Origin of the sequence: Ralstonia nicotianae, assembly GCF_018243235.1 — a bacterium.
Lineage (GTDB): Bacteria > Pseudomonadota > Gammaproteobacteria > Burkholderiales > Burkholderiaceae > Ralstonia > Ralstonia nicotianae.
This window is the reverse complement of sequence record NZ_CP046674.1, coordinates 2,501,135-2,556,651: the sequence shown is the minus strand read 5'-3', so window position 1 is coordinate 2,556,651 and position 55,517 is coordinate 2,501,135. Positions and strand designations below refer to the sequence as shown.

Genomic DNA, 55,517 nt, shown 5'->3' with positions numbered 1-55,517 from the left:
GCTTCAATCCGCAGGCGGTGTCGCCCAAGGGCGCGATCGGGCTGATGCAGGTCATTCCCGAAACCGGCGAGCGCTATGGCGTGACCGGCGACGCGCGCCGCACGCTCGCGCAGAAGCTGGCCGACCCGAGGGTCAACATCGCCACCGGTGTGCGCTACCTGAGCGATCTGCTGCGGATGTTCTCCGGCGATCTCGAACTGGCGCTGGCCGCCTACAACGCCGGCGAGGGCGCGGTGCAGAAGCACGGCAACGACATCCCGCCCTATGCCGAGACGCAGAACTACGTGAAGACGGTGCTGCAGTTCTACCGGTACTACAACCCCGTCACCGCCGCGCCGGGCCTGATGACGGTCAGCGCCGACGGTGCCATGGCGACGACGCGCAAGCCCGGGCATTCCGGACATTCGGGCCGGCCGAGGCGCATCGAACTGGTGCTGCCGGCCCCTTCACAAGAACATTGATCCAGCGGCGCCGTCCACCCGGTCGCGTGCCGCTTTCGCCTGAGCCCCCATGGAACAACAAGACATCCTCTTCGACCCCCGCGAGCCGGCCGAAGCGCTCACGCTCGCGCACTACGCCGAGCGCGCGTACCTGGACTATGCCGTCAGCGTGGTCAAGGGCCGTGCGCTGCCCGAGGTGGCCGACGGCCAGAAGCCGGTGCAGCGCCGCATCCTGTTCGCGATGCACGAGATGGGCCTGCGCGCCGATGCCAAGCCGGTGAAGTCGGCGCGCGTGGTCGGCGACGTGCTCGGCAAGTACCACCCGCACGGCGACCAGTCGGCGTACGACGCGCTGGTGCGCCTGGCGCAGGACTTCTCGCTGCGCTACCCGCTGATCGACGGCCAGGGCAACTTCGGCTCGCGCGACGGCGACGGCGCGGCGGCCATGCGCTACACCGAAGCGCGCCTGACGCCGATCTCGCGCCTGCTGCTCGAGGAACTCGACCAGGGCACGGTCGACTTCATCCCCAACTACGACGGCTCGATGGATGAGCCCAGGCTGCTGCCGGCGCGGCTGCCGTTCGTGCTGCTCAACGGCGCATCGGGCATCGCCGTGGGCATGGCGACGGAGATCCCCTCGCACAACCTGCGCGAAGTGGCCACCGCCGCCGTGGCGCTGATCCGCGACGACAAGCTCACCAGCACCGACCTGATGCAGTACATGCCGGGGCCGGACTTTCCGGGCGGCGGGCAGATCATCTCGTCGGCGGCGGACATCGCGCAGATCTACGAGACCGGGCGCGGCAGCCTGAAGGTGCGCGCGCGCTGGAAGATCGAAGACCTCGCGCGCGGCCAGTGGCAACTGGTGGTGACGGAGCTGCCGCCCAACACCTCGTCGCAGAAGGTGCTGGAGGAGATCGAGGAGCTGACCAACCCGAAGGTGCGCACCGGCAAGAAGTCGCTGACGCCGGAACAGCTGCAGCTCAAGCAGACCCTGCTCGGCCTGCTCGACGCGGTGCGCGACGAGTCGGGCAAGGACGCGCCGGTGCGGCTGGTGTTCGAGCCCAAGAGCAAGAACATCGGCCAGCAGGAGTTCGCCAACGCACTGCTGGCGCATACGTCGCTGGAATCGGGCGCGGCCATCAACCTGGTGATGATCGGCACGGATGGCCGGCCGCGCCAGAAGGGCCTGCGCGAGATTCTGCGCGAGTGGATCGACTACCGATTCGCCACGGTCACGCGCCGCACGCGCCATCGCCTGGGCAAGGTGGAGGACCGCATCCACATCCTCGAAGGGCGGCAACTGGTGCTGCTCAACATCGACGAGGTGATCCGCATCATCCGCGAGAGCGACGAGCCCAAACCAGCGCTGATGCAGGCGTTCGGCCTCTCCGAGCGCCAGGCCGAGGACATCCTGGAAATCCGCCTGCGCCAATTGGCGCGGCTGGAGGCCATCAAGATCGAGCAGGAGCTGAAGGACCTGCGCGAGGAGCAGGCCGAGCTGGACGTGCTGCTGAAGTCCGAGACCATGATGCGCCGCCGCATCGTCAAGGAGATCGAGACCGACGCCAAGCAGTTCGGCGACGACCGCCGCACGCTGATCCAGGAAGAGCGCCGCGCCGCCGCCGAGGTGAAGGTGGTCGACGAGCCCGTCACCGTGATCGTCTCGCAGAAGGGCTGGGTGCGTACGCGCCAGGGCCATGGCCACGACGCCACCCAGTTCGGCTTCAAGGCGGGCGACACGCTGTACGACACCTTCGAGTGCCGCACCACCGACGCGCTGCTGATCTTCGGCACGCGCGACGACAAGGGCACGGGCCGGGTCTACTCGGTGGCGGTGGCCAACCTGCCGGGCGGCCGCGGCGACGGTGTGCCGCTGACCACGCTGATCGAACTGGCGCCGGGCACGCACATCGCGCATACCCTGGCGAGCCACGCCGAGCAGAACGTGCTGATCTCCACGCAAGGGGGCAACGGCTTCCTGGCCAAGGTGGGCGACATGGTGGGCCGCCAGAAGGGCGGCAAGGCTTTCCTCACGCTCGATGAGGGCGATCAGCCCAACAAGCCGGCCGCCGTGCCGGAAGACGCCTATGGCGCGGCCTGCCTGTCGGCGAACGGCCGCCTGCTGCTGTTCCCGCTGGCGGAGGTGAAGACGCTGGCCAGCGGCGGCCGCGGTGTGATCCTGATGGAGCTGGAGAAGAACGAGACGCTCGCGCAGGCGCTGGCCTTCGGGCCGGCCGGGTTCGTGGTGTCGGGCGCTGGCCCGCGCAGCGGCAAGGCGACCGAACAGACGTTCACGACGACCCGCGCGCAGGAGCCGTACGCCGGCAAGCGCGCGCGCAAGGGCCGGGCGATCGAGCCCAAGCTGCGCGACCCGCAGCTGGCGTTGCCCAAGCCCGCACCCGCCGCGGCCTGAGTCCGATGGGCGAGCGCAACCCTCCCGCAGACGCGATGGCCGCCGGGCGCGCCGCGCAGGCGCCTTCGTGCGCCAAGCTCTTCACGGAGTTTGCGCGCATGGGGCTGTCGGGCTTCGGCGGCGTGCTGCCGTTCGCGCGGCGCGGCATCGTCGAGCGCAACGGCTGGCTGTCCGACGCCGAGTTCGCCGAGATGCTGAGCCTGGGCCAGGTGCTGCCGGGCCCCAACGTGGTGAATCTCTCCGTGATGCTGGGCTACCGCTATCACGGCATCCGTGGCGCGGCGTCGGCGATGACCGGCCTGGTGGCGGTGCCCGCCGTGCTGCTGCTGTTGATCGTGATGCTGTACGACCACTACAGCGCGCTGCCGCTGGTGCAGCAGTTGCTCAAGGGCATGGCGGCGGTGGCGGCGGGGCTGGTGCTCGCCACGGCGATCAAGCTGGCGCAGGGCCAGTCGCGCACACGGCGTGCGGCGGGGATCGGACTGGCGGTGTTCCTGTCCATCGGCGTGCTGCAATGGCCGCTGCTGCCGGTGATGGCGGTGCTGATTCCGCTGGCGCTCGTACTGGAATGGAGGGCGATGCAATGAGCGCGCTCGCCACGCTGTTCGACCTGTTCTGGCATTTCACGGTGCTGTCGTTCCTCGCCATCGGCGGGGCGAGTTCGACGCTGCCCGACATGCACCGCTTCCTGGTCGACACGCGTCACTACATGACCAGCGAGCAGCTGAGCGCCATGTATGCCATCTCGCAGGCCGCGCCGGGGCCGAACGTGCTGTTCGTCGAGCTGTTCGGCTGGCAGGCCGCCGGCCTGGGCGGCGCGGTGGTCGCCATGCTCGGCATCTGCGGGCCGTCCTGCGTGATTGCCGGCATCGTCGCGCACGTCATGCACCAGGCGCCGGACGCGCGCTGGGTGATGCTGATCCGCCGTGGGCTGGCGCCGCTGACCATCGGGCTGCTGTTCTCCACCGGCTGGGTGCTGGCGCGCGCTACCGACCACAGCGTCGGCACCGTTGCGCTGACGGTGGCGACGGTGCTGGCGTGCGCCTTCACGCGGGTACATCCGCTGATCCTGGTGGCGGCCGGCGCGCTGGTTGGGGCGCTCGGCTGGGCGTAGGGCGCCGCCGGACGATCGGAGGCCTCGCCATGAAAAAAGCCGCTCGATGAGTGGCTTTTTCGTTGCGGCGCGGGCGGCCGGGCTAGTGCGCCATCGGCACCACCATCCGCGTGAACGGTTCCACGTAGGCCTGCAGCGTGATCAGCAGGCCCACCAGGAAGGCCAGCGCGATCGAGTGGAAGAACACATAGCGCAGGATGTCGCCCTCATGGCCGTACCACTTGGTGGCGGTGGAGGCCACCACGATGGACTGCGCGTCGATCATCTTGCCCATCACCCCGCCCGAGCTGTTGGCGGCCGACATCAGGATCGGCGACAGGCCGAGCTGCTCGGAGGTGGTCTTCTGCAGGCCGCCGAACAGCACGTTCGATGCGGTGTCCGAACCGGTGAGCGCCACGCCCAGCCAGCCCAGCATGGTGCCGAACAGCGGGTACAGCACGCCGGTGTGGGCGAACGCCAGGCCCAGCGTCGCGTCCAGGCCCGAGTAGCGGGTCAGGTAGCCGATGCCGAACATCGCGCAGATGGTCAGCAGCGAATAGCGCGTCAGCTTGATGGTGTTCCAGTACTCCTTGACCATGCGCGGCACCGAATAGCCCATCAGCAGGCCTCCGACGACGGCCGATGCCAGGATGCCGGTGCCCGCCATCGACAGCACGTTGAAGGTGAACACCGCGGCTTCGGCCGTGACCTTGGGCACGACCGGCGGGCCCTTGAGCACCATCTTGTCGAGGCCGGGGATGGGCAGCTTGAACTGCCACAGGCCGTCAACGAAGGCCTTGAACTGCGGCACGCCCCAGATGAAGACGAACACGGTCAGGATCACCCACGGCAGCCAGGCCTGCACGCGGCTGATCTTCGCATCGGCGGCGGCGGTGGTGGCGGCACGTGCCTCGGCGGCGGCTTCGGGATCGACCTTGGACGTGTCGGGGTGGTTGCGCAGGGCGGTGGAGGTCCAGATGGACTTGGGTTTCCAGACTTTCAGGAACAGCGTGAGCGAGCCCATCGAGACCAGCGCGGCAATCACGTCCACCAGCCACGGGCCGTGGAAGTTCGACACCAGGAACTGCGGAACGGCGAAGGTCACGCCCGCCACCAGGATCGCCGGCCAGATCTGCAGCATGCCGCGCAACCCCGCGAACGCCCAGATCAGCCAGAACGGCACCAGCACCGAGAAGAACGGCAACTGGCGGCCGATCATGGCGGAGAGGTCCTTCAGGTCGAGCCCCGTCACCGCGGCCAGTCCGATGATGGGCGCGCCCAGGGCGCCGTAGGCGACCGGCGCGGTGTTGGCGATCAGCGCCAGCCCCGAGGCCGCCAGCGGCGAGAAGCCCAGCCCGATCAGGATCGCGCCCGTCACGGCTACCGGCGTGCCGAAGCCCGCCGCGCCCTCGAAGAACGCGCCGAAGCTGAACGCCACCAGCAGCAGCTGCAGGCGCCGGTCTTCGGTGATGCCCGAGATCGAACCCTGCAGCACCTTGAACGAGCCGTTCAGGGTGGTGAGCCGGTGCAGGAAGATGATGTTGAGGACGATCCAGCCGATCGGGAACAGGCCGGACACGATGCCCAGCCCGGCCGCCTTGCCCGCCATCGCCGCCGGCATGCCGAACACGAACGCGGCGATGCCCACGCCCACCAGCAGCGCCAGCCCCGCGGCCAGGTGCGCCTGCATGTGGAAGAAGGCGAGCGAACAGAGCAGTACCGCCACCGGCAAGCCGGCCGCGACGGTCGACCATACGGCGTTGCCGAGCGGGTCATAGACTTGATTCCACATCTTGGTCTCCTCCTGTAGAGCGTTTTGGCGAGGGGTGGAGCAGGTACGGCCAAACGTCGTTTCTTTTGCTGCCCGCACAGCGGACAAGCGCGGATTGTAGGAACAAGCGTGTTGGGGTCTGGACAATATTCTGTCACTTTCGCCCTGAAAAGTATTCATCGGCCCGGGGTGCCCCGTGCCTGCGGCATCCGGCGCAGCGCTACGGGTCAATCCCGGTTGTGGAATCTGCCGGCTGCGCGACAGCTTCGGCCGGGGGGGCGTACCTGAAGCGCGGCATCCGGTCGGGCGGCGGCACTCGGGGCCGCTACGGCGCGGCGGGCTCAGCGCGCCGTTTCGATCGACCAGGTGCCGGTGACCAGCACGGGGTTGCCGGCGGTGTCGGCGAGCGTGGCGCCGGAGTCGATCACGGTGTGCAGGGTGCCGTCGCGCGCGGTGATCTGCAGCGTCTGCCGCCGCGCGGGGGTGGCATCGACGTCGGCGGGCGCGGCGCCGAGCCAGCGCGCGCGCAGGGTTTCGCGGTCGTCCGGGTGCACCAGCTGCAGCACGGTGGCGACCGAGGCCATGGTGGCCGCGTCATGGCCGAAGCGCAGTTCCACATCGCCGCCCCAGTCGACGCGGCCGCGGGCCGGGTCGACGGTGTAGACCAGCTGGCCCGCGGCGGTCAGCGCCAGCTCCACGCGGCCCTGCCATCGCGCGCCCTGTGCGTGCAGCTGTTCGCGCGTGGTCTTCAGCGCGCTGACCAGCAGCACCAGCAGGGCGGTGATCCCCAGATACAGCTGGGCTTCCAGCAATGACTGGCCATGGTGGCGGTCGAGCACGGCGAATGGCCCGTCGCCCTCGGCGGTCTCGATCAGCACCGTCAGCGCCAGCACCAGCACCGCCGCCGAGCCGCCGCGCCCGCCCCACAGCAGCGCCACCACGACGGCGAAGAACAGCGGCACGTAGGTCAGCGCGAAACCGATGCCGGTGCCGAACCGGGCCGTGCTGTTGCCGTCGAAGATCAGGTGTGCCGAGACCACCAGCGCAACGCTTGCCGCCAGGCCCAGCAGGGTTTCGGTGCGGTCCGGTCCGCCCGAGCGGAGGGCGCGGAAGCGCGACCAGGTGGCCAGCACTGGCGTGACGATCAGCACGCCCAGGAAGTCCGACGCCGCCCAGATGCGCAGCACCTGCCCGAACGGCGCGTCTTGCGACCAGGCGAACCATGCCGCGCCGGGCAGCGCGCCCAGCAGCGCGCTGAGCGTGCCGGCCGCCAGCATCGCCCGCACGAAGTCGAGCCCGTCCAGCGGCACCCGCATCAGCCGGACCAGCGCCACCGCCAGCGCGGCGCTGCCGGCCTCGTCCAGCACGAACAGCAGGGCATGTGCTGGGTTGCCTTTCTCGAAGGCGCACAGCACCAGCTGTCCGACGGTGAACGCCGCGCCGAGCCCGGGCCACTCGCGGTAGGGCCGCAGCATGAATGCCGCCATGGTGATGCCCGCCGACAGCCAGATGTAGCCGGTCATATCGATCGGCCCGTTGAGCCGGTGCGATACGACGGCGGCCAGCAGGTAAAGTGCGCCCCACAGAAAGGCTGCGAGGCTGGGAGAGGTGCGATGGAATGGGAATGGCATCCGGGTTCCCTCGATGGAAACAGGCAAGCGCGCCGCATGTCGGGGCGCCGTGCGCGGGATGCTACCGCACCCGGCTGATGCGGCGGCACCTGCCCGGCGCAGTGCAGCGTGCTAGACCGCCTGCGCCCAGCGCAGGCCCAGCGGCAGCGTGCGCGGCCCGAACACGAAATGCAGCACGCGCCGGGACAGCGCCCCCGCCGATCTGGACGAGGCATGCAGCAGCAGCGGGCGCATCAGCAGCACGCCGCCCCGATCGCTCAGACAGGCGATCTCGCCGCGCCGTTCCCGCTCGGCCAGCATCTGCGCCTGCGTCAGCCGGCCCTGCCGGTGAGAGCCGGGCACGACGCGCAGCGGACCCGCCGTCGCGCCGCAATCGTCGAGGTGCAGGCGCACGGCGATCAGCGCTTCCAGGACTTGCCGCGGCGGCTGTACGTATAGCCGGCCTTCCTTTTCGGACCACCCTTGCAGCGCGGAATCGCCGACGCGTTCCGCGACCGGGATGCTCAGGTCCTGGTGGATCGGCACCAGCCAGTTCTGTCCGGCGGACTTGTCGAAGCCCGTGCACTGGATGGCCGCGTGGGTGGCCGGCAGCCATGGCGCCAGGGCGGGATGCGTGCGCAGGGTGTCGGCCAACGCGGCGCACCACGGCTGCGCCAGCAGTTCGCGCGTGCCGGCGCCCTGGGCGTGCAGCCGGTCGGTGAGGGCGGTGCAGGTCTTGGCGGGCAGGACGCCCGGGACGATGGCGTAGCCGTCTGTGTCGAAGTCGCCGTGCATCGGCGGCAGGGCGGTCAGGCCAGCGGCAGTGCCAGGACTTCCTGCGCCGCGCGCCGGTCGCGCAGTTCGGCCATCCAGCGCTCCAGGTGCGGGCGGGCCGGGCGTTCGAGCGGCAGGCTGAGCCAGCGATGCGCCGCGCAGCCGCAGGCGATGTCGGCCATGGTGAAGCGCTGGCCGGCCACGTAGGGCTGCCGGGCCAGCACGGCGTCGAGAATGGCCGAGGTGCGCTCGGCCGCCAGCCGCGAGCGTTCGATGCGCGCCGGGTCGCGCTGGTCTTCCGGCGTGCGCACGAGCTGCAGGAAGGCGTCCACCATCGAAGGGCTGAACGACGTGGTCTGCCAGTCCATCCAGCGGTCGGCGTCGGCGCGCTCGTGCAGCTCCAGCGGGTAGAGGTTGCCCGGGCCGTAGCGCGCGCAGAGGTAGCGCACGATGGCGTTGGACTCCCACAGTACGAAGTGCTCGCCGTCGGTCCCGCTGATGCCGTCCTCGATGACCGGGATCATGCCGTTCGGGTTCAGGGCCCGGAACTCGGCCGTGTCCAGCCCGCCGAAGGCGCCGCCGACATCGATGCGCTCATGGTCCAGCGACAGCTCGCGCGCGCACCAGACCACTTTCTGCACGTTGACCGAAGAGAGTCTCCCCCAGATCCGCAGCATCGACGTCGGCTCCTTGGTGTCGGTGGTGATTGTCAGTCGCGTGCGTGAATTACGCGGCCTTGGGCGTGAGCGCGGCGATCTCGGCGCGGATCAGCTCGCCCAGCACCGTGATGCCCTGTTCGATGCGCTCCGGCGACACCGTCACGAAGGCCAGGCGCATGGTGTTGCGGCGCGGTGCGTTGGCGTAGAACGGCGCGCCCGGCACGAAGGCCACGTTGCGCGCGACCGCCTTTTCCAGCAGCGCCATGGTGTCGATGCCTTCCGGCACTTCCACCCAGATGAACATGCCGCCTTCCGGACGGTTCCAGTGCACGCCGGCCGGCATGTGGCGCGTGAGCGCATCCAGCATCGTCTCGCACTGCTTGCCGTACAGGGTGCGGATGCTCGGGATGTGGGTGTCGAGCAGGCCGGTCTTCAGCACTTCGTAGGCCACGCGCTGCGTGAAGCTGGGCGTGTGCAGGTCGGATGCCTGCTTGGCCTGCACGAGTTTGAAGTGGATCGGCTCGGGGGCGATGATGTAGCCCAGGCGCATGCCCGGCGCCAGGATCTTCGAGAACGAGCCCATGTAGACCACGCCGTCCGGATTGAGCGAGCGCAGCGACGGCAGGGCATCGCCGGTATAGCTCAGCTCGCCGTACGGATCGTCTTCGACCAGCAGCACGCCGAGTTCTTTCGCGCGGGCCACCAGGGCCTGGCGGCGCTCGAGCGGCAGGCGGCGGCCGGTCGGGTTCTGGAAGTTCGGGATGGTGTAGAAGAAGCGCGCGCCGGCGGTGAGCTCGGGCGTGAGCGCTTCGGGCAGCAGGCCGCGCTCATCGGTCGGCACCGAGGCGTAGCTCGGCTCGAACAGCGAGAACGCCTGCAGCGCGCCGAGGTAGGTCGGTGTTTCGACCAGCACTTTGCTCTGCGGGTCGATGAAGATCTTGCCCAGCAGGTCCAGGCCCTGTTGCGAGCCGGTGGTGATCAGCACGCGCGACGCGGTGGTGCCGTGGCGCTGGGCGATCCACTCGCGCAGCATCGACAGGCCTTCGGTCGGGGTGTACTGCAGCGACGCCTGCGGATTGTCCGCGAACATGCGGGCGCACGCCGCCTGGATCGCCTCGACCGGGAAGGTCACCGGCGAAGGCAGGCCGCCGGCGAACGAGATCACCTCGGGGCGCTCGGTGATCTTGAGGATTTCCCGGATCGCCGAGCTGGTCAGCTGTTGCGCGCGGCGGGAGAAGGTGCAGGCGGGGTGGTCCATGGTATGGTCCTTCAGTGTGGAGACGCCCACCTTTTGAGCGGACGCCTGGTGAGCAAAAGACGGAAAGGATAGCAGGCAACGGCCCGCTCTGGCACGCGGCAGCCGTTGCGCGGCGCGGCAAATGCGGCGCTCAGGCGACTTCGGCGATCAGTTCGATCTCCACGCACGCGCCCAGCGGAATCTGAGCCACGCCGAAGGCGCTGCGGGCGTGCCGGCCGGCGTCGCCGAACACCTCGACGAACAGTTCCGAGGCGCCGCTGGTCACCAGGTGCTGCTCCGTGAACGCCGACGTGGAGTTCACCAGGCTCATCACCTTGACGATGCGCTTGACGCGGTTGAGGTCGCCGCCCAGGTGGCCCGACAGCGTGGCGAGCAGGTCGATGGCGATGGCGCGTGCGGCGGCCTGGCCCTGCGCGGTGGTCATGTCGTCGCCGAGCCTGCCGACCCACGGCTTGCCGTCCTGCTTGGCGATGTGGCCCGACAGGAACACCAGGTTGCCGGTCTGCGCGGCCATCACGTAGGCGCCGACGGGGGCGCCGGCGGTGGGCAGTGCGATGCCCAGCTGTTTCAGCCTGGCCTGGATGTCTTGGGTGGCGGTCATGAAGATTCCTTATCGAAAACGGTAAACAAGCACAGGGAGACGCAGCCGATGGCGCTACCGCCGCACGGCGGTCCGCCGGCCGAGGCCGACCACGGCGATCACGGCCAGGGCGAACAGCATCGTCGGCGCATCGAGCGGCTCGCCCAGCAGGAGCCAGCCGCCGATCAGCGTCATGAACGGCTGCAGCAATTGTATCTGGCCGACCCGCGCGACCCCGCCCGCGGCCAGCCCCGAATACCAGAACAGGAAGCCGACGAACATCGAGAAGGCCGACACGTAGGCCAGCCCCAGCCATGCGTGGCCGGATGCCTGCGCGAGCGCCGCGGCCTGGTGCGTGCCCGGCAGCCAGGCCAGGGCGCCGACCACCGGCAGCAGCGCCGGCAGCGACACCACCAGCGCCCAGGCGATCGTCTGCGTGCCGCCCAGCTCGCGCGAAAGCTTGCCGCCCACTGCATAGCCGAGGGCGCCCGCCACCATGGCGGCGAACAGCAGCCAGTCGGCGCGGTGCAGGGTGCCGGCGCCGCGCAGCAGCGCGAACGACACCACCAGCACGCTGCCGGCCAGCGCGCACGCCCAGAACCACGGCGACGGCCGCTCGCGCCCGAACCACGCGGCAAAGAGGGCGGTCGCCAGCGGCAGCAGACCGGTGATGATGGCGCCGTGCGCGGCCGGCACATCGCGCATCGCCAGCGATGAGAACAGCGGAAAGCCCACCACCACGCCCGCCGCCGTGACGGCCAGCCTGCCCCACTGGCCGCCGCGCGGGCGCCGGGCGGCGCGCAGCGCGCCGGTCGCGGCCAGCAGCGCCAGCGCGAGCAGGCTGGCCAGCACCGCGCGGGCCAGCGCGACGAAGGTGGCGTCCAGCTCGGCCACCGCCATCCGCGTGAAGGGCAGCGTCTGGCTGAAGATCGCCACGCCGATGAAGCCGAGCAGCAGGCCGCGGCGTTCGGCGTGGTCGGGCGCATGGCCGAGCGGCAGGGCGGTGGACCGGGTCATGGCGTGCTCCTGATCTCATCGGCCAGCGCCACCACCACGCGGCGGTTCTGGCGGCTCTTCTTTTCGATTTTGGTGACGGTGGCGCGACCGATCTCGCCCGTGGCGCGCACGTGGGTGCCGCCGCAGGGCTGACGGTCGATGCCGTCGATCTCCACGATGCGGATGGCGGACACGCCCGCCGGCGGCGCGGCGCCGATGGTGCGCACCAACTGCGGCTGTGCGGCCAAGGCCTCCGGCGTGATCAGGGCGATGCGCACCGGCGTGTCGCGCGCGATCAGCGCATTGAGCTGCGCGGTCAGCGTCTCGCGCTCGAGCGTGGATTCGGGCAGGTCGAAGTCGATGCGTCCGGCGTCCGGCGAGATGCCGCAGCCCGTGACCGGCACCGGGATCAGCGCGCCCAGCAGATGCAGGCAGGTGTGCAGTCGCATCAGCCGGTACCGGCGTGCCCAGTCGATGGCGGCGGACACCGGCAGGCCGGGCGCCAGCAGGCCCAGGTCGGCCGGATCGGCCGGCACATGCAGGATGGCCAGGCGGTCGGCGTGGTAGACGGTGTCGGCGATCGCCACGGTCTGGCCGTCGGGCAGGACCAGGGTGCCGGTGTCGCCGGCCTGGCCGCCGCCGCGGGCGTAGAACACGGTCTGGTCCAGTTCGATGCCCTCGGGATGCACGGCGACGACCGTGGCGCCGCACTCGGTGCGATAGGCATCTTCGTCAAAGCGCTTGAGCGTGGGCATGGTGGGGCTCCTGGCGTGGGGGCGGAAAGCCGACCTTGATGGTAGCGAACTGTGGCTGTACAGTACCTGTACACTTTGGCGTGGCGCTTTCTGTACAGTTTTTCCGACCTGACCATGACGCCTTCCTCCCCGATCGTCAGCCTGGATGCCAGGCGTACCGCCGCCCGTCCGGCCGCGGAGCAGTTGCCCGACCCGATTCCCTCGGCGCAGATGACGCTGGTCGACCAGTTGACCGAGTGGGCGCGCATGCGCATCGACGAGCGCGTGTTCCGCGCCGGCATGCGCATGCCGTCGATCCGCCAGTTGGCCCAGGAGAAGAGCATCTCGCGCTTCACCGTGGTGGAGGCCTATGAGCGGCTGGTGGCGCAGGGGTATCTCGAATCGCGGCGCGGCTCGGGCTTCTACGTGAAGGAGCGCCAAGCGCCGCTGCCCGAGGAGCCGCCGGCGCCGCCCGCCAGCGCGCGCAAGATCGACGTGGCCTGGCTGCTGCGCAACATGTTCCACTCGGCCGAGCCGCGCAAGGCGCCGGGCATCGGCTTCCTGCCCAACGGCTGGCTGGACGGCGAACTGATCGCCAACGCGCTGCGCGCCCTGGGCCGGCAGAACGGCAACCAGTTCCTGGCCTGGGGCACGCCGCAGGGCTTCCTGCCGCTGCGCCAGCAGCTGCAGACGCGGCTGGCCGAGCTGGAGATCGGCGCGCGCCCCGACCAGATCGTCATGACCTCCGGCATCACCCAGTCGCTCGACCTGATCGCGCGCCAGTACGTGCAGCCGGGCGACACGGTGCTGGTGGGCGATCCGGCATGGTTCCTGATGTTCGGCCGCTTCGCCGCGCAGGGCGCGCAGGTGATCGGCGTGCCGTACACCACCGAGGGGCCGGACCTGGTGGCGCTCGAAGGGCTGGTGCAGGTGCGCCGACCCAAGCTGCTGGTGATCAATTCGGTGCTGCACAACCCGACCGGCACCTCGCTGTCGGCGGCCAAGGCGTTCCAGCTGTTGCGGCTGGCCGAGCAGTACGGATTCCTGATCGTCGAAGACGACATCTACGGCGACCTGGCCCCGCCCGGGCACCCGGCCACGCGGCTGGCGAGCCTGGACCAGCTGCGCCGGGTGATCTACCTCGGCAGCTTTTCCAAGACGCTGGCGGCCAACCTGCGCGTGGGCTTCATCGCCTGTCATCCGGAGCTGGCCAAGAACCTGACCGACGGCAAGCTGCTGGCCGGGCTCGCCACGCCGGAGATCAACGAGCGCGTGCTCTACAAGGTGCTGACTGAAGGTCAGTACCGCAAGCACGTCGAGCGCGTGCGCGCCCGGCTCGACCGCGCCCGCGACGGCGTGCAGCGCAGCCTGGAGCGCCTGGGCCTGAAGCTGTTCGCGCAGCAGGGCGCCGGCATGTTCATCTGGGCCGACACCGGCCGCGACACCAACGCCATCGCCCGCGCCGGGCACGAAGAGGGTTACGTGTTCGCGCCGGGCAGTCTGTTCTCGCCGTCGCAGATGCCCTCGACCTGGATGCGCTTCAATATCGCCACCAGCACCGATCCGGAGATGCTGCGCTTCCTGGCGGATCAGCTCGAGCGCGGCTGACTCGGCCCGGCCACGGGGCAGGGGGCTTGAAAAACGGCTCCGCCGCCCCATCTCCAGTTCACGCGGACCGCCCGCTGGGTGCGGTCCGCTTCGCTTTCTCCATCACATCCTTCGAACCAAGAGACACACCATGGGTGCACCGCACGAGAAGATGGCGTTCCAGGCAGAGGTCAAGCAGCTTCTGCATCTGATGATCCATTCCCTGTACAGCAACAAGGAAATCTTTCTGCGCGAGCTGGTCTCCAACGCGTCCGACGCCGTGGACAAGCTGCGCTTCGAGGGCATCGCCGACCCATCGCTGCTCGAAGGCGGCGGCGAGCTGGGCATCCGCATCGGTTTCGATGCCCAGGCCCGCACCGTCACCATCGCCGACAACGGCATCGGCATGAGCCGCGACGAGGCCATCCGCAACCTCGGCACCATCGCCCGCTCGGGCACGCGCGAGTTCTTCAGCCAGCTCTCCGGCGATCAGCAGAAAGACGCGGCGCTGATCGGCCAGTTCGGGGTCGGCTTCTATTCGGCCTTCATCGTCGCCGACCGCGTGACGGTGGAATCGCGCCGTGCGGGCGTGCCCGCCGCCGAAGGCGTGCGCTGGGAAAGCGCGGGCGACGGCGAGTTCACCGTCGATGCCGTCGAGCGCGCCGAGCGCGGCACCACCATCACGCTGCACCTGCGCGAGGGCGAGGACGATTTCCTCTCCGCCTGGCGCCTGAAGTCCATCGTGCAGAAGTACTCGGACCACATCTCCCTGCCGATCGCGATGCGCAAGGAGAGCTGGGACGAAGAGAAGAAAGAGATGGTCGCGCAGGACGAATGGGAGACCATCAACCAGGCCAGCGCCCTGTGGGCCCGCCCGCGCGCCGACGTGACCGACGAGCAGTACATCGCCTTCTACCAGCACATCGCACACGAGCAGGGCCAGCCGCTGGCGTGGACGCACAACCGCGTCGAAGGCCGCAGCGAATACACGCAGCTGCTGTACCTCCCGACCAACGCGCCGTTCGACCTGTGGGACCGCGAGCGCCGCAGCGGCCTGAAGCTGTACGTCAAGCGCGTCTTCATCATGGACGACGCCGAACAGCTGCTGCCGGCCTACCTGCGCTTCGTCAAGGGCGTGATCGACTCGGCCGACCTGCCGCTGAACGTCTCGCGCGAGATCCTGCAGGAGAGCCGCGACGTGAAGGCCATCCGAGAGGGCTCGACCAAGCGCGTGCTGGGCATGCTCGAATCGATGGCCGACTCGGATGACGCCGCCGAAAAGGACAAGTACGCCACCTTCTGGCAGCACTTCGGCCAGGTGCTCAAGGAAGGCCTCGGCGAAGACTTCGCCAACAAGGACCGTATCGCCAAGCTGCTGCGCTTTGCTTCCACGCACAACGCAGGGGACGAGCAGACCGTCTCGCTGGCCGACTACATCGGCCGCATGAAGGACGGCCAGGACAAGATCTACTACGTGAGCGCCGAGAACTGGACGGCCGCCAAGTCCGGCCCGCACCTGGAGGTGTTCCGCAAGAAGGGCGTGGAAGTGTTGCTGCTGACAGACCGCGTGGACGAGTGGATGCTGTCGTTCCTGCACGACTTCGAAGAGAAGGCGCTGGTGTCGGTCGCGCGCGGCGGGCTGGACCTCGGCTCGCTGGAAGACGAAGCCGAGCGCGCCGAGCACGCCAAGGTGGAAGGCGAGTTCAAGCCGCTGGTGGATCGCGCCAAGGCGGTGCTGGCCGACAAGGCCAAGGACGTGCGCATCACGCATCGCCTGACCGATTCGCCGTCGTGCCTGGTGGCCGACGAGGGCGACATCAGCGGCACGCTGGCGCGCCTGCTCAAGCAGGCCGGCCAGAAGGCGCCCGACACCAAGCCCGTGCTGGAGCTGAACCCGGCGCACCCGCTGGTGCGCAAGCTGGCGCTGCTCGAATCCGTCACCGGCGGCGAGGCCGACCGCGCTGCGTTCGAGGATCGCCTGCACGTGCTGTTCGACCAGGCGCTGCTGGCCGAGGGCGGCTCGCTGGCCGATCCGGCCGACTACGTGCAGCGCGTCAACCGCCTGCTGGCCTGACGCCGCCATGGCCGAAGCCTTGCCCGACCTGCAGCGCGGACTGGCGCCGATCCTCGATGCCGAGGTTCGCGTGCTGGTGCTCGGCAGCTTTCCGGGCGAGGCTTCATTGGCGGCGCAGCAGTACTACGCTCATCCGCGCAACCAGTTCTGGCCGCTGATGGGCGCGCTGCTCGACCTGCCGCTGCCCGCCATGCCGTATGCGGCGCGCGTGCGGGCGCTGCTGGCCCGCCACATCGGCGTGTGGGATGTGCTGGGCGCCTGCGTGCGCGAAGGCAGTCTCGATGCGGCGATCCGCCATCCGCAGGCCAACGATTTCGACCTGCTGCACCGGCGGGCGCCGAGGCTGCGGCGGGTGGGCTTCAATGGCGGCACGGCGGGCAGGTTCGCCAAGGATTTCGCCCGCGCCGGCTTCGAGACGGTGGTGTTGCCGTCGTCCAGCCCGGCGCACGCGGCGCGCTCGTTCGAGCAGAAGCTTGCGCTGTGGCGCTCGCTGTTGCCGGACGGCTAGATTAACGACAGGTTCTCCGGAACGCTGACGCCGGCCCTCGCCAAGCGCGAGGGCCGGCGTTTTCTTTTCGTGCGCGGCCGTCAGCTCAACTCAACTGCGGCTGCGTCGCGGCAAAGCTCGGGCGGGCGCGCATGGCTGCCTGCCCGCGCCGCAGGTTGGGGCGTGCCTCCAGCAGCGCCGCGCCTTCGGGGAACATGCCCAGATAGGCCAGGATCGGGGCGAGGAACAGGTCGGCCATCGACACGGTGCTGCCGACCAGGTAATCGCGTTCTTGATAGGCCTGCTCCAGCGCGTCGAGCTGGGCCGCGATCTCCGGCAGGGCGGCGTCGATGACCTTGCGGTCCGGCTGGCCGTTCTCGCCCTTGGGGAAGATGTACTGGAGGATGTAGCGGCGCACCATTGCGTCGTAGGCGTGGCAGTTGATCAGGCTGATCCACTGCTCGCCGCGCGCATGCGCGGTGGCGCCCCATTGCGGCAGCAGGCTGGGGCCGTCGAACGCCTCGTCGATGTAGCTCAGGATGGCGCGCGTTTCGTAAAACTCGATTGGCCCGTCGCTGAACGCCGGCACGCGGCCGAACGGATTGTGCGTCAGCAGTTCCGGCGAATGCGGTGGCACCGGCTGCAGCGTGTAGCGCACGCCTTTCTCCGCCAGTGCCATGCGCACGGTGCGGCAGTAGCTGCTGCGCGGGTCGCCGTAGACCGTGACGGTGCCGGCGCTGCCCTCGGGGTCCAGGTAGTCGCTCAGGCGGTTGAAGACCGATTGCCAGCCGGCCATGTGGCCGTCACGCGTCTGCGTGTCGGGGAAGCCGCTGTGGCGCATGTGCAGACGGGTGCCGCCGTCCTGGTCGGTCAGCGTGACCTCGATCAGCGTTTTCAGGTCGGGCGGCATCGAGCCCGACTCCCAGGCCCAGGTGTAGGCGAGGAAGTCGGCCCGGTCGAGCTTCTGGTATTCGCCGACGGCGATGTGCCTGGAGCCGTCGCGCCCGCCCATGACGACGCGGTATCGGCCGCCGACGCGCGGATCGGCGCTTGCCTCCAGCACGCTCATGCCGCGCGGACAGTGCCATGCCGCCAGCGCCGCCTGATCGGTGAAGGCGTCGAACACCCGCTCGCGCGGCGCGCGGATGAGGCGGGTCATCTCCAGTTCGAACGTAGCGGCGCGGTCCATGGCGGTCTCCATCAGGGTTTGGCGGGGGTGTCGTCCGCGTCCGGGGGCGCGGTGCGGGTCTGCTCGACAAAGACGACGAGGCGATCGAGGTTGCCCTCCCAGAGCTGCCGGTAGGCCTCCAGCCAGCCGTGCGCCTCGCGCAGCGCGCCGGGGCGCAGGTGGCAGATGCGCCAGCGCGCGCTGACTTCCCGCTCGATCAGCCCGGCCTCGGCCAGCACGCGCAGATGCTTGGAGATGGCCGGAGCGGAGATGTCGAACGGGCGCGCCAGTTCGCTCACCGGCGCTTCGCCCGCGGACAGGCGCGCCAGGATCGCCCGGCGGGTGGGGTCCGCCAGGGCGGCGAAGATGGTGGAGAGCGGATCATCGTCGAGCGGCATGTCTTCATTTAACTCATAGGTTAATTGACTGTCAAGCCCGCAAAACGCGGCTTTCCGGCGACGGCATCGGCGCCTGCCTTGCCAAGCATCGCGGGAAGTCACGTGCCGGACGGGCGTATCTGTCACAATCGCGCCCGTGGCCGGCGCGGGGGTGCCGGCCTGTTTTGCCAACGGGCCTCAACATGCCTTTTCTCGGAATCGGTTTCCACGTCATCGTCGCGCTGTTCTTTGCGGTGCATGCGGTGCGCACGCACCAGAACCTGTACTGGCTGTTCATCCTGTTCGCCTTTCCGCTGCTGGGCAGCGTGGCGTACTTCTTCGCGATCTATCTGCCCGAGCTGCGGTATTCGCGCGGCGCCCGCGTGGCCACCCGCGCCGTCAGCCAGATGATCGACCCGAACCGGGCGGTGCGCGAGGCGCGCAACGACTTCGATCGCGCGCCGACCGTGCAGCACCGGCTGCGCCTGGGCGAGGCCCTGCTGGAAGCCGGCGACGCCAAGGAAGCCCGCCAGCATTTCGAGCAGGCCGCCACCGGCCCGTTCGCCGGCGACCAGGCCGTGCTGCTGGGTCTGGCCCGTGCGCAGTTCGCCACCGGCGATGTGGCGATGGCCGCGACGACCCTGGACACCCTGTTCGAGGCACATCGCGCCGCGCGCCGACAACCCGATCCCACGCTGCTGTATGCGCGGGCGCTGGCCACCGGCGGTGCGCCCGCCGCGCGCGCGGCCTTCGAGCAGGCGCTCGCCTGCGCCAATGATGCCGCCGCCCGCTGCCTGTATGGCGAGTGGCTGCTCGCCCAGGGCAATGCCGCCGACAAGGCGCGCGCCCGCGATCTGTTCGACGATATCCTGCGCGACGCCAAGCACTGGACGCGCTACGCCAAAGACCATAACCGCGAATGGCTGCAGCGCGCCCAGGCCGCCCAGTCTTCTTTCCGTTGATTTCCCTGATGACGCTGTTGAAACGCAAATCCATCGAGGCCGTGGCCTCGCGCCGTCCCGCCCGCGCCAAGCGCGATGACCGCGAACACCGTGACGACGAACCCAAGCGCATGGCGCCGCGCTTCGCGCCCGTGACGTTCTCCGAACTGTCGGGCGTGCGCTACCTGCACTTCGGCACCGAGTGGGTGCAGGGCGCGATGCGCCTGTCCAAGCCCGACGCCATCGAGCTGGAATATGCCCAGCAGATGATGGCGTGGCTGCTGTTCCTGGATCCGGCCGCGCGCCCCGACTTCCATGTCGTGCAGCTGGGCCTGGGCGCGGCGGCGCTGACCAAGTTTTGTCACCGGCAGCTGGCCCCGGCCCGCGTGACCGCGGTCGAGCTGAACCCCGCCGTGATCATCGCCGCGCACAGCATGTTCGGCCTGCCGTTCGACGACAGCCGGCTGGGGGTCATCGAGCAGGACGCCTACGACTGGGTCACGGACGCCAACCACCACGGCACTGTCGATGCGCTGCAGATCGATCTGTACGACGCCACCGCGCGCGGGCCGGTGCTCGACACGCCGGCCTTCTACCGCGCCTGCCGCCAGGTGCTGCGCGCGCCCGGCGTGATGACCATCAACCTGTTCGGCGACCACACCAGCTTCCCGCGCAACATCGAGCGCATCTGCGATGCCTTCGACAATCGCGTGCTGGTCTTCCCCGAGGTGCACGACGGCAACGTCATCGCGCTGGCCTTCAACGGCCCGCCGCTGCAGGTCGGCTGGGACGCCGTGCAGGCGCGCGCCGCGGCGCTGCAGGCCACGCTCAAACTGCCGACCAAGGGCTGGACGGAGGGGCTGCGCGGCGCCAACGTCAACCAGGACGACGCGCTGTCCATCTGAGGGCGGCTGTCCTCGTCCCCGCCAATGCAAACGCCCCGGCTGTCCGGGGCGTTTTGCCGAGCGGAGCAGGGCGGGCCGGCGCTACTTGGACAGCAGCCGCATCGCCGCCTCCAGCCCGGCGATGGTGACGGGATACATCCGCGTCTTCATGATCTGGTTGATGACCGAGACCGACTGCCGGTACTGCCACAGCCCTTCCGGCTCGGGGTTGAGCCACGCGAACCTGGGGAACTGCTCGATCAGCCGCTGCAGCCAGACGGCGCCGGCTTCGGGATTGTTGTATTCGACCGAGCCGCCCGCCTGCAGGATCTCGTACGGGCTCATGGTCGCGTCGCCGACGAAGATCAGCTTGTAGTCGGGCGGATACTTGCGGATCACGTCCCAGGTGGAGAAGCGCTCCGCGTGGCGGCGCCGGTTGTTCTTCCACAGCCATTCGTAGACGCAGTTGTGGAAGTAGTAGTACTCGAGGTGCTTGAACTCGGTCTTGGCCGCGGAAAACAGCTCTTCCACGCGCTTGATGTGGTCGTCCATCGAGCCGCCCACGTCCATCAGCATCAGCACCTTGACGTTGTTGTGCCGCTCGGGGCGCATCTTGATGTCGAGCAGGCCGGCGTTGGCGGCGGTGGCGTGGATGGTGTCGTCCAGGTCCAGCTCCACGTCGGCGCCGTCGCGGGCGAACTTGCGCAGGCGGCGCAGCGCGACCTTGATGTTGCGGGTGCCGAGCTCCACCGTGTCGTCGTAGTCGCGGTAGGCGCGCGCTTCCCACACCTTGACGGCGGTGCGGTTGCCCTTGGACGGCCCGCCGATGCGGATGCCCTCCGGGTTGTAGCCGCCGTGCCCGAACGGCGAGGTGCCGCCCGTGCCGATCCACTTGCTGCCGCCCTCATGGCGCTCGTGCTGCTCGGACAGCAGTTCCCTGAGCCGCTCCATCAGCTTGTCGATGCCGCCCATGGCTTCGACCTGCGCCTTCTCTTCGGGCGTCAGTTCGCGCTCGAGCTGCTTGGCCAGCCAGTCGAGCGGAATCTCGGCGCGCCAGTCGAGCGCGTCTGCTACGCCCTTGAAGTAGGCGCCGAAGGCCTGGTCGAACTTGTCGTAGTGCTTCTCGTCCTTCACCAGCGTCGTGCGCGCCAGGAAGTAGAACTGGTCCAGCGAGGGGGCGATGACCTGCCGCTTGAGCCCTTCGAGCAGCGTCAGGTATTCCTTGACGGAGACCGGCAGCCTGGCGTGCCGCAGCGTGAAGAAGAAGTCGATCAGCATGGCGGTCTCCCGGCGCGCTCAGTCGCGCGGCTGCTCCAGCTTGTACTGCAGATGCCGCTTCACGGTCAGCCACTCGGATTCGATGATCGAGAACACCACGGTGTCGCGGTAGCTGCCGTCCGGCATGCGCTGATGGTTGCGCAGCACGCCGTCCTGCTTGGCGCCCAGGCGGGCGATGGCCTCGCGGCTCTGGTGGTTCATCCAGTGCGTGCGGAATTCCACTGCGATGCAGCCCAGCGTCTCGAACGCATGCGTGAGCAGCAGCAGCTTGCATTCCGTGTTGACGGCGGTGCGCTGCACCGATTTCGCGTACCACGTGTGGCCGATCTCCAGCCGCCTGTTGGCCGCGTCCACGTTGAAGAAGCGGGTGGAGCCGACCACGCGGCCAGGCTGCCCGTGGCGGATGTCGCGGACCACGAATGGCATGGCGCCCAGCCGCTCGCGCATGTCGAGCGCGGTGTCGAGCCAGGCGGGTGTCGTCTCCGGCGAGGGCACCGAGGTGTACCACAGCTGCCACAGCGCGCCGTCGGCCGCGGCGGCGCGCACGTCGGCTTCGTGCTCGCGGCCCAGCGGCTCCAGCCACGCGTGCCGGCCGGACAGGGTGACGGGTTCGATGAAGCGCGTCATGTTCCGGGTGTCCTCAGCGGTTGGCGCGGTTCATGAACACCAGGCGCTCGAACAGGTGCACGTCCTGCTCGTTCTTGAGCAGGGCGCCGTGCAGCGGCGGAATGGCGGCGTTCCGATCCTGGCTGCGCAGCGTATCGGGCGGGATGTCTTCGGCCAGCAGCAGCTTGAGCCAGTCGATCAGCTCGGAGGTGGAGGGCTTCTTCTTGAGCCCCGGCAGGTTGCGCATCTCGTAGAAGGCGTCCAGCGCGGCCTTCACCAGCGTCGGCTTGATGCCGGGGTAGTGCACGTCGACGATTCGCTGCATCGTCTCGGCATCGGGAAACCGGATGTAGTGGAAGAAGCAGCGGCGCAGGAAGGCATCGGGCAGCTCCTTCTCGTTGTTCGACGTGATGATGACCAGCGGCCGGTGCCGCGCGCGGATGGTCTCGCGCGTCTCGTACACGTAGAACTCCATGCGGTCGAGCTCGCGCAGCAGGTCGTTGGGGAATTCGATGTCGGCCTTGTCGATCTCGTCGATCAGCAGCACCGTCTGCTGCGCGGCCTCGAACGCTTGCCACAGCACACCCTTGACGATGTAGTTGCGGATGTCGTGGACGCGGCCGTCGCCCAGCTGCGAATCGCGCAGCCGCGACACGGCATCGTATTCGTAGAGGCCCTGCTGCGCCTTGGTGGTCGATTTGACGTGCCATTGCAGCAGCGGCATGCCGAGCGCGGCGGCCACCTCCTCGGCCAGCATGGTCTTGCCCGTGCCCGGCTCGCCCTTGATCAGCAGCGGGCGCTGCAGCGTCATCGCCGCGTTGACGGCGAGCTTGAGATCGTCGGTGGCGACGTACTGGTCGGAGCCTTCGAAGCGCGCGGGCCGGGCGGACGTCTGGGTCGGGTTCATCGAGCAATCCTACTGGGCGGTAAATGGATGCGGAGACGGCCAGTATAAGAGAGTTTGGCGGTCTGACGCGGGGGCTTTTCCCGGCGCCGGGTCAGGGGGGACCTGACTGGACTGGCAAAAAAACGGTGCGGTACAATGCGCCGGTTTGACGCACCACGAACGACCGTCTTCTGACAAGCAGCCGTTGCCAGCAAGCCGGTGAAGGCGCCCTAGAGAGACAGCCACCCGAGGGTAGGGCAGGCAGGGCGAGCAGGATTCCGAACTCCACGCTAGAGAACGATGAAAAAGATCCTCACGATGGTGGCATTGGGCGCGTTGGCCGCGTCGGCATCTGCTGCCGATATCCAGGGCAATGCGCAGGCGGGCGCCGGCAAGGTGGCCATGTGCATCGGCTGTCATGCGATTCCGGACTACCGGGCGTCGTATCCCGAGGTGTATCGCGTGCCCTACCTGGGCGGACAGAACGCCAAATACATCGAAAGCGCCCTCAACGCCTACAAGAAGGGCGAGCGCAAGCACCCGACCATGCGCGGCATCGCAGGCTCGCTGAGCGACCAGGACATCGCCGATCTGGCGGCCTACTACTCGCAGCAGACCGCCGCCACGCCCAACAACCCCCGGAAGTGACGAGGACGAACATGACGAAGATCTCGCTCGGTTTGGGCGCGTTGGTGCTGGGCGTCGCCGTTTCCGCGCAGGCCGCCGACCTGCAGAAGGGCAAGCAGCTGGTGGACAAGGGCGGCTGCGTGACCTGCCACGGCCCGGGCCTGAATGCCCCGATCTCGCCGGACTATCCCAAGCTGGCCGGCCAGCACGGCGACTACCTCTACCATGCGCTGCGGGCGTACCAGACCTCCGGCAACCCGCTGGTGGGCCGCAACAACGCCATCATGGCTGGTCAGGTGAACGCCAACGCCGCCATGATCGGTGAGAACGGCAAGCCGCGACCCTTCACCTCGGCGGAGCTGCAGGACATCGCCGCGTATATCGAATCGCTGCCCGGCTCGCTGGTGTTGAAGAAGTGAGCTGCGGGGTGCCCATCAAAGAAAACCGCTCTCCGGAGCGGTTTTTTGTTGGGCGATGGGTAAGCGGGTATCAGCGGGCCGTGGCGCGCTTGCGCACGCATTCGATATAGGCTTCGCCGTCCGGCGGCAGGCCGGTGCGCTGGGCCGTCCACAGCATCTGGCCCAGGCATTCCATCACCTGGTGCTGCGCCTCGTGCGGCGAATCGAGCCGCTGCGCCAGCGCTTCGTAGGCGGCACGGATGCCGCGCGGCTGGTCGACCGACACCTGCTCGCTGATCGACAGGTGCATCGACAGATGCAGGAACGGGTTGCTCTGGCCGCTCTCGGGCGTGTAGTCGCGGGCCAGGGCGTCCTCGCTGGCTTCCAACGTGGCGTGGTATTCGGGATGCAGTTGCATCCAGTCGACCGCCATGGCTTCTAGCGGCGTGAGCACTTCGGCCTGGCGGTGCTTGCGCCAGGCGCCGCAAAAGAACTGGCGGACTTCGTCGCGGGTGGGATTGAACATGGTGCCGCCATTGTACCGGTGCGCCCGCCAGGCAGCGCGCGGCGGCACCGACGCTACAATGGCCGCCTCGCCCGCCAAGACGGCGTCCGCACGCCGCGTGCCTCATGAGACCGTCCACCGCCGCCGCCAGCCTGTCCGCTCGCGCCGCCGACAAGCTGCTCGGCGTGCTGCTGATCGCCGTTTCCGCGGCTTCGTTCGGCGCGATGGCGATCTTCACCCACTATGCCTATGCCTCCGGCGCCGACACGGTCGGCCTGCTGGCGGTGCGCTTCAGCCTGGCGGCACTCGCGCTGACGGCGGTGATGCGCGTGCGGCGCATCGGCCTCCCGCCGTGGCCGCGGGTGGCGGGGCTGGCGGCGATGGGCGGTATCGGCTACGCCGGTCAGTCGTTTGCGTTCTTCACCGCGCTGCACTACGCGCCGGCCAGCCTGGTGGCGCTGCTGCTGTACCTGTATCCGATGTTCGTGACGGTGCTGGCCGCCGTGTTCCTGCACGAGCGGCTGACGCCCGCCGCGCTGCTGGCGCTGGTGCTGTGTTCGGTGGGCGCGGGCCTGACCGTGGGCGGCGCGGGCCTGGCGGGCGGCAGCGCAACCGGCGTGATGCTGGGCGTGGCGGCGGCGGTCATCTACTCGGTCTACATCACGGTGGGCGCGCGCGTGACGCGCGGCGTCGATCCGATTGCGTGCACCACCCTCATCTGCACAGCGGCGGCGGCGGTCTACGCGGGCGCGGCGGTGGCCGGCGTGCCCGCGCGGTTTCCCGGCAGCGTTGCCGGCTGGGCCGCGGCGCTGGCGATCGCGGGGCTGTCGACGGTGATCGCCATCCTCGCGTTCTTTGCGGGCTTGCAGCGGCTGGGGGCGGCGCAGGCGTCGATGCTGTCGACGCTGGAGCCGGTCGTGACCGTGGCGCTGGCCGCGCTGCTGCTGGGCGAATCGATCGGCGCCGCGCAGATGGCCGGCGGGGCGCTGATCCTGGCCGGCGTGCTGTGGCTCACCCGCGCCGATGCACGTCCCGGCGGGCACCGGCCCGACGACATGGCGTAAAGAAAACGGCCCGGCGCGAACCGGGCCGTTGCATCGCGAAACGCGTTGTCGGAGGGCGCAGCGTTACGGCTTCGGTCCGCCCGGCGGCCGCTGCAGGCTCTGCACCCGCATCAGGGCCGGCCGATTGGCCATCACGCCATCGTAGAACGTCGCCAGGTCGCCCTTCATCGCCGTGCGCGACGGATTGTCGAGATAGATCATGTGTCCCGACGGGTAGCGCTTGGTGATGAGGTTGGTCTTCAGCAGGCCGGCGTCGAGCGGCATGGATTCCAGCGTCAGCTCGGTCTGGAAGAACGGCGTCACCGCGTCGAAGTAGCCGCTGGCCGACAGCACCTTCAGGTCGGGGTTCAGCGTCATCGTGGCGGCCAGGTCGCCGGCGGTGTAGAGCGCGCTGCCGCCGCCCTTGGCTGCGCCGGTCGGGTCGGTGTGGCTGAAGTCCCAGTTGCTGAATACCTGATCGTTGAGGTCCACGAACGACGAGGTCGATGTGTACTTCAGCGTGGTGTTCAGGTAGTCGTTCCACTCGACCGTGTACACGCCCGCCACGTTGGTGATCGACGGATCGTTGCTGCCCGAGTTCGGCAGGATGAACGGACCGATGCCGGTATTGATCGACGTCGCGCGGCCGTCATACTGGCCGACCGCGATGCCGGGCACCAGCGTGCCGAAGAAATCGCCGAATGCCACCGGGTTGCCGTACTGCTGGATCAGCGAGATGGCATCCATGCCGATGTACTGCTGCATCTGCTGCGCCACCGGAATGCTCATGTTGAGCCGCGTGTTGACGAAGCCGCTGTCCTGCGGGTTGGGCGCCTGCTCGAGCGGGATCAGGGTGTTCCGCGCGTACTGCGTCACCGTGGTCATGTACGACTCGAGATCGGTCGGTGCTGGCGTGACGGAGGTCTTCTTGTGGTAGAAGGCATCGGCCGCCAGCGTCGGGAACAGGCCCACGGCACCGAGCGCGTTCGCGTAGTCCAGGGCCGACGACTGCAGCGTGATGCCATTGAGCTCGATGCCGTCCTCATGCAGCACCCATGACAGGACCGCGCTGCGCGCCGTGCCGTACGATTCGCCGAACAGGAACTTCGGCGAATTCCAGCGGCTGTACTTGGTCAGGTAGCGCTGGATGAAGCGGTCGATCGAGCGGGCATCCTGGTCGACGCCCCAGAAATCCTTGTTCTTGGCCGGGGCGATGGCCGCCGAGTAGCCGGTGCCGACCGGATTGATGAAGACGAGGTCGGAGCGGTCGAGCAGGCTGTCCGGGTTGTCGAGCAACCGGTACGGTGCCGGTGGAGTGAAGTCGGGGAAGGACGACTGGATCCGCTTCGGTCCGAACGAGCCCAGCAACAGGAAGACCGACGACGAGCCGGGACCGCCGTTGTAGAAGAACGTGACCGGACGCGGCTTGCTCGGGTCCGGGTTGTCCCGCGTATAGGCCACGTAGAACATCTTGGCATTGGGTAGCGACGTGAGCGCATCGATCGTCGTCAGGTGCCCGGCGGTGGCTGTGTAGGCGATGCTCTGGCCGTTGATCGTCACCTTGTGGTGGGTGATGGCGGCGGTCTCGGCGGTGTCGCTGGCCGGCAGGGCGTCGTTGGGGGCGCTGCCGTAGACGGTCGTGTCCACCAGCGGGCTGTCCTGCTGCGCCGCAGTGGTGGGCTGGGTGCTGACGCTGCTGCCCGCGTTCGACGCCACGCCGTCCGTGCTGGTGGTCGACGCGTCGCTCCCGCCGCCGCAACCTGCCAGCAGTGCCACCGACAGCGCCGCCGCAGCGAGCGATGCGGTGGCGGTCCGGGACAGTCCTGCAAAATCGCCGGTCGATACTCTGGATGTTTTCATGACAATGAAGGCCCTTCTTCAAGGTGATGAACGCCATCGCCTAAAACAATGGGTTTTAAGCGAGGCTCCTTATCCGATTCGCGTTTTGTAATTTACGGCGTGCGCGAATCGAACGTTTCTGATTTCCCGCTGGCGGCGGGTGAATTAATACAAAATGGGTTGGAAAGGCAAAAGCATCTCCCGGAAACGCAAGGTTTCCAATTTAAAGGCGGATCGGTGGTCGGGTGGCCGGTGCTGGCCTTTTCTCAAAGACGGTGCGGCAATGCTTTGCGTCCAGGCGTGTCGCTGCGCTTTTAAATCGGGCACGCGTGGCGCGCGGATCGGCCGGCCGATGAGTCAATGTCGGAAAAAGTAGTTCGTAAGGACGCCGATGTAAAGGGCGCTTTTTGACGTCAGCGATCAAGTCGATTAAAAGACCGGAAAAAATGCCCGCTGCGATCGAGGCAGCTGAATATCGCGCTTTTTCTCGGGGTGTCCTTGCGACGCGGCCGGGTGTTGACGCAGGCAGGCGATATGACGATGGCGGTGTCGGCCCCGCGCAGCTGAGCGGCGGGCGTCGCCGATGTGTTCCAACAGTCACGGTGCGCCGCCATTACAATGCGCACTGTTCCTTTTCTTTCCGGAGTCTTCTGCAATGCCCACGCTCGAACCGTCCGTGCTCGACCAACTGTTCCATGAAGCCCGCACCCACAACGTGTGGCTGGACAATCCGGTCGACGACGAACTGCTGCATACGCTGTACGACACCGTCAAGTACGGCCCGACCGCCGCCAACAGCACGCCGGCCCGCTTCGTCTTCGTCAAGAGCGCTGCTGCCAAGGAACAACTGGTCCCGTGCATGTCGGCCGGCAACCAGGAGAAGACGCGGCAGGCGCCCGTCACCGTGATCGTCGCGTACGACACCCAGTTTCACGAGCAGCTGCCCAAACTGTTCCCGCACGTCGACGCACGTTCGTGGTACGCCGGCGACCAGGCCAGGATCAATGCCGCCGCGCTGATGAACAGCTCGCTGCAGGGCGGCTACCTGGTGATCGCGGCGCGCGCGCTGGGACTCGACTGCGGGCCGATGGGCGGCTTCGATGCCGACAAGGTGAACGCCAACTTCTTCCCCGACGGCCAGTGGAAGGTCAACTTCATCTGCAACCTCGGCTATGGCGATACCAGCAAGGTGCATCCGCGCAATCCGCGCCTGACGTTCGAAGAGGCCTGCCGGGTGCTCTGACCGGCAGGCAACACGCAGAAGCAGACGTGCAGCGGGGGACCCTGGGTCCCCCGTTTTTCATTCTTTCGGCGCCGGCGTCTTCGGCCTGAACTCGCATAGCGGCTCGATCGCGCAGTGCCAGCATTCGGGCTTGCGCGCCCTGCACACGTAGCGCCCGTGCAGGATCAGCCAGTGGTGCGCATCCTGGCGGAACTCCTCCGGTACCACCTTCAGCAGCTTCAGCTCGACTTCCAGGACGTTCTTGCCCGGCGCCAGCCCGGTGCGGTTGGCGACGCGGAAGATGTGCGTGTCGACCGCAATGGTCGGCTCGCCGAAGGCCGTGTTCAGCACCACGTTGGCGGTCTTGCGGCCCACGCCCGGTAAGGCTTCCAGCGCGGCGCGGTCGCGCGGGACCTGGCCGCCGTACTGGTCGAGCAGGATGCGGCAGGTCTGCAGGATGTGCTTGCACTTGGTGCGGTACAGGCCGATGGTCTTGATGTAGGCGGTCAGGCCTTCCTCGCCCAGCGCCAGCATCTTGGCCGGCGTATCGGCCACCGGAAACAGCTTGCGCGTGGCCTTGTTCACGCCCACGTCGGTCGCCTGGGCCGACAGCAGCACGGCGATCAGCAGTTCGAACGGCGTGGTGTATTCCAGCTCGGTGGTCGGTGTCGGGTTGTGTTCGCGGAGCGTTTCGAAGAGGGCGCGGCGCTTGGCTGGGTTCATCGAGGGACGATCGTGGGGAGAGGGGAGGTCAGGGCTTGTCCGAGGGCGGCTTGCTGAGGTCGGCGATGCGCTTGCGGCGCGCCTCGGCCTCGTCGATCTGGGCCTGCACATCGGCCGGGACGTTGGTGACGTTGCGCGGACCTTGCCCGCGCGCGGCCATCTCCGCCTGCTTCTGGCGGGCGCGCTCGATGGCGGCCTGGATGATCGCCTGCTTGCGGGCCTGGGCGGCGCGCTCGGCCTCGTCGGCGGGCTGCTCGGCGCTGACGGCGGCCAGCTTGGCGGCGGCCTTCTCGGCCAGGCGCGCTTCGTTCTCGGCCTTCTCGCGGGCCAGGCGTGCGTTGCGGAAGGTGTAGCGCTCGCGCGCCTTGTCGGCCTGCGCCTGGTTCCAGGCGTTCCAGCCGGTGCGCTCGCCGGTCGCGGGCACCATGTCGATGCAGTCGACCGGGCAGGGCGCGACGCAGAGGTCGCAGCCGGTGCACCAGTCCTCCAGGACCACGTGCATCGCCTTGGGCGCGCCCACGATGGCATCGACAGGGCAGGCCTGGATGCACAGCGTGCAGCCGATGCAGCGCTCCGGATCGATGAGCGCCAGGGCGCGCGGCTGCTCGACGCCGTGCGCAGAGTCCAGCGCGAGCAGCGGGCCGGTGCGCCCGAGCGCCTCGGACAGGCGCCGGATGCCTTCCGCGCCGCCCGGCGGGCAGCGGTTGGGCAGCGCTTCGCCGCGCGCCATGGCTTCGGCGTAGGGGCGGCAGCCGTTGTAGCCGCACTTGGTGCATTGCGTCTGCGGCAGCAGGTCTTCGAGCCGGTCGGCCAGGGACGGGGCCAAGGAAACCACGATGGGACAAGTCGTTGGAATAGCAGGTCATTATCGCCGATTTGACGCGCGTGCAAGGCGTGCATGTCCCGACCGGCCCGCCGGCGAAGTCGGTTCGGGCGTGTGACATAATCAATCGGTTCCAACGGATCGCCGTGCCATGCCGTCTTCTCCCGCCGTGCCGCTCACAGACGTCGATTCGCCCGCCGATGCCGTCCAGGGCGATACCGGCACACCGCGCGCACGTCGCGATCCGGCCGGTACGCGCCGCCGCATCCTGGCGGCCGCCACCGAGGAGTTCTCGCGCGGCGGTTTCGCCGGGGCCCGGGTCGATGCCATCGCCCGCAGGGCCGAGATCAACGAGCGCATGCTGTACTACTACTACGGCAGCAAGGAAAAGCTCTTCCTGGCGGTGCTCGAGCACATGTACTTCCGCTTCAAGGAGGCCGAGGAGCGCGTGCAGATCGAGGCGGCCGATCCGCGCGAGGCCGTGATCCAGCTGGCCCGCTTCGTCTGGGACTTCTATTACGAGAATCCCGAGTTCATCCGCCTGCTCAACAGCGAGAATCTGCACGAGGCGCGGCACCTGAAGGCGTCGCCGCACCTGGGCCAACTGGTCAATCCGATCATCGAGGTGCTGCGCGGGGTGGTCGAGCGCGGTCAGCGCGCCGATCTGTTCCGCGAGGATGTCGACGTGTCGCGGCTGTACCTGACGATTTCGGCGCTGGGCTACTACGTGCTGTCCAACCGCTACACGATCAGCGCGGTGGTCGGGCGCGATGTGGCCTCGGCGGAAGAGCATGAAGCTTTCGCCCAGCTGCATATCCGGATGCTGCTCGCGTATCTCGAGCATCCCAGGGTTTGAGATGGGCGCCAGCCCAAAGAAAAAGCCTCGCGATAAGCGAGGCTTTTTTTCGTGCAGGCACGGCGATCAGGCGACCGCCTTGATGCGCGTGCTGCTGTCGTAGCGGCGGATGAAGTCGCGCAGCTGCGGATACACGAACTCGCGCCAGCGCCGACCCGAGAAGATGCCGTAATGGCCGCAGTTGGACGCGGTCAGGTGCTGCTTGCGCGTCTTCGGGATGCTGCTGCACAAGTCGTGCGCCGCCTCGGTCTGGCCGCTGCCCGAGATGTCGTCCAGTTCGCCCTCGATGGTGAACAGCGCGGTGCCCTTGATGTCCTGCGGGCGCACCGGCTTGCCATCCACCACCCAGGTGCCGTTGGCCAGGTGGAATTCCTGGAACACGTCGCGGATGGTGTCCAGGTAATACTCGGCCGCCATGTCCAGCACGGCGTTGTACTCGTCGTAGAAGCGCACGTGGGCTTCGGCGTCTTCCTTGTCGCCCTCGACCAGGCTCAGGTAGTAGTCGTAATGCGACGAGACGTGGCGGTCGGGATTCATCGCCACGAAGCCGGCGTGCTGCAGGAAGCCGGGGTAGACGCGGCGGCCGTGTCCCGGATAGTTGGCCGGCACGGTGTAGATCACATTGTTCTCGAACCATGCGTGCGACTTGTTGGTCGCCAGCGAGTTGACGGCGGTCGGGCTCTTGCGGGCGTCGATCGGGCCACCCATCATCGTCATGGTCAGCGGCGTCTTCTCGCCGTCCGATGCCATCAGCGAGATGGCCGCCAGCACCGGCACGGTCGGCTGGCACACCGAGATCACATGCAGCTTGTCGGCACCGATGTGCGCGATGAATTCGCGGATGTAGGCGATGTAGTCGGACAGGTGGAAGGGGCCCGCCCCGACCGGCACCATGCGTGCGTCGAGCCAGTCCGTCACATAGACCTTGTGATCCTGCAGCAGCGTGCGCACCGTGTCGCGCAGCAGCGTCGAGTGGTGGCCGGACAGCGGCGCGCACACCAGGACGACCGGCTCGTCCTTGAGCATGCGGATGGTTTCCGCATCGTCGGCATAGCGCTTGAAGCGGACCAGGCGGCAGAACGGCTTCTCGATGATGGTCTGCTCGACGATGGGAATGTCGCGGCCGTTCGACCTGACCGAGCGGATGTTGAATTCCGGCTTCTCGTATTCCTTGCCGAGCCGGTACAGCAGTTCGTAGCCCGCGGCGTAGCGCTGCGCGCCGGGCAGCAGCGACAGCGGGCTCAGCGGATTGGTGAAGGTCTTGGCGGTCGCCTGGGCCCAGGCCGTCATCGGGCTGAGCATGGCGCGCTGGAATTCGTGAAGCTGGTAAAGCATGGCTGGACCGGTCCGTTGTGGCGAAAGACGACGCAAACGATTCTGCTGATTATGCACCTGGGTACAGCATACTGCGATGCAGCAGAAACCCTGATAAAGATTGTGACGCGGTCCACATGATGCAGCCGTGTCAGTCAGTCGATAAGCAGCAAAAAAGCGGCCGGAGCCGCTTTTTTGTCGAGTTTGCCTAGGCTGGCCAGGCAAGATGTTCCGCTCAGAGCACTTCGGCGATGGCGTTGACCACGGCGTCGATGTTGTGCGAGTTCAGCGCGGCCACGCAGATGCGGCCGGTCGACACCGCGTAGATGCCGTGCTCGTTGCGCAGGCGGTCCACCTGGGCGGCGGACAGGCCCGAATACGAGAACATGCCGCGCTGCGCCTTCACGAACGAGAAGTCGGTCTTCACGCCCTTGGCGGCCAGCTTGTCGACCAGCGCGTGGCGCATCGACTTGATGCGGTCGCGCATCTCGCCCAGTTCCTGCTCCCACATCGCGCGCAGTTCGGGGCTGGTCAGCACGCTGGCGACCACCGTGCCGCCGTGCGTCGGCGGGTTGGAGTAGTTGGTGCGGATCACGCGCTTGACCTGCGACATCACGCGGGCTGCCTCGTCCTTGCTGGTGGTGACGATCGACAGCGCGCCGACGCGCTCGCCGTACAGCGAGAACGACTTGGAGAACGAGCTCGACACGAAGAACTGCAGGCCCGATTCGGCGAACAGGCTCACGGCCAAGCCGTCCTGGGCGATGCCGTCGGCGAAGCCCTGGTAGGCCATGTCGAGGAACGGGATCAGCTGCTTGGCCTTGATGACTTCGACCACCTGCTTCCACTGCTCGGTGGTCAGGTCCACGCCGGTCGGGTTGTGGCAGCAGGCGTGCAGCACGACGATGGTGTTGGGCGCGTAGCCGTTGAGCGCTTCGAGCATGGCGGCGAAGTTCAGGCCGTGCGTCGGGGCGTCGTAGTACGGGTAGTTCACGACCGGGAAGCCGGCGGCCTCGAACAGCGCGCGGTGGTTTTCCCAGCTCGGGTCGGAGATGGCGACCTTGGCGTCCGGGTACAGGCGTTTGAGGAAATCGGCGCCGATCTTCAGTGCGCCGGTGCCGCCCAGTGCCTGGGCCGTCACCACGCGGCCTTCGGCCAGCAGCGGCGAATCGGCGCCGAACAGCAGCTTCTGCACGGCCTGGTCGTAGGCGGCGATGCCTTCGATCGGCAGGTAGCCGCGCGGCGCGGCCATGGCCAGGCGGGCCTTCTCGGCTTCCTGCACGGCGCGCAGTACCGGGATTTTTCCTTCGTCGGTGAAGTACACGCCCACGCCCAGGTTGACTTTGGTGCTGCGGGCATCGGCGTTGAAAGCTTCATTCAGCCCCAGGATGGGGTCGCGCGGGGCCAGCTCGACGGCGGAAAAAAGCGACATGATGTGTTGACGTTCGATGACGTTCGGTTGGTTCGGAATTCGGTGGGATGCAGCAGGCTGCGCACCGCAAGCGGCCGGCAGGGCTGCCGGCGCCAGATGCACGGGCGGCACAGCGCGTGATTGTACCGAATGCACGCTGCCGCCGCCCGAAAAATCCGTGCGGAACAGCGGCGAAAAATGCGTGCCGGTGCGGTACAAACGGCCGCCGGAGCGGCGCGCTACACTACACGATCGGTTGCAATCGCCGCCGCCGTCCCCATGTGTCAGGGGCGTGCGAGTCACTTCAACGACTGTCCGCGCCCACCCCCAAGCCGCCATGACCGACCTCAGCCAAGTCCCCAGCCCGTACGACGAGTCGAAGTTCGTCACATTCGACGGCTCGCCGTTCCAGCTGTATCAGCCGTATCCGCCCGCCGGCGACCAGCCCGAGGCGATCCGCCAACTGGTCGAGGGTATCGGTGACGGCCTGTCGTACCAGACGCTGCTGGGCGTGACGGGCTCGGGCAAGACCTACACGATGGCCAACGTGATCGCACAGGCGGGGCGGCCCGCGATCGTGTTCGCGCCCAACAAGACGTTGGCGGCGCAACTGTATTCGGAGTTCCGCGAGTTCTTCCCGCGCAATGCGGTCGAGTACTTCGTCTCGTACTACGACTACTACCAGCCGGAAGCGTACGTGCCGCAGCGCGACCTGTTCATCGAGAAAGACTCGTCGGTCAACGAGCATATCGAGCAGATGCGGCTGTCGGCCACCAAGAGCCTGCTGGAGCGCCGCGACGTGGTGATCGTGGCGACCGTGTCGGCCATCTACGGCATCGGCAACCCGACCGAATACCACCAGATGATCCTGACGCTGCGCACTGGCGACAAGATCAGCCAGCGCGACGTGATCGCGCGCCTGATCGCCATGCAGTACACGCGCAACGAGACGGACTTCCAGCGCGGCACCTTCCGCGTGCGCGGCGACACCGTCGACATCTTTCCCGCCGAGCACGCCGAGATGGCGGTGCGGCTGGAGCTGTTCGACGACGAGGTCGATTCGCTGCAGCTGTTCGATCCGCTCACCGGGCGCGTGCGGCAGAAGATCCTGCGCTTCACGGTGTACCCGTCGAGCCACTACGTGACGCCGCGCGAGACCGTGCTGCGCGCCATCGGGACCATCAAGGCCGAGTTGCGCGAGCGGCTGGATTTCTTCTACCAGGAGAACAAGCTGGTCGAGGCGCAGCGCCTGGAGCAGCGCACGCGCTTCGACCTGGAGATGCTGCAGGAGCTGGGCTTCTGCAAGGGCATCGAGAACTATTCGCGGCACCTGTCCGGCGCCCAGCCGGGCGAGCCGCCCCCGACCCTGGTCGACTACCTGCCGTCCGACGCGCTGATGTTCCTGGACGAGTCGCACGTGCTGATCGGCCAGCTCAACGGCATGTACAACGGCGACCGCGCGCGCAAGGAGACGCTGTCCGCGTATGGCTTCCGCCTGCCGTCCGCGCTGGACAACCGGCCGCTGAAGTTTGCCGAGTTCGAGGGCAAGATGCGGCAGGTGGTTTTCGTGTCCGCCACGCCGGCCGATTACGAGAAGCAGCGCGCCGGCGACGAGGTGGTCGAGCAGGTGGTGCGGCCCACGGGCCTGGTCGATCCGATCATCCACGTGCGGCCGGCCACCACGCAGGTGGACGACCTGCTGTCGGAGATCCACGAGCGCGTCAAGGCCGGCGAGCGCGTGCTGGTCACCACGCTCACCAAGCGCATGGCCGAGCAGCTGACCGAGTTCCTGTCGGAAAACGGCGTCAAGGTCCGCTACCTGCACTCGGACATCGACACGGTCGAGCGCGTGGAGATCATCCGCGACCTGCGGCTGGGCACCTTCGACGTGCTGGTCGGCATCAACCTGCTGCGCGAGGGGCTGGACATTCCCGAGGTGTCGCTGGTGGCCATCCTCGACGCCGACAAGGAAGGCTTCCTGCGCGCCGAGCGCTCGCTGATCCAGACCATCGGCCGCGCCGCGCGCAACGTCAACGGCACCGCCATCCTCTATGGGGATCGCATCACCGAGTCGATGAAGAAGGCCATTGGCGAGACCGAGCGGCGACGCGCCAAGCAGATCGCCCACAACGAGGCCCATGGCATCACGCCGCGCGGCGTGGTCAAGCGCATCAAGGACATCATTGACGGCGTGTACAACGTCGACGATGCGCGCGCGGAGCTGAAGGCCGCGCAGGATGCCGCCAAGTACGAAGACATGAGCGAGAAGCAGGTCGGCAAGGAAATCAAGCGTCTCGAAAAGCAGATGCTCGACCACGCCAAGAACCTGGAATTCGAGAAGGCGGCCGCGGTGCGCGACCAGTTGGCCAAGCTCAAGTCGCAGGTCTTCGGGGCCAGCGGCGAAGACCATATCGTGCCGGCGGCCTGAGCCGGCCATCCCGTTCTGCGGTGCCGCCCGCCCTTGCCCCGGCAGGGGTGGGTGCCGCCGCAGCCCACATCCATCGATGTCCCTGGCGCCGCGTCTTGCGTGCCCCGGGGCGCCGTCGCGTCCGGTCCGGCCGGCGCGGCGGCCATCAAGGGAGTCCGATGTTCGATTACTTGCTCAACCCGTGGCGCAAGTGGCGCGCTTCCCGGCATGCCAGCCACCAGCTGGATGCCATCCTCGCGCAGTTCGATCCGGCCCGCGGCCTGGCCGAGCGCAATGCATGGCTGATCGAGCTGGCCTACTGGCTGCGCCGCGCTGACCGGCCGGCCGGCGCCACCTCGGAATCGTGGCGCTATGCGCGGCTGCGCTACCTGCTGCAGGTGCTGGACAACAACCCGGCCCTGGCCGAGCGTGTGGGACGGACGCTGCGCTCGATCGTGCGGGACAACGATCCGGTATCGCTGCTGTGCGATACCGGGCTGTCGTCGCGCGCGGGCTTCTGGGGCGAGCTGGTCGATCGCCTGCAGGCGCGCGTGCTGCCGCCCGCGCCCAACCAGCCGCAGCTGGCCGCGTTGTTCACGCTGCTGTTCATCGGCGAGCACGACGCGCAATGGATCGACGATCTGGACGATGAGCTCGTGGCGCGCATCGCCGCGCTGTTCCAGGTCGGCGCGGATGACGCGGACGAGGGCGCCGGCGCGGTCGTCCGCCTGGAGCGCAGTCTGTCGGTCGGCATCGGGATCCTGGTGAGCCAGGTGCGGGCGGCGGGCCTGTCGCACGCCATCCGCACCCGCATGGACCACGCGGACGTCTCCGATTCGCCGTTCTACCGGCTGGCCGAGGTTGCCGACGCCCTCTTTCTCGCGCCGCCGGATGCGGCGCTCGCGGCGGGGCCGGAGCGCCTGGCGCAGCGCCTGAACACCTTCCGCGCGTGGCTCGACCAGTGCCGCGCCGCCACCGCCAGCGTGTACCAGCATCTCGACGAGAACGGCGTGTCGGTCGAGGTGGTGTTCCAGGTGGAGCGCATGAAGGCCTGGCTCGGCCGCATCGACCTGCTGCTGACGGCCTGGGCCGATACGCGGGCCTCGCGCCGTTTCGTGCACCTGACGGCCGAGCTGGTGTCGGCCAGCCAGCATCGCCGCAGCGTGGGCTACCTGGTGCGCGCGACCTTCGCCGACCTGGCGCGCAAGGTGGTGGAGCGCTCGGCCGAGACCGGTGAGCACTACATCACGCGCGACCGCAAGGAGTACGCCGCGATGGTCAAGGCGGCGGCCGGCGGCGGCGCGATCACGGCGGCCACGGTCTACCTCAAGTTCTTCATCACCGGCGCGCACCTGACGCGGTTCACCGAAGGGCTGTTCGCCTCGATCAACTATGCGGCCAGCTTTCTGGGCATCCACTTCGCGCACTTCACGCTGGCCACCAAGCAGCCGGCCATGACGGCGCCCGCGCTGGCGCACCGGCTCGACCAGGTCGGCCGCCCCGAGGGGCTTGCGCGCTTCGTCGACGATACCGTGGCGATGATCCGCTCCAACGCGGCGGCCATCGCCGGCAACCTGGTGGCCGTGGCGCCGGTGGCTTTCCTGGTGCAGTGGGTGGCGGGGCGGGTCTTCCATGCCGACCTGATCTCGCCGGCCAAGGCCGCGGCCACCATCGAATCCTTCTCGGTCCTCGGGCCGACGCCGCTGTATGCGGTCTTCACCGGCGTGCTGCTGTGGCTGTCCAGCTTGGCGGCGGGCTGGGCCGACAACTGGTTCGCGCTGCATCGCGTGCACGACGTGATCGCTCATCACCGGCGCCTGCGTTTCATGGTCGGCGCGCGCGGCGCGCAGCGCATCGCCGATTTCTGGAAGCGCAACCTGTCGGGCGTGGTGGCCAACGTCTCGCTCGGCTTCATGCTGGGGCTGGGGCCCGAGATCCTGTCGTTCTTCGGGCCGCACATGGAGGTGCGCCACGTGACGCTGTCCACTGGCGCGGTGGCCACCGCCGTCGGCGTGCTGGGCGCGGGCGTGATGCACACGGCCGCCTTCTGGCTGGCGGTGGCCGGCATCGCGCTGATGGGCGTGCTCAACGTGCTGGTGTCGTTTGCCCTGGCATTCAACATGGCGATGCGCTCGCGCAACCTGCGCGGCCTGGACCGCCGGCGCATCACCGGGGCGGTGTGGCGGCGCATCCTGCGCGATCCGCTGTGCCTGCTGGTGCCGCGCGCGCCGACCGAGCCGGCCCCGCCCACTGCCGGCACGCCGGCCTGAACCGCCCCCGAGGGGGGCGGTCCGCACTATTGCACCGGTGAGGCCAGTTCGCTGCGGAACGGAATCGAGGGCTGCGCACCCAGCCGCGTGACCGACACCGCGGCCGCGGCCAGGCCGAACTGGATCGCCTCGACCGGCGCCGCGCCCTCCGCCAGCGCCGTGGCCAGCGCGCCGACGAAGGTATCGCCGGCCGCGGTGGTGTCGATGGCCTGCGCGGGATGGGCGGGCATCAGCAGGCGGGTGGTCGCATCCACGTAGGCGACGCCGCGCGCGCCCAGCGTGACGATGACGTGGCGCGCGCCCTGCGCATGCAGATCGGCGGCGGCGTTCAGTGCCGCTTCGGGCGAATCCACCCGCCGCGCCGTCAGCAGCGCGGCTTCGGTCTCGTTGGGGATCAGGTAGTCGCAGGCGGCGAGCCACGGCGTCGGCAGCGGACCGGCGGCGGGCGCCGGGTTCAGGATGACGGTCTTGCCCAGCCGCTGCCCGAGCAGCAGCGCGCGCTCCACCGCGTCCGGCGGCGATTCCAACTGGCAGACGATGACCTTGGCCCGCTCGAAGGCGGCCCGCTGTGCGTCGATCATCGCCGGGGTCAGCTGCCGGTTGGCGCCGGCCACGATCACGATGGTGTTCTGACCGTTGTCGGCCACCGTCACGCAGGCGATGCCCGTGGGCGCGCCCGCATGCGCGGTCACCATCGCGGTATCGACGCCTTCCCGCAGCAGGCCTTCGCGCAGGGCCATGCCGTGGGGGTCGTCGCCCACGCAGCCGAGCATGGCGACGCGGCTGCCCAGGCGCGCCGAGGCCACGGCCTGGTTGGCGCCTTTGCCGCCGGGGATGGTTTCCAGCGCCGGCGCGGCAACCGTTTGCCCCGGACGGGGCAAACAAGGGGTGCGGATCACGAGATCCATGTTGAGGCTGCCGACGACCAGCACGTCGGCAGCGGCCGAGGAGAGAACGGAACGCTTGGCCACCATGGTGGGCAAAGGGTTGCGGTTTCTGTTGACTGGAGTTTAGGCCGCGCGCGCGGGGCGTGCGGGCTCGGCGGTCGACTCGCGCAGCGACAGGCGCGGCGGCAGCACGATGCGGCGCGGCGCGTCGGGGATCTCGTGGTGATGCCGCGCGGCGTGATCGGTCAGGTGCTCGAGCAGGGTTGAGGCCGTGGTCTCGCCCAGTTGCCGGATCGACTGGCCCACCGTGGACAGCGCCGGATAGACATAGCGGCTCAGCTCGATGTCGTCGAAGCCGATGATGGACAGTTCCTTCGGCACCGCGATGCCCAGCTCGGCGGCCGCACGCAGCGCGCCGATGCCCATCAGGTCGTTGCTGGCGAAGATGGCGGTGGGCGTCTCGCCGGTGGTCAGCAGTTCGCGCGCGGCGCGGTAGCCGCCGGGGCTGGTGAAGTCGCCTTCGGCCACGCGCGCGGCGTGCTCGGGCACGCCGGCTTCGCGCAGCGCCCGGTGAAAGCCCGCCAGCCGCCCGGCGGTCACGCTCAGCGTCGACGGTCCGCTGATGCAGGCAATGCGGCGGTGCCCGAGCTCGAGCAGATGCCGGGTCGCCAGGTAGGCGCCTTCCTCATGGTCGATCTGCACCTGGTCGGCCAGGATGCCCTCGGTGGGACGGTCCACCATCACCACGGGCAGCGCGGATTCGCCCAGTGCATCGAGCAGCGCGTTGTCCGGTCCGGCGCTGCTGACGATGAGGCCGTCGACGCGCTTCTCCATCAGCACGCGCAGGTAGTCGCGCTGCTTGCGGGGGTCGTCATCGGAGTTGCACAGGATGACGCTGTAGCCGGCCGCGGCGCACACGTCTTCGATGCCGCGCGCCAGTTCGGCGAAGTAGGGGTTGGTGGCGGTCGGCACCAGCACGCCGATGGTGCGCGTGGTGCGGTGCTTGAGCGAGCGCGCTACGGCGCTGGGTACATAGCGCGTGGCGCGGATGGCCTCTTCCACGCGCTTGCGCGTTTCCGAGTTGACCGGCCGTGTGTTGTTGATGACATGCGAGACGGTGGTGAATGACACCCCGGCTAATGCGGCAACGTCCTTGATAGTGGCCATGTTGAAGCTCCCTGTGTCTTTATTGGCGTGTAGTGACCCGGTTGGTCCGGGTTCGATAGGTATCCATGACCACGGCCGCGACGATGACCGCGCCCGTGATGATCCGTTTGGTCGGCTCCGAAGCGCCGATCTGCGCGAGGCCGGCTTCGAGCACAGAAATGATGAGGACGCCGAACAGCGTGCGGGCCACCGACCCGCGTCCGCCCATGAGGCTGGTGCCGCCGATCACCACGGCGGCGATCACCTGCAGCTCCATGCCGCCCCCCGCGTTGGGGTCGGCCGCTTCCAGCCGCGACACCTGGAACAGCGCCGCCAGCCCCGACAGCCATCCCATCAGCGCAAACACGGCGATCTTGTACGGATGCGGATTGACGCCCGCCAGCCGCACCGCCTCCTCGTTGGTGCCGATGGCGACCAGGTAGCGGCCGAACACGGTGCGCACCAGCACGACCTGGCCGATCACGGTGATGGCGATCGCGATCAGGAACGACGGCGCGATGCCCAGCGCGATCGGGGTGGCCAGCCAGTCCACCGCGGCACCGAGGTAGACGGTGCGCGAATCGGTCAGGCTGTAGGCCAGGCCACGCGCCATTTCCAGCACGCCCAGCGAGACGATGAACGACGGAATGCCCCAGCGCACCGTCACCGTGCCGGTCAGGGCGCCGGCCGCGGTGGCCGCCAGCACGCCCAGCAGGGCCGCCGGCGCCAGGCCCCAGCCGAACCGGGTCATGGCGATGGACAGCATCGACGCCGACAGCGCCAGCACCGAGCCCACCGACAGGTCGATGCCGCCGATCATCAGCACGAAGGTCATGCCCACCGCCATCACGAGCAGGTCGGGGATCTCGTTGGCGATGGTGGTGAAGGTCGGCACCGTGAAGAAGGTGTCCGACAGCAGGCTGAACAGGACCAGCATCGCGGCCAGCGCCGCCAGCAGGCCGCCGATGGCCCCGAGCGACATGCCCAGCGCGCCGCGGCCGGCGCGCGTGGCGGTCCCGGCTGCCGCCTCCGGGCTCTCGGACGGGCCGGGCGAGCCGGCGGGGGGCAGGGCGGAATCAGAACGCATCGGCGGTCTCCGGGGCGGACGTGGAGGACGGCGGGGGACATTCGCCGAAGGCGGCGGCAAGCAGGGCATCCCGGCTCCAGCTGTCGCGGCGGAAGATCTGCGTCAGCCGCCCCGCGCGCATCACGCCGATGCGGTCGCAGACCTGCATCAGCTCGCGCAGGTCGCTGGAGACCACCACCAGGGCCTTGCCCTGCGCGGCCAGCCCTTCGAGCATGGCGTAGATGTCGAATTTGGCGCCCACGTCGACGCCGCGCGTGGGCTCGTCGAACAGCAGCACCGGAGCGTCGCGCTCCAGCCAGCGGGCGATCGCCACCTTCTGCTGGTTGCCACCGGACAGCTCGCCGACCGCCTGCTCCGGCCCCGCGCAGCGGATGCGCAGCGCCTCGATGTGGCGCCGCGCCTGCGCCCGCTCGCGCGCCGGCTGCAGCCAGCCGCGCCGTGCCGCGCCGGTCATGTTGCCCAGGGCGATGTTGGCGGCGATCGGCAGGCCGAGCAGCAGGCCTTCGTCCTTGCGGTCTTCGGTGAGCAGGCCGATGCCATGGCGCACCGCATCGCCCGGCGCGCGGATGCGCCGTGGCGCCAGCGGCGTTCCGGTCTCGATGGTGCCGCCGTCCGCACGGTCCGCCCCGAAGATGAGCCGCAGCAGCTCGGTGCGTCCGGCGCCGACCAGCCCGGCAATGCCGAAGATCTCGCCCGGCGCCACGGCAAACGACACATCGTGCACCGCGGGTGCCCGGGTCAGGCCGGTCACGCGCAGGGTCGGCGCGGTATCGGGCGGTCGCGGCGCGCGGGCCGGGCGCTCTCCGCCGGTGTCCGCGGCCAGCTCGCGTCCGACCATGGCCCGGATCAGCGCGTCCTGCGTGAGCGTGGCGGCGGGCGCATCGGTGATCAGCCGGCCGTCGCGCAGCACGACGATGCGGTCGGCGATGCGCGCCAGCTCGTCGAGCCGGTGCGAGATGTAGACGACGGCCACGCCGTCGCGGCGCAGCGCATCGATGCGGGCGAACAGGGTCGCGCTCTCGTGCGCGCTGAGCATGGCAGTCGGCTCGTCGAGCACCAGGACCCGGCAGGCGCTGGCCAGCGCGCGGGCGATCTCGATCATCTGCCGGTGCCCGATACCGAGCCGGTGCACGGGCAGGCGGGGGTCCAGGTCGAGTCCGATCCGCGCCAGCGCCTGTTCCGCCTGGCGCTGCAGCGCGGGGCGGTCGATCCAGCCCCGGCGGCGCGGCAGGTTGCCGAGGAAGAGGTTCTCGGCCACCGTCAGCGTGGGCACCATGTTCAGCTCTTGCAGCACCATGCGCACGCCGAGGGTCTCGGCGTCGCAGCGCGAGGCGGGCGCGAACAGGCGCCCGGCCAGCGACATCGACCCGGAGGCCGGCGTTTCCAGTCCGCACAGGATCTTGGACAGGGTGCTCTTGCCCGCGCCGTTCTCGCCGGTCAAGGCCAGCACCTCGCCCGCGTAGACGTCGAGATCGACATCGCGCAGCACAGGCGCGGCGTAGTGCTTGCTGAGGGCGGACGCCCGCAGCAGCGGTGTGCGCGGTGCGGGGACGGTGGTCATGGCGGGCATTGCTGGCGGCGGCTGGCAGGCCCGGTTCAGGTGCGGGTGACCAGGTTGACCGGTGTTTCGATCACCCCGCCCAGCTGCGCCTGCGGTGTTTTCGCCGCTAGGGCCTTGAGCGCGGTCTGGATGCCGTACACCGCTTGCTGGCCGGCGTGCTGGTCGGCGGTCGCCGCGACGCGGCCGTCGGCCAGCATGGCCTTGATGGCGGCAATGTCGTCATAGCCGCCGATCAGGACCCTGCCGGTCTTGCCCGCGGCGCGCACGGCCGATACCGCGCCGATCGCCATGTTGTCGTTGCCGCACAGCAGGGCCTTGATGTCGGGCTGGGCGCGCAGCATCGCGGCGGCCACCTTGTTGCCCTTGTCGATTTCCCACTCGCCCGATTGCACGCTGACGATCCTGAGCCCCGCGGCCTGCACGGCATCCCGGAAGCCCGCCGTGCGCTGCTGGGCGTTGGTGGTGGTCGGGATGCCCTCGATGATGCCGATCGCATCGCCCGGCTTGAGCGACCTGGCGACGAACTCGCCCACCAGGCGTGCACCCTTGCGGTTGTCGGGGCCGACGAACGGCACGTTCAGGCCCTTGTCTCTGAGCGTTTCCGGGTCGAGCCGGTTGTCGATGTTGACGACCAGGATGCCTGCATCGACCGCCTTCCTGACCACCGGCACCAGCGCCTTCGAGTCGGCCGGCGCCAGCACCAGCGCATCGACGCGCGCCACGATCATCTGCTCGATCAGGCGGATCTGCCCGCCGGTGTCGGTTTCGTCGCGGATGCCGTTGGCCAGCAGCGTGTATTCCGATGCGTGCGTCTTCTGGTGGGCCCGCGCGCCGTTCTCCATGGTCAGGAAGAACTCGTTGGCCAGCGATTTCATCACCAGCGCGATCTTGGGCGGCCGGTTGGCGGCACGCGACGCGGCGAACGGAAAGGGCAAGGCAAGGGCGAGTGCGGAGCCCGCGCTGAGTCGCAGGGCGCGGCGTCGGCTGGAATCCATGGTGTCTCCTCCAGGAGTGCCTGTCTGGGCAGGGGGTGAGGCGCGGTCGTCGTTGTCCCGACATCATAAAGGGCAATCGCGCCGCGTCGCTCGCAAACGTTTGCGTATCTATGAGTCTCGGCGGCGGCGTCCTGAAAGTCAATGGATTTGCGTTGTGCGGCGCATAAGGAAAACCCTTGGTCCGGCCGCCCGCGGCCGGCGGCGAGGCGCCTCGGTGCACCGGGCGATACCCCTATCGGATGTGGTTGATTGTTTTGCGCCACAATACGGCCTTCGCGCGACGCCGCCTGCTGCCCGGCAGGCAGAAAGCCCACTGCTGCAGCGCGGAAATTTCCCGACACCTTAGTTGACTGATTTTGTCGGGTTCCTTTATACTTGAGCAAAACGATCAGGTATTCCCCGACATCATGAGATTGACCACCAAAGGCCGCTTCGCGGTCACCGCCATGATTGACTTGGCGCTGCGCCAGGAGCAGGGTCCGGTCACGCTGGCCGGGATCAGCCAGCGCCAGAAGATTTCGCTGTCGTATCTGGAGCAACTGTTCGGCAAGCTGCGCCGCCACGAGATCGTGGAGAGCGTGCGCGGTCCGGGCGGCGGCTATAGCCTGGCGCGCCGTGCCGACGACGTCACCGTCGCCGACATCATCATCGCCGTGGACGAGCCGCTCGACGCCACCCAGTGCGGCGGCAAGGGCAACTGCGGCGGCGAGGAGCACTCGGGCCGCTGCATGACGCACGACCTGTGGGCGACGCTGAACCAGAAGATGGTCGAATACCTCGATTCGGTGTCGCTGCAGAACCTGGTCGACCAGCAGCGCGAACGCCAGCCGGAAGTGCTGCAGGATATGCGCGATGCGCGCCCCGCCCGGCGCGACCGCGCTCCGGCACGCGCCCGTGCCGCGGAGGCGCCGCTGGCCGAGCCGGTGGCCGCCGAGCCGGTCAAGCGCGCGCCGCTGGTCAACTCCGTTTTCAGCCTGGCGCAATCATGAGTACGATCGCGACGGCATGACGACCGGGCGCCACGGCGCCGGTCCATACGAGAATATCGCCCCCACACAAGGCAGATCCGATAATGAGTACCCCACATCTCCCCATCTACATGGACTATTCCGCGACGACGCCGGTGGATCCGCGCGTGGTCGACAAGATGATTCCGTACCTGCGCGAGCAGTTCGGCAATCCGGCGTCGCGCAGCCACGCGTTCGGCTGGGAAGCGGAAAAGGCCGTCGAAACCGCGCGGGAACAGGTGGCGGCGCTGGTCAATGCCGACCCGCGCGAGATCGTGTGGACGTCCGGCGCGACCGAGTCCGACAACCTGGCGCTCAAGGGTGCGGCCAACTTCTACGGCAGCAAGGGCAAGCACATCATCACCGTCAAGACCGAGCACAAGGCCGTGCTCGATACGGCGCGCGAGTTGGAGCGCCAGGGCTTCGAGGTGACCTACCTTGACGTGCAGGAAAACGGCCTGATCGACATCGAGCAGTTCAAGCAGGCGCTGCGCCCGGACACCATCCTGGCCTCGGTGATGTCGGTCAACAACGAGATCGGCGTGATCCAGGACATCGAGCAGATCGGCGAGATCTGCCGCGACAAGGGCATCATCTTCCACGTCGACGCCGCGCAGGCGACCGGCAAGGTGGAGCTCGACCTGCAGAAGCTGAAGGTCGACCTGATGTCCTTCTCGGCGCACAAGACGTATGGCCCGAAGGGTATCGGCGCGCTGTACGTGCGCCGCAAGCCGCGCATCCGCGTCGAAGCGCAGATGCACGGCGGCGGCCACGAGCGCGGCATGCGCTCGGGCACGCTGCCGACGCACCAGATCGTCGGCATGGGCGAGGCCTTCCGCATCGCGCGTGAAGAAATGGCCACCGAGAACGAGCGCATCCGCATGCTGCGCGATCGCCTGCACCGCGGCCTGACCGCAATGGAAGAGGTCTACGTCAACGGCGACATGGAGCGCCGCGTGCCGCACAACCTCAACATCAGCTTCAACTTCGTCGAAGGCGAGTCGCTGATCATGGCGATCAAGGATGTCGCCGTGTCGTCGGGCTCCGCGTGCACGTCGGCATCGCTGGAACCGTCCTACGTGCTGCGCGCCCTGGGCCGCAACGACGAACTGGCCCACAGTTCGATTCGCTTCACGGTCGGCCGCTTCACCACCGAGCAGGAAGTCGACTACGTGGTCGAGCTGCTCAAGAGCAAGATCGGCAAGCTGCGCGACCTGTCCCCGCTGTGGGAGATGTACAAGGACGGCGTGGATCTGAACAGCATTCAATGGGCGGCGCACTGAGCGCGGCGTTTGACGGGTAACGGCGCACCGCGCCAGCCAACGATTGAAAGAGGTGTGAAATGTCTTACAGCAGCAAGGTTCTGGACCACTACGAAAACCCCCGCAACGTCGGCGCCTTCGAGAAGGGCGACGACACGGTCGGCACCGGCATGGTCGGCGCGCCGGCGTGCGGCGACGTGATGAAGCTGCAGATCAAGGTCAACGAGCAGGGCGTGATCGAGGACGCGAAGTTCAAGACCTACGGCTGCGGCTCGGCCATCGCTTCGTCGTCGCTGGTGACCGAGTGGGTCAAGGGCAAGACGCTGGATCAAGCGCTGGAGATCCGCAACACGCAGATCGCCGAAGAGCTGGCGCTGCCGCCGGTGAAGATCCACTGCTCGATCCTGGCCGAGGACGCCATCAAGGCGGCCGTGGCTGACTACAAGGAAAAGCACGGCACCGCCGAACAGAAGGCTGCCTGAAGCCGGACCGACCCGAAGGAACACGATGATCACCCTGACCGAAAAGGCCGCGCAGCACGTCACCCGCTACCTTGCCCGCCGCGGCAAGGGCGTGGGGCTGCGCGTGGGCGTGAAGACCACCGGCTGCTCCGGCCTGGCATACAAGCTGGAATACGCGGACGAGATTGCCGCCGAAGACAACGTCTTCGAGTCCAACGGCGTCAAGGTGATCGTCGATCCGAAGAGCCTGCCGTACATCGACGGCACCGAGCTGGACTACGCGCGCGAAGGGCTCAACGAGGGTTTCCGCTTCAACAACCCGAACGTGAAGGACGAGTGCGGCTGCGGCGAGTCGTTCCGCGTGTAAGCCGCCGGGTACGTTGAAACAGGCGATTGTCGGATTCGAGCGGGACGAGGAAGGCCACTGGGTCGCCCGTCTCGCTTGCGGGCACGGGCAGCACATGCGCCACGACCCGCCATGGCAGTCGCGGCCCTGGACGCAGACGGAAGCGGGGCGCGCCGGCAGGATCGGCGAGGTGGTGGAGTGCCTGAAGTGCGACCGGGGCGAACCGGTCGAGTGACCGGGCAAGACGGGTCGGTAAGCAGCAAGGCGGCGCGGCCGCTTTTTTTATTCATGAATTCCGCGAGCGATACGCACTTTTCCCTGTTCGGCCTGCCCGAGCATTTCGAGGTCGACGACGGCGCGCTGAACGCCGCGTACCGCACCGTGCAATCGCAGGCGCACCCGGACCGCCATGCGCATGCCAGCGATGCCGAACGCCGCGTCGCCATGCAATGGGCCACGCGCGCCAACGAGGCCTACCAGACCCTGCGCGATCCGCTCAAGCGGGCGACCTATCTGCTGCACCTGCGCGGCGTCGACGTGCAGGCCGAGAACAACACGGCCATGCCGCCGGCCTTCCTGATGCAGCAGCTGGAATGGCGCGAGTCGCTGGCCGATGCCAAGGCCGCCGGCGACCTGGACGCGCTGGACGACCTGCTGGCCATGCTGCGCGGGGAAAAGCGCGCCCGCTATCAGACGCTGGCAGGGCTGCTGAATGGCGGCGGCCACGACGCGGCAGCGGCCGATGCCGTGCGCCAGCTCATGTTCATCGAAAAGATCGAGCGGGATACCGCCGAGGCGATCGACCGGCTGGACGACTAGACCCCCTGCAGTTGCGGCAGCCGACCGCGCAGGCCATGACACAATGTCGGGTTTGCCAAGGCCGGCCGCCTCATCCGCGCAATCGAGACTCGACATGGCTTTACTCCAGATTTCCGAACCCGGCGAATCGCCCGCGCCGCACCAGCGCCGCCTGGCGGTCGGCATCGACCTGGGCACGACCAACTCGCTGGTCGCCGCGGTGCGCAGCAGCGTGCCGGAAGTGCTGCCCGACGAGCAGGGCCGGCCGCTGCTGCCTTCGGTGGTGCGCTATCTGCCGGCCGGCGGCGCGCAGATCGGCTACAAGGCCCAGGTCGAGGCGGTGCGCGACCCGAAGAACACCATCGTCTCGGTCAAGCGTTTCATGGGGCGCGGGCTCAAGGACGTGGCCCACATCGAGAACACGCCGTACGACTTCGTCGACGCGCCCGGCATGGTGCAGCTCAAGACCGTGGCCGGCGTGAAGAGCCCGGTCGAGGTGTCGGCGGAGATCCTCGCCACGCTGCGCCAGCGCGCGGAAGACACGCTGGGCGATGACCTGGTCGGCGCCGTCATCACCGTGCCGGCGTACTTCGACGATGCCCAGCGCCAGGCCACCAAGGATGCCGCCAGGCTGGCCGGCCTGAACGTGCTGCGCCTGCTGAACGAGCCGACCGCCGCCGCCATCGCCTACGGCCTCGACAACGCGGCCGAGGGTGTCTACGCGGTCTATGACCTGGGCGGCGGCACGTTCGACATCTCCGTCCTCAAGCTCACCAAGGGCGTGTTCGAGGTGATGTCGACCGGCGGCGACTCGGCGCTCGGCGGCGACGATTTCGACCAGCGCATCGCCTGCTGGATCGTCGAGCAGGCCGGCCTGCAGCCGCTGTCGGCCGAAGACATGCGCCTGCTGCTGAACAAGGCTCGCGCGGCCAAGGAATGGCTGTCCGGCGCCGACAGCACGGAGGTCGACGCGGTGCTCTCCACCGGCGAGACCGTCCACCTGGTGCTGACCGCCGAAACCTTCGCCGAACTGACCGCCAACCTCGTGCAGAAAACGCTGGCGCCGGTGCGCCGCGCGCTGCGCGATGCCGGCGTGACGGTCGATGAGATCCAGGGCGTGGTGCTGGTGGGCGGCGCGACCCGCATGCCGGTGATCCGCCGTGCCGTCGCCCAGCTGTTCGGCCGCGCGCCGCTGACCAACCTCGATCCGGACCAGGTGGTGGCGATCGGCGCCGCCATGCAGGCCAGCTTGCTGGCCGGCAACCGCGCGGCCGGTGACGACTGGCTGCTGCTCGACGTGATCCCGCTGTCGCTGGGTGTCGAGACCATGGGCGGCCTGGTCGAGAAGATCATCCCGCGCAACAGCACGATTCCGGTCGCGCGCGCGCAGGAGTTCACCACCTTCAAGGATGGCCAGACCGCCATGGCGATCCACGTGCTGCAGGGCGAGCGCGAACTGGCGGGCGACTGCCGCTCGCTGGCGCGCTTCGAGCTGCGCGGCATCCCGCCGATGGTGGCGGGCGCCGCGCGCATTCGCGTGACATACCAGGTGGATGCCGACGGCCTGCTGTCGGTGTCGGCGCGCGAGACGGTGTCGGGCGTGGAGGCCTCCATCGCGGTCAAGCCGTCCTACGGCCTGGGCGATGACGATATCGCGCGCATGCTGCAGGAGGGCTTCCAGTCCGCCGAGGAAGACATGCGCCGCCGCGCGCTGGCCGAGGAGCGTGTCGAAGGCGAGCGGCTGCTGGAGGCCCTGTCGCACGCGCTGGACGCCGACGGCGACCTGCTTTCCGCCGACGAGCGCGCCGCCGTCGACGCGCAGGTCGCCGCGCTGCGCGTCACCATGCAGGGCGAGGATCACCGCGCCATCAAGGATGCCGTCGACGCGCTGTCGCACGGCACGGACGAGTTCGCCGCCCGCCGCATGGACCGCGGCATCCGCGCGGCGCTGGCCGGCAAACGCATCGAGGAGCTCGGCTGATCGGCGGCCGTCTGTCCTCACTCACTTATCGAACGGGTTTTTCATGCCACAAATCGTCGTCCTTCCCCACGTCGAATACTGCCCGGAAGGGGCCGTGATCGAAGCCAAGCCGGGTACGAGCATCTGCGATGCGCTGCTGGGCGCGCATATCGAGATCGAGCATGCGTGCGAGAAATCGTGCGCCTGCACTACCTGCCACGTGATCGTGCGCGAAGGCTTCGACTCGCTGGGCGAAGCGACCGAGAAGGAAGAGGACCTGCTCGACAAGGCCTGGGGCCTGGAGCCGAACTCGCGCCTGTCGTGCCAGGCCAAGGTCGCCGACGAGGACCTGACCGTCGAGATCCCCAAGTATTCGATCAACCACGCCAAGGAAACCCACTGAGCCGCGCCGCTGGCGTAGCGGATCGTGGAGGGAGCCCCAACATGAAATGGAACGATATCCAGCAGATTGCCGAAGCGCTGTATGACCAGTATCCGGACGTCGACCCGACGCGCCTGAACTTCGTCGACCTGCACAACAAAGTGGTGAGCCTGGATGGCTTCGACGACGACCACAAGCGCGGCGGCGAGAAGTTTCTCGAGGCGATCCAGCAGGCGTGGATCGACGAGGCGGCGGACTGATCGTCCCTGCGGCTTGCGCCCATGAAAAAACCGGCCCTCGGGCCGGTTTTTCGTTGGGGCGGGTGAGGCGGGTCAGCCTGCCACCAGGCCACCGTTCTCCAGGTGCACGCGGTCGCCCACCTGGAAGCCCGGCGCGGCCTTGTACGTGAAGCTGCGGGTCGAGCCGTTGTCCATGCGCACGTTCACGCGATACTGGGTGTCGCGGTTGTAGTGGTTCTCGGCCACGTGGCCGGCGTAGCCGCCGCCCAGCGCGCCCGCCACGGTGGCCAGTGTGCGGCCGTTGCCATTACCGACCTGGTTACCCAGCAGGCCACCCACCACCGCACCGCCGATCACGCCTAGGCCGGTTTCATTACCTTGCGTTGTGATCGGCGTGATCGACGTCACCTGACCGGCATACGGGCTGGCCGATGCGCGCGGCTGCGTTTGCGCGTAGCTCGGGCTGGTGGACGGGGAGGGCGTGCGTTCCGCATAGGCCGGCTGGCGATGATGGACCGGCGGCTGTGCCGGCGCCACGTTCTGCTGGGCCGGATACGGCGTTGCCTGGTTCGGGGCAGCCATGCCGGGGGCGGCCAGCGCCATTGGCGCGGAGGCAGCGGTTGCGGTCGACGACTGCGCGGCGACGTTCGGATCGGTGCTGCCCTGCGTGGCCTTCGAGATCGGCAGCACGCCGGTGATGGCCGCCACCGCTGTCAGGCTGGCGATGATCACCGCGACGGCCGCCGTGGCGACCAGCGGATGCATGCGGCGCGACTGCGGCACCTGGCCCGGCGAGGCGCCGGCGTACTGTTGACCCTGGGTGTTCGGTTGCATGTTGTTCATCATCGTTCTCCTGCGGCCGTTGTCCGTTGGCCCTTCGATGTTGACAGTGTGGTGGATCGCCCCGGTCGATGCCGTTTTAATTTGTAAGCATCTGTAGCGTAAATTTCCCTTTGTGGATCAGTCACTTAGGTATTTCATGCACACAGTGTGAAGCGGTGCGGATGTTACAAATGGCGGGGTTCGGTGTGCGATTTGCGGGCGCTGTCCGGCGCGCCCAATAAAAAACGCCCCATTGCTGGGGCGTTTCGCTTTGCGGGCCGTCGCCGGAACGATCAGTCTTCGCGGCGCAGGTGCGGGAAGAGGATCACGTCGCGGATGTTGGGGCTGTCGGTCAGCAGCATCACCAGGCGGTCGATGCCGATGCCGCAGCCGCCGGTCGGGGGCATGCCGTATTCCAGCGCGCGGATGTAGTCGGCATCGTAGAACATGGCTTCCTCGTCGCCGGCGTCCTTCTGTTCGACCTGCTTGCGGAAGCGTTCGGCCTGGTCTTCGGGGTCGTTCAGCTCGGAGAAGCCGTTGGCGATCTCGCGGCCGGTGATGAACAGTTCGAAGCGCTCGGTGATGCCGGGCAGCGTGTCCGAGCCGCGTGCCAGCGGCGACACCTCGACCGGGTAGTCGACGATGAAGGTCGGCTCCCACAGTTGCGACTCGGCCGTCTCTTCGAACAGGACGAGCTGCAGCGTGCCCACGCCGGCGTTCAGGAACTGCGGCGCGTTGGTGTCGATCTTGAACTTCTTGAGCTCGGCACGCAGGAAGTCGGCGTCGGCCAGTTGCGCGTCGGTGTACTGCGGCGCGTACTTCTGGATGGCCTGGCAGATGGTCAGGCGGTGGAAGGGCTTGGACAGGTCCAGCTCGCGGCCCTGGTAGTTGAGGGCGGCGCTGCCGGTGGCGTCGATGGCGGCCTGGCGGATCAAGTTCTCGGTGTAGTCCATCAGCCAGCGGTAGTCCGTGTAGGCTGCATAGAACTCCATCATCGTGAACTCGGGGTTGTGCCGTGGCGACACGCCCTCGTTGCGGAAGTTGCGGTTGATCTCGTACACGCGCTCGAAGCCGCCGACGATCAGGCGCTTGAGGTACAGCTCCGGGGCGATGCGCAGGAACATCTGCATGTCCAGCGCGTTGTGGTGCGTGATGAAGGGCTTGGCCGCCGCGCCGCCCGGAATCGGGTGCAGCATCGGCGTTTCCACTTCCATGAAGCCGGCATCGCTCATGTGGTGGCGCAGCGAGGCGATGGCCTTGGTGCGGGCGCGGAAGGTGTTGCGCGTCTCGGGCGAGACGATCAGGTCAACGTAGCGCTGGCGGTACTTCATTTCCTGGTCGGCCAGGCCGTGGAACTTGTCCGGCAGCGGACGCAGCGACTTCGACAGCAGGCGCAACTCCTGCACCTGCACCGACAGCTCGCCCTTGTTGGTGCGGAACAGCACGCCGCGCGCGGCGACGATGTCGCCGAGGTCCCAATGCTTGAAGGCGGCGTAGACGTCTTCGCCCACGCGGTCGCGCGTGATGTAGAACTGGATCTGGCCGCTGCCGTCCTGCACGGTGGCGAAGCTGGCCTTGCCCATCACGCGCTTGAGCATCATGCGCCCGGCGAGGGCGACCTCGACATTGGCCGCTTCCAGCGCGGGCTGGTCGGTCTCGCTGTAGCGGGTGTGCAGGTCGGCCGCGTGGTGGGTCGGGCAGAAATCGTTGGGATAGGCGACGCCCTGCTGGCGCAGCGCGGCGAGCTTCTCGCGGCGCTCGGCCATGATCTGGTTGTCGTCTTGCGCCTGTCCAGTGGATGCGGCCGGGGTGTTCGGTTCGGTCATGATGATTGTGTAGGGAGAGTCGTGTCAGGCGATGTTGCGCAGATCGTCGAGTTCGGTCGCGCCGAAATCTGGCCGGGCGAGGTAGGCGACGATGCGCCGGGCGGCGTCCTGCGGCGAGACCAGCTCGCCGTGCGCGTGTAGATCGCGGAAGCGCTGCACGCCGGCGAAGTCGGTGCCGCGGATGGTGTGCTGCATGTCGGTGTCGAGCACGCCCGGGGCCAGCGCCACGGCGCGCGTGCTGGCGTCGCCCTCGGCATTGATGGCGCGCACGAACATGTCCAGGCCCGCCTTGCCGGCGCAGTACGCGGCCCAGCCGGCAACGGGCCGGCGCGCCGCGCCCGAGGACACCGCCAGGATGCGGCGCTGCGCGCCCCAGCCGGCGGTGCCGCGCAGCAGGGCGGCGGTCATGGCCATCGGGCCGGCCAGGTTCAGGTGCAGGTGCGGCAGCAGCGCATCGGCATGCAGCGTCTGGATCGCGCCGATCGGCTCGACCACGCCGGCATTCAGCACCAGCGCCACCCGCTTGTGTTCGGGCAGGGCGGCCAGCGTGCGTGCCATCCAGGCTTCGGCGGCGCGCGCGTCGGCGAGGTCGCATTGGTGCCAGTCCAGCGTCACGCCGGCACGTTCGGCCTGGGCGCGCAGCGCCGGGTTGTCGCCGCGCGCCACGCAGACCAGGCGATGGCCCGGCTGCAGCAGCGCTTCGGCCAGCGCGGCGCCCAGCCCGCGCGAGGCGCCGGTCAGGATGAACAGAGACGTGTCCGCCATGGTGATGCGCCCGTGCCCCGGATCAGACGCCTTGCTTCAGGCTGGCTTCGATGAAGGCATCGAGGTCGCCGTCCAGCACTTTCTGGGTGTTGGAGATTTCCACGTTGGTGCGCAGATCCTTGATGCGGCTCTGGTCCAGCACGTAGGAACGGATCTGGTGGCCCCAGCCCACGTCGGTCTTGGAGGCCTCCAGCTTGTCGGCCTCGGCCTGGCGCTTGCGCAGCTCATGCTCGTACAGGCGCGACTTCAGCATCGTCATGGCTTCGGCGCGGTTGCGGTGCTGCGAGCGGTCGTTCTGGCACTGCACGACGATGCCGGTCGGGATGTGCGTGATCCGCACGGCCGAGTCGGTCTTGTTGATGTGCTGGCCGCCCGCGCCGGACGCGCGGTACGTGTCGACGCGCAGATCCGCCGGGTTGACCTCGATCTCGATCGAGTCGTCCACTTCCGGATACACGAAGATCGACGAGAACGACGTATGGCGCCCGCCCGCCGAGTCGAACGGCGACTTGCGCACCAGGCGGTGCACGCCGGTTTCGGTCCGCAGGAAGCCAAAGGCGTATTCGCCCTCGACCTTGAGCGAGGCGCTCTTGATGCCGGCGACATCGCCTTCGGACTCTTCCAGCACCTCGGTCTTGAAGCCCTTGCGTTCGCAGTACTTCAGGTATTGGCGCAGCAGCATCGAGGCCCAGTCGCACGCCTCGGTGCCGCCGGCGCCGGCCTGGATGTCGATGAAGCAGTTGGCGGCGTCCATCGGGCCGGAGAACATGCGGCGGAATTCCATGTCTTCGACAATGGCGCGCATGCCTGCGGTATCGGCCTCGACGGCCTCGATGGTGTCGTCATCGCCCTCTTCGCGAGCCAGTTCGAACAGCTCGGCGCCGCCGGTGAGGTCTTCGTCGAGCTTGGTCAGCGCAAAGACCACGCCTTCGAGCGATTTCTTCTCGCGGCCCAGTTCCTGCGCACGTTTCGGGTCGTTCCAGACCTCGGGGTTTTCGAGCTCTTTGTCGACTTCGGTCAGACGTTCAGATTTGACGTCGTAGTCAAAGATACCTCCGAAGGTCGTCGGCGCGCGTCTTCAGGTCGGCCAACGTGTTCTGGATGGCGTTCAGGCGTTCTGCTTCCATGATGCAAAATCCGGTCGGAAACCGGAAATTATAGCGGAATCAAGGCCTTTTCCGGCCAGCAGGGCGGTCGAGGCCGGTGTTTTCACAGAGATTGACGGAAGTGGTCCCGACGGCCCGCGAGGCTTCGGTTAGCATGACGACCATCCCGCGCGCAGGCGCCCCGCTTCCGGCCGTCCCGATGATCATCCGCTCGCTGCTCGACACCGATCTGTACAAGTTCACCATGATGCAGGTGGTGTTGCATCACTTTCCCGGTGCGCACGTCGAATACCGCTTCAAGTGCCGCAACCCGGGCGTCGACCTGGTGCCGTACATCGAGGCGATCCGCGCGGAGATCCGCCACCTGTGCTCGCTGCGCTTCACCGAGGCGGAACTGGACTACCTGCGCGGGCTGCGCTTCATCAAGAGCGATTTCGTCGATTTTCTCGACCTGTTCCATCTCAGCGAGAAGTACATCGATATCCGCCCGGCGGCCTCCAACGACGGCCAGATCGACATCGTCATCAGCGGGCCGTGGCTGCACACCATCATGTTCGAGGTGCCGGTGCTGGCCATCGTCAACGAGGTGTACTTCAGCCGCACCCAGGCCCACCCGCAGTGGGACGAGGGCAAGCGCCGCCTGACCGAGAAGCTCGCCTCGCTCACGCGCCCGGGCCTGGAGGACTGCCGCATCGCCGACTACGGCACGCGCCGCCGCTTCTCCCACACCTGGCACGAGCACGTGCTGATGGAGGCGCGCAGCCAGCTTGGCAGCCAGTACGCCGGCACCAGCAACGTCCACTTCGCCAT

55 protein-coding genes (2 of these 55 running past the window's edge) are annotated in these 55,517 nt (G+C 68.2%); 27 read left to right on the top strand and 28 right to left on the bottom strand.

What is annotated here, in order from left to right:
• The 4 genes in view from GO999_RS11615 to GO999_RS11600 are tightly spaced (at most 49 nt apart) and all read left to right on the top strand, a layout consistent with a single transcriptional unit that may run on beyond the window.
• Positions 1–461, top strand: partial view of a lytic transglycosylase domain-containing protein gene (locus tag GO999_RS11615; RefSeq protein WP_016725707.1) — the 3' portion only. It extends 397 nt beyond the left edge of the window; only the last 461 of its 858 coding nucleotides appear in the window; its start codon lies off the left edge, out of view; the stop codon is at positions 459–461.
• Positions 462–510: 49 nt separating this feature from the next.
• Complete coding sequence (parC, locus tag GO999_RS11610; protein WP_118872328.1) at positions 511–2,856, top strand: DNA topoisomerase IV subunit A; 2,346 nt, start codon at positions 511–513, stop codon at positions 2,854–2,856.
• A 5-nt stretch (positions 2,857–2,861) separates the two neighbouring features.
• Positions 2,862–3,443, top strand: a complete 582-nt coding sequence (locus GO999_RS11605) for a chromate transporter (protein WP_211906236.1) — start codon at positions 2,862–2,864, stop codon at positions 3,441–3,443.
• Complete coding sequence (locus GO999_RS11600; RefSeq protein ID WP_016723304.1) at positions 3,425–3,970, top strand: chromate transporter; 546 nt, start codon at positions 3,425–3,427, stop codon at positions 3,968–3,970. Before GO999_RS11605 ends, GO999_RS11600 begins: the two co-directional genes overlap by 19 nt.
• An 82-nt stretch (positions 3,971–4,052) precedes the next feature.
• On the opposite strand, the gene GO999_RS11595 is transcribed toward GO999_RS11600, so the two are convergent.
• The 8 genes from GO999_RS11595 to GO999_RS11560 all read right to left on the bottom strand — a co-directional run bounded on the left by GO999_RS11595 (position 4,053) and on the right by GO999_RS11560 (position 12,352).
• Positions 4,053–5,741: an L-lactate permease gene (locus GO999_RS11595; RefSeq protein ID WP_011000933.1), complete on the bottom strand. Its 1,689-nt coding sequence runs from the start codon at positions 5,739–5,741 to the stop codon at positions 4,053–4,055.
• Between the two features lie 320 nt (positions 5,742–6,061).
• Positions 6,062–7,351, bottom strand: a complete 1,290-nt coding sequence (locus tag GO999_RS11590; RefSeq protein WP_019717834.1) for an MASE1 domain-containing protein — start codon at positions 7,349–7,351, stop codon at positions 6,062–6,064.
• A 111-nt stretch (positions 7,352–7,462) separates the two neighbouring features.
• A complete protein-coding gene (locus GO999_RS11585; protein WP_028852840.1) occupies positions 7,463–8,125 on the bottom strand; it encodes a phytanoyl-CoA dioxygenase family protein in 663 nt (220 codons plus the stop codon).
• 14 nt (positions 8,126–8,139) lie between these two features.
• Positions 8,140–8,781: a glutathione S-transferase family protein gene (locus GO999_RS11580; protein ID WP_021154726.1), complete on the bottom strand. Its 642-nt coding sequence runs from the start codon at positions 8,779–8,781 to the stop codon at positions 8,140–8,142.
• Between the two features lie 49 nt (positions 8,782–8,830).
• A complete protein-coding gene (locus GO999_RS11575) occupies positions 8,831–10,021 on the bottom strand; it encodes an aminotransferase-like domain-containing protein (RefSeq protein WP_019717837.1) in 1,191 nt (396 codons plus the stop codon).
• 130 nt (positions 10,022–10,151) lie between these two features.
• Positions 10,152–10,622: a RidA family protein gene (locus GO999_RS11570; RefSeq protein WP_011000938.1), complete on the bottom strand. Its 471-nt coding sequence runs from the start codon at positions 10,620–10,622 to the stop codon at positions 10,152–10,154.
• 54 nt (positions 10,623–10,676) lie between these two features.
• Complete coding sequence (locus GO999_RS11565) at positions 10,677–11,618, bottom strand: DMT family transporter (RefSeq protein WP_020831533.1); 942 nt, start codon at positions 11,616–11,618, stop codon at positions 10,677–10,679.
• Positions 11,615–12,352 carry an alanyl-tRNA editing protein gene (locus GO999_RS11560; protein ID WP_016723301.1) on the bottom strand — a complete coding sequence of 246 codons (738 nt, stop codon included), beginning with the start codon at positions 12,350–12,352 and terminating at the stop codon, positions 11,615–11,617. Before GO999_RS11560 ends, GO999_RS11565 begins: the two co-directional genes overlap by 4 nt.
• Before the next feature lie 51 nt (positions 12,353–12,403).
• Here GO999_RS11560 and GO999_RS11555 point away from each other — a divergent pair, with 51 nt between their 5' ends.
• From GO999_RS11555 to GO999_RS11545, 3 genes are all read left to right on the top strand, one after another.
• On the top strand, positions 12,404–13,939 hold the full coding sequence (locus tag GO999_RS11555) for an aminotransferase-like domain-containing protein (protein ID WP_016723300.1): 1,536 nt from the start codon (positions 12,404–12,406) through the stop codon (positions 13,937–13,939).
• Between the two features lie 130 nt (positions 13,940–14,069).
• Entirely contained in the window at positions 14,070–15,992 is a 1,923-nt protein-coding gene (gene htpG, locus GO999_RS11550; RefSeq protein ID WP_019717840.1) for a molecular chaperone HtpG, read from the top strand.
• 7 nt (positions 15,993–15,999) lie between these two features.
• Complete coding sequence (locus GO999_RS11545) at positions 16,000–16,500, top strand: DNA-deoxyinosine glycosylase (protein ID WP_019717841.1); 501 nt, start codon at positions 16,000–16,002, stop codon at positions 16,498–16,500.
• An 85-nt stretch (positions 16,501–16,585) separates the two neighbouring features.
• Here GO999_RS11545 and GO999_RS11540 read toward each other — a convergent pair whose 3' ends face one another.
• Together GO999_RS11540 and GO999_RS11535 are read right to left on the bottom strand one after the other, a co-directional pair.
• Positions 16,586–17,668 (bottom strand): SRPBCC domain-containing protein, encoded by a 1,083-nt coding sequence (locus GO999_RS11540; RefSeq protein WP_020371721.1) that lies wholly within the window; start codon positions 17,666–17,668, stop codon positions 16,586–16,588.
• A gap of 11 nt (positions 17,669–17,679) precedes the next feature.
• Positions 17,680–18,045 (bottom strand): ArsR/SmtB family transcription factor, encoded by a 366-nt coding sequence (locus GO999_RS11535; protein WP_016725714.1) that lies wholly within the window; start codon positions 18,043–18,045, stop codon positions 17,680–17,682.
• A 182-nt stretch (positions 18,046–18,227) separates the two neighbouring features.
• Here GO999_RS11535 and GO999_RS11530 point away from each other — a divergent pair, with 182 nt between their 5' ends.
• Both GO999_RS11530 and GO999_RS11525 read left to right on the top strand, forming a co-directional pair.
• On the top strand, positions 18,228–18,986 hold the full coding sequence (locus tag GO999_RS11530; protein ID WP_211906235.1) for a tetratricopeptide repeat protein: 759 nt from the start codon (positions 18,228–18,230) through the stop codon (positions 18,984–18,986).
• 8 nt (positions 18,987–18,994) lie between these two features.
• Entirely contained in the window at positions 18,995–19,870 is an 876-nt protein-coding gene (locus GO999_RS11525; protein ID WP_016723296.1) for a class I SAM-dependent methyltransferase, read from the top strand.
• Positions 19,871–19,951: 81 nt separating this feature from the next.
• Here GO999_RS11525 and GO999_RS11520 read toward each other — a convergent pair whose 3' ends face one another.
• The 3 genes from GO999_RS11520 to GO999_RS11510 are packed head-to-tail and all read right to left on the bottom strand — an operon-like array spanning position 19,952 to position 22,640.
• Positions 19,952–21,127, bottom strand: a complete 1,176-nt coding sequence (locus tag GO999_RS11520; protein ID WP_019717843.1) for a vWA domain-containing protein — start codon at positions 21,125–21,127, stop codon at positions 19,952–19,954.
• Between the two features lie 18 nt (positions 21,128–21,145).
• The gene (locus GO999_RS11515) at positions 21,146–21,754 is read right to left on the bottom strand and encodes a GNAT family N-acetyltransferase (RefSeq protein WP_011000949.1); all 609 of its coding nucleotides are present in this window, start codon (positions 21,752–21,754) and stop codon (positions 21,146–21,148) included.
• A 13-nt stretch (positions 21,755–21,767) separates the two neighbouring features.
• Positions 21,768–22,640 carry an AAA family ATPase gene (locus GO999_RS11510; protein ID WP_011000950.1) on the bottom strand — a complete coding sequence of 291 codons (873 nt, stop codon included), beginning with the start codon at positions 22,638–22,640 and terminating at the stop codon, positions 21,768–21,770.
• Between the two features lie 279 nt (positions 22,641–22,919).
• Here GO999_RS11510 and GO999_RS11505 point away from each other — a divergent pair, with 279 nt between their 5' ends.
• Both GO999_RS11505 and GO999_RS11500 read left to right on the top strand, forming a co-directional pair.
• Positions 22,920–23,267, top strand: a complete 348-nt coding sequence (locus GO999_RS11505) for a c-type cytochrome (protein WP_011000951.1) — start codon at positions 22,920–22,922, stop codon at positions 23,265–23,267.
• Positions 23,268–23,278: 11 nt separating this feature from the next.
• A complete protein-coding gene (locus tag GO999_RS11500; protein WP_016723293.1) occupies positions 23,279–23,665 on the top strand; it encodes a c-type cytochrome in 387 nt (128 codons plus the stop codon).
• A gap of 70 nt (positions 23,666–23,735) precedes the next feature.
• Here the strand turns inward: GO999_RS11500 and GO999_RS11495 are convergent, their stop codons facing one another.
• Positions 23,736–24,170 (bottom strand): DUF1841 family protein, encoded by a 435-nt coding sequence (locus GO999_RS11495; protein ID WP_020748741.1) that lies wholly within the window; start codon positions 24,168–24,170, stop codon positions 23,736–23,738.
• Positions 24,171–24,274: 104 nt separating this feature from the next.
• Here GO999_RS11495 and GO999_RS11490 point away from each other — a divergent pair, with 104 nt between their 5' ends.
• Positions 24,275–25,213, top strand: a complete 939-nt coding sequence (locus GO999_RS11490; protein WP_165591487.1) for a DMT family transporter — start codon at positions 24,275–24,277, stop codon at positions 25,211–25,213.
• A gap of 63 nt (positions 25,214–25,276) precedes the next feature.
• Here GO999_RS11490 and GO999_RS11485 read toward each other — a convergent pair whose 3' ends face one another.
• Positions 25,277–27,052: a S10 family peptidase gene (locus GO999_RS11485; RefSeq protein ID WP_211906234.1), complete on the bottom strand. Its 1,776-nt coding sequence runs from the start codon at positions 27,050–27,052 to the stop codon at positions 25,277–25,279.
• Between the two features lie 48 nt (positions 27,053–27,100).
• Between GO999_RS11485 and GO999_RS11480 the strand changes: the two genes are divergently transcribed.
• Together GO999_RS11480 and GO999_RS11475 are read left to right on the top strand one after the other, a co-directional pair.
• Positions 27,101–27,349: a hypothetical protein gene (locus GO999_RS11480; protein ID WP_127591901.1), complete on the top strand. Its 249-nt coding sequence runs from the start codon at positions 27,101–27,103 to the stop codon at positions 27,347–27,349.
• A gap of 337 nt (positions 27,350–27,686) precedes the next feature.
• Entirely contained in the window at positions 27,687–28,274 is a 588-nt protein-coding gene (locus GO999_RS11475; RefSeq protein WP_019717847.1) for a malonic semialdehyde reductase, read from the top strand.
• Between the two features lie 57 nt (positions 28,275–28,331).
• Here GO999_RS11475 and nth read toward each other — a convergent pair whose 3' ends face one another.
• Both nth and rsxB read right to left on the bottom strand, forming a co-directional pair.
• Positions 28,332–28,976, bottom strand: a complete 645-nt coding sequence (nth, locus tag GO999_RS11470) for an endonuclease III (RefSeq protein WP_011000957.1) — start codon at positions 28,974–28,976, stop codon at positions 28,332–28,334.
• Between the two features lie 28 nt (positions 28,977–29,004).
• Positions 29,005–29,811 carry an electron transport complex subunit RsxB gene (rsxB, locus tag GO999_RS11465; RefSeq protein ID WP_211906233.1) on the bottom strand — a complete coding sequence of 269 codons (807 nt, stop codon included), beginning with the start codon at positions 29,809–29,811 and terminating at the stop codon, positions 29,005–29,007.
• Between the two features lie 139 nt (positions 29,812–29,950).
• Here rsxB and GO999_RS11460 point away from each other — a divergent pair, with 139 nt between their 5' ends.
• A complete protein-coding gene (locus tag GO999_RS11460; RefSeq protein WP_071014836.1) occupies positions 29,951–30,655 on the top strand; it encodes a TetR/AcrR family transcriptional regulator in 705 nt (234 codons plus the stop codon).
• A gap of 66 nt (positions 30,656–30,721) precedes the next feature.
• Here GO999_RS11460 and GO999_RS11455 read toward each other — a convergent pair whose 3' ends face one another.
• Positions 30,722–31,990 carry a polyhydroxyalkanoate depolymerase gene (locus GO999_RS11455; protein ID WP_011000960.1) on the bottom strand — a complete coding sequence of 423 codons (1,269 nt, stop codon included), beginning with the start codon at positions 31,988–31,990 and terminating at the stop codon, positions 30,722–30,724.
• A gap of 214 nt (positions 31,991–32,204) precedes the next feature.
• Positions 32,205–33,401, bottom strand: coding sequence for an amino acid aminotransferase (locus GO999_RS11450; protein ID WP_011000962.1), 1,197 nt, complete (start codon positions 33,399–33,401; stop codon positions 32,205–32,207).
• Positions 33,402–33,717: 316 nt separating this feature from the next.
• On the opposite strand from GO999_RS11450, the gene uvrB reads away from it, so the two are divergent.
• Positions 33,718–35,808, top strand: coding sequence for an excinuclease ABC subunit UvrB (gene uvrB, locus GO999_RS11445; RefSeq protein WP_011000963.1), 2,091 nt, complete (start codon positions 33,718–33,720; stop codon positions 35,806–35,808).
• A gap of 158 nt (positions 35,809–35,966) precedes the next feature.
• Positions 35,967–38,057, top strand: coding sequence for a site-specific recombinase (locus tag GO999_RS11440; RefSeq protein WP_111374571.1), 2,091 nt, complete (start codon positions 35,967–35,969; stop codon positions 38,055–38,057).
• A 26-nt stretch (positions 38,058–38,083) separates the two neighbouring features.
• On the opposite strand, the gene rbsK is transcribed toward GO999_RS11440, so the two are convergent.
• Genes rbsK through GO999_RS11415 form a run of 5 tightly spaced genes read right to left on the bottom strand, consistent with a single transcriptional unit; the run spans position 38,084 to position 43,733 of the window.
• The gene (rbsK, locus tag GO999_RS11435) at positions 38,084–39,031 is read right to left on the bottom strand and encodes a ribokinase (RefSeq protein WP_011000965.1); all 948 of its coding nucleotides are present in this window, start codon (positions 39,029–39,031) and stop codon (positions 38,084–38,086) included.
• A 36-nt stretch (positions 39,032–39,067) separates the two neighbouring features.
• Entirely contained in the window at positions 39,068–40,111 is a 1,044-nt protein-coding gene (locus GO999_RS11430) for a LacI family DNA-binding transcriptional regulator (RefSeq protein ID WP_011000966.1), read from the bottom strand.
• Positions 40,112–40,130: 19 nt separating this feature from the next.
• The gene (locus GO999_RS11425) at positions 40,131–41,177 is read right to left on the bottom strand and encodes an ABC transporter permease (RefSeq protein WP_020831548.1); all 1,047 of its coding nucleotides are present in this window, start codon (positions 41,175–41,177) and stop codon (positions 40,131–40,133) included.
• Positions 41,167–42,738 (bottom strand): sugar ABC transporter ATP-binding protein, encoded by a 1,572-nt coding sequence (locus GO999_RS11420; RefSeq protein WP_211906232.1) that lies wholly within the window; start codon positions 42,736–42,738, stop codon positions 41,167–41,169. Before GO999_RS11420 ends, GO999_RS11425 begins: the two co-directional genes overlap by 11 nt.
• Positions 42,739–42,773: 35 nt before the next feature.
• A complete protein-coding gene (locus GO999_RS11415) occupies positions 42,774–43,733 on the bottom strand; it encodes a sugar ABC transporter substrate-binding protein (protein ID WP_197343132.1) in 960 nt (319 codons plus the stop codon).
• A gap of 407 nt (positions 43,734–44,140) precedes the next feature.
• Here GO999_RS11415 and iscR point away from each other — a divergent pair, with 407 nt between their 5' ends.
• The 9 genes from iscR (at position 44,141) to iscX (ending at position 50,209) form a co-directional block, all read left to right on the top strand.
• Positions 44,141–44,722 carry a Fe-S cluster assembly transcriptional regulator IscR gene (iscR, locus tag GO999_RS11410; RefSeq protein WP_011000970.1) on the top strand — a complete coding sequence of 194 codons (582 nt, stop codon included), beginning with the start codon at positions 44,141–44,143 and terminating at the stop codon, positions 44,720–44,722.
• A gap of 83 nt (positions 44,723–44,805) precedes the next feature.
• On the top strand, positions 44,806–46,023 hold the full coding sequence (locus GO999_RS11405; RefSeq protein WP_043897674.1) for an IscS subfamily cysteine desulfurase: 1,218 nt from the start codon (positions 44,806–44,808) through the stop codon (positions 46,021–46,023).
• A gap of 59 nt (positions 46,024–46,082) precedes the next feature.
• Positions 46,083–46,484 carry a Fe-S cluster assembly scaffold IscU gene (iscU, locus tag GO999_RS11400; RefSeq protein WP_011000972.1) on the top strand — a complete coding sequence of 134 codons (402 nt, stop codon included), beginning with the start codon at positions 46,083–46,085 and terminating at the stop codon, positions 46,482–46,484.
• A 25-nt stretch (positions 46,485–46,509) separates the two neighbouring features.
• Complete coding sequence (gene iscA, locus GO999_RS11395; RefSeq protein WP_011000973.1) at positions 46,510–46,830, top strand: iron-sulfur cluster assembly protein IscA; 321 nt, start codon at positions 46,510–46,512, stop codon at positions 46,828–46,830.
• 13 nt (positions 46,831–46,843) lie between these two features.
• A complete protein-coding gene (locus GO999_RS11390) occupies positions 46,844–47,044 on the top strand; it encodes a DUF3565 domain-containing protein (protein ID WP_011000974.1) in 201 nt (66 codons plus the stop codon).
• A 53-nt stretch (positions 47,045–47,097) separates the two neighbouring features.
• On the top strand, positions 47,098–47,628 hold the full coding sequence (gene hscB, locus GO999_RS11385; RefSeq protein WP_016723278.1) for a Fe-S protein assembly co-chaperone HscB: 531 nt from the start codon (positions 47,098–47,100) through the stop codon (positions 47,626–47,628).
• A gap of 94 nt (positions 47,629–47,722) precedes the next feature.
• Positions 47,723–49,588 carry a Fe-S protein assembly chaperone HscA gene (hscA, locus tag GO999_RS11380; protein ID WP_016725725.1) on the top strand — a complete coding sequence of 622 codons (1,866 nt, stop codon included), beginning with the start codon at positions 47,723–47,725 and terminating at the stop codon, positions 49,586–49,588.
• A 43-nt stretch (positions 49,589–49,631) separates the two neighbouring features.
• On the top strand, positions 49,632–49,970 hold the full coding sequence (fdx, locus tag GO999_RS11375) for an ISC system 2Fe-2S type ferredoxin (protein ID WP_011000977.1): 339 nt from the start codon (positions 49,632–49,634) through the stop codon (positions 49,968–49,970).
• Between the two features lie 41 nt (positions 49,971–50,011).
• Complete coding sequence (gene iscX, locus GO999_RS11370) at positions 50,012–50,209, top strand: Fe-S cluster assembly protein IscX (protein ID WP_011000978.1); 198 nt, start codon at positions 50,012–50,014, stop codon at positions 50,207–50,209.
• Between the two features lie 72 nt (positions 50,210–50,281).
• Here iscX and GO999_RS11365 read toward each other — a convergent pair whose 3' ends face one another.
• From GO999_RS11365 to prfB, 4 genes are all read right to left on the bottom strand, one after another.
• On the bottom strand, positions 50,282–51,034 hold the full coding sequence (locus tag GO999_RS11365) for a glycine zipper 2TM domain-containing protein (RefSeq protein ID WP_011000979.1): 753 nt from the start codon (positions 51,032–51,034) through the stop codon (positions 50,282–50,284).
• A gap of 269 nt (positions 51,035–51,303) precedes the next feature.
• Positions 51,304–52,836, bottom strand: coding sequence for a lysine--tRNA ligase (gene lysS / locus GO999_RS11360; protein WP_016723273.1), 1,533 nt, complete (start codon positions 52,834–52,836; stop codon positions 51,304–51,306).
• Between the two features lie 24 nt (positions 52,837–52,860).
• Positions 52,861–53,601, bottom strand: coding sequence for an SDR family oxidoreductase (locus GO999_RS11355; RefSeq protein ID WP_020831556.1), 741 nt, complete (start codon positions 53,599–53,601; stop codon positions 52,861–52,863).
• 22 nt (positions 53,602–53,623) lie between these two features.
• Positions 53,624–54,728, bottom strand: a protein-coding gene (gene prfB / locus GO999_RS11350) for a peptide chain release factor 2 (protein WP_096761511.1) whose coding sequence is annotated in 2 segments (ribosomal slippage) — positions 53,624–54,646 and positions 54,648–54,728 — 1,104 coding nt in all. Because the reading frame shifts where the segments join, the coding sequence is not laid out codon by codon here.
• A 178-nt stretch (positions 54,729–54,906) separates the two neighbouring features.
• Here prfB and pncB point away from each other — a divergent pair.
• On the top strand, positions 54,907–55,517 hold the 5' portion of the coding sequence (gene pncB / locus GO999_RS11345; RefSeq protein ID WP_020831557.1) for a nicotinate phosphoribosyltransferase. The gene runs 559 nt beyond the window's last position; the window shows 611 of its 1,170 coding nt (coding positions 1–611); its start codon is at positions 54,907–54,909; its stop codon lies beyond the right edge, outside the window.

Bases quoted from the DNA above. Each gene is read 5' to 3' on its own strand.
- GO999_RS11605 (WP_211906236.1), top strand. From the start codon at position 2,862: ATGGGCGAGCGCAACCCTCCCGCAGACGCGATGGCCGCCGGGCGCGCC.
- GO999_RS11590 (WP_019717834.1), bottom strand. From the start codon at position 7,351: ATGCCATTCCCATTCCATCGCACCTCTCCCAGCCTCGCAGCCTTTCTG.
- GO999_RS11420 (WP_211906232.1), bottom strand. From the start codon at position 42,738: ATGACCACCGTCCCCGCACCGCGCACACCGCTGCTGCGGGCGTCCGCC.
- hscA (WP_016725725.1), top strand. From the start codon at position 47,723: ATGGCTTTACTCCAGATTTCCGAACCCGGCGAATCGCCCGCGCCGCAC.
- GO999_RS11480 (WP_127591901.1), top strand. From the start codon at position 27,101: ATGGGTTTTAAGCGAGGCTCCTTATCCGATTCGCGTTTTGTAATTTAC.
- GO999_RS11565 (WP_020831533.1), bottom strand. From the start codon at position 11,618: ATGACCCGGTCCACCGCCCTGCCGCTCGGCCATGCGCCCGACCACGCC.
- lysS (WP_016723273.1), bottom strand. From the start codon at position 52,836: ATGACCGAACCGAACACCCCGGCCGCATCCACTGGACAGGCGCAAGAC.
- GO999_RS11355 (WP_020831556.1), bottom strand. From the start codon at position 53,601: ATGGCGGACACGTCTCTGTTCATCCTGACCGGCGCCTCGCGCGGGCTG.
- iscA (WP_011000973.1), top strand. From the start codon at position 46,510: ATGATCACCCTGACCGAAAAGGCCGCGCAGCACGTCACCCGCTACCTT.
- GO999_RS11440 (WP_111374571.1), top strand. From the start codon at position 35,967: ATGTTCGATTACTTGCTCAACCCGTGGCGCAAGTGGCGCGCTTCCCGG.
- GO999_RS11485 (WP_211906234.1), bottom strand. From the start codon at position 27,052: ATGAAAACATCCAGAGTATCGACCGGCGATTTTGCAGGACTGTCCCGG.
- fdx (WP_011000977.1), top strand. From the start codon at position 49,632: ATGCCACAAATCGTCGTCCTTCCCCACGTCGAATACTGCCCGGAAGGG.
- GO999_RS11545 (WP_019717841.1), top strand. From the start codon at position 16,000: ATGGCCGAAGCCTTGCCCGACCTGCAGCGCGGACTGGCGCCGATCCTC.
- iscX (WP_011000978.1), top strand. From the start codon at position 50,012: ATGAAATGGAACGATATCCAGCAGATTGCCGAAGCGCTGTATGACCAG.
- GO999_RS11515 (WP_011000949.1), bottom strand. From the start codon at position 21,754: ATGACGCGCTTCATCGAACCCGTCACCCTGTCCGGCCGGCACGCGTGG.
- iscU (WP_011000972.1), top strand. From the start codon at position 46,083: ATGTCTTACAGCAGCAAGGTTCTGGACCACTACGAAAACCCCCGCAAC.
- uvrB (WP_011000963.1), top strand. From the start codon at position 33,718: ATGACCGACCTCAGCCAAGTCCCCAGCCCGTACGACGAGTCGAAGTTC.
- GO999_RS11365 (WP_011000979.1), bottom strand. From the start codon at position 51,034: ATGATGAACAACATGCAACCGAACACCCAGGGTCAACAGTACGCCGGC.
- GO999_RS11460 (WP_071014836.1), top strand. From the start codon at position 29,951: ATGCCGTCTTCTCCCGCCGTGCCGCTCACAGACGTCGATTCGCCCGCC.
- GO999_RS11535 (WP_016725714.1), bottom strand. From the start codon at position 18,045: ATGCCGCTCGACGATGATCCGCTCTCCACCATCTTCGCCGCCCTGGCG.
- GO999_RS11600 (WP_016723304.1), top strand. From the start codon at position 3,425: ATGGAGGGCGATGCAATGAGCGCGCTCGCCACGCTGTTCGACCTGTTC.
- GO999_RS11530 (WP_211906235.1), top strand. From the start codon at position 18,228: ATGCCTTTTCTCGGAATCGGTTTCCACGTCATCGTCGCGCTGTTCTTT.
- parC (WP_118872328.1), top strand. From the start codon at position 511: ATGGAACAACAAGACATCCTCTTCGACCCCCGCGAGCCGGCCGAAGCG.
- GO999_RS11415 (WP_197343132.1), bottom strand. From the start codon at position 43,733: ATGGATTCCAGCCGACGCCGCGCCCTGCGACTCAGCGCGGGCTCCGCA.
- hscB (WP_016723278.1), top strand. From the start codon at position 47,098: ATGAATTCCGCGAGCGATACGCACTTTTCCCTGTTCGGCCTGCCCGAG.
- htpG (WP_019717840.1), top strand. From the start codon at position 14,070: ATGGGTGCACCGCACGAGAAGATGGCGTTCCAGGCAGAGGTCAAGCAG.
- GO999_RS11475 (WP_019717847.1), top strand. From the start codon at position 27,687: ATGCCCACGCTCGAACCGTCCGTGCTCGACCAACTGTTCCATGAAGCC.
- GO999_RS11450 (WP_011000962.1), bottom strand. From the start codon at position 33,401: ATGTCGCTTTTTTCCGCCGTCGAGCTGGCCCCGCGCGACCCCATCCTG.
- GO999_RS11580 (WP_021154726.1), bottom strand. From the start codon at position 8,781: ATGCTGCGGATCTGGGGGAGACTCTCTTCGGTCAACGTGCAGAAAGTG.
- GO999_RS11520 (WP_019717843.1), bottom strand. From the start codon at position 21,127: ATGCTGATCGACTTCTTCTTCACGCTGCGGCACGCCAGGCTGCCGGTC.
- rbsK (WP_011000965.1), bottom strand. From the start codon at position 39,031: ATGGTGGCCAAGCGTTCCGTTCTCTCCTCGGCCGCTGCCGACGTGCTG.
- GO999_RS11495 (WP_020748741.1), bottom strand. From the start codon at position 24,170: ATGTTCAATCCCACCCGCGACGAAGTCCGCCAGTTCTTTTGCGGCGCC.
- GO999_RS11455 (WP_011000960.1), bottom strand. From the start codon at position 31,990: ATGCTTTACCAGCTTCACGAATTCCAGCGCGCCATGCTCAGCCCGATG.
- GO999_RS11575 (WP_019717837.1), bottom strand. From the start codon at position 10,021: ATGGACCACCCCGCCTGCACCTTCTCCCGCCGCGCGCAACAGCTGACC.
- GO999_RS11490 (WP_165591487.1), top strand. From the start codon at position 24,275: ATGAGACCGTCCACCGCCGCCGCCAGCCTGTCCGCTCGCGCCGCCGAC.
- GO999_RS11585 (WP_028852840.1), bottom strand. From the start codon at position 8,125: ATGCACGGCGACTTCGACACAGACGGCTACGCCATCGTCCCGGGCGTC.
- GO999_RS11505 (WP_011000951.1), top strand. From the start codon at position 22,920: ATGAAAAAGATCCTCACGATGGTGGCATTGGGCGCGTTGGCCGCGTCG.
- GO999_RS11430 (WP_011000966.1), bottom strand. From the start codon at position 40,111: ATGGCCACTATCAAGGACGTTGCCGCATTAGCCGGGGTGTCATTCACC.
- GO999_RS11510 (WP_011000950.1), bottom strand. From the start codon at position 22,640: ATGAACCCGACCCAGACGTCCGCCCGGCCCGCGCGCTTCGAAGGCTCC.
- GO999_RS11405 (WP_043897674.1), top strand. From the start codon at position 44,806: ATGAGTACCCCACATCTCCCCATCTACATGGACTATTCCGCGACGACG.
- iscR (WP_011000970.1), top strand. From the start codon at position 44,141: ATGAGATTGACCACCAAAGGCCGCTTCGCGGTCACCGCCATGATTGAC.
- GO999_RS11595 (WP_011000933.1), bottom strand. From the start codon at position 5,741: ATGTGGAATCAAGTCTATGACCCGCTCGGCAACGCCGTATGGTCGACC.
- GO999_RS11500 (WP_016723293.1), top strand. From the start codon at position 23,279: ATGACGAAGATCTCGCTCGGTTTGGGCGCGTTGGTGCTGGGCGTCGCC.
- GO999_RS11570 (WP_011000938.1), bottom strand. From the start codon at position 10,622: ATGACCGCCACCCAAGACATCCAGGCCAGGCTGAAACAGCTGGGCATC.
- nth (WP_011000957.1), bottom strand. From the start codon at position 28,976: ATGAACCCAGCCAAGCGCCGCGCCCTCTTCGAAACGCTCCGCGAACAC.
- GO999_RS11425 (WP_020831548.1), bottom strand. From the start codon at position 41,177: ATGCGTTCTGATTCCGCCCTGCCCCCCGCCGGCTCGCCCGGCCCGTCC.
- GO999_RS11540 (WP_020371721.1), bottom strand. From the start codon at position 17,668: ATGGACCGCGCCGCTACGTTCGAACTGGAGATGACCCGCCTCATCCGC.
- GO999_RS11525 (WP_016723296.1), top strand. From the start codon at position 18,995: ATGACGCTGTTGAAACGCAAATCCATCGAGGCCGTGGCCTCGCGCCGT.
- GO999_RS11560 (WP_016723301.1), bottom strand. From the start codon at position 12,352: ATGCCCACGCTCAAGCGCTTTGACGAAGATGCCTATCGCACCGAGTGC.